This window comes from Chryseobacterium sp. CH25 (assembly GCF_004119455.1).
Taxonomy (GTDB): domain Bacteria; phylum Bacteroidota; class Bacteroidia; order Flavobacteriales; family Weeksellaceae; genus Chryseobacterium.
Map to the genome: position 1 here is coordinate 1 of NZ_NRQT01000014.1, position 57,095 is coordinate 57,095.

Genomic DNA, 57,095 nt, shown 5'->3' on the forward strand with positions numbered 1-57,095 from the left:
GATGAGCAAAGCACGTAAAAAATAAAACAATCTCATGGCTCAAATGGTTAGAGCATCGACCTGATACGTCGAAGGTTGAAGGTTCGAGTCCTTCTGAGATTACAGAGAAAGTGAATTGCGAAACGAAAATTGATGAGCAAAGCACGTAAAAAATAAAACAATCTCATAGCTCAAATGGTTAAAGCACCGGTCTTTTAAACCGGGGGTTGAAAGTTCAAATCTTTCTGGGATTACTAAAAAGGCTCCATAGCTCAACTGGATAGAGCATGGGTTTTCTAAACCCAGGGTTACAGGTTCGAGTCCTGTTGGAGTCACAAAAGGAGAGTAGGCAAATATTGGTTTGAAGTGGCTTACTGCTGATAAAGACAGCAACGAAGGTATAATTCCTTTGTTCTCCGCAAAAGGTCTATTGAGGTAATGGTAACCTACCCGACTGTCTCTTGGGCACTGCGAGTTCGATTCTCGCATAGACCGCAAAGATTCACCAAAAGTTTCTGATCCGGCTGTCTCCCGGAAAAGAATGTTGAAGTGAATCTGCAAAACTGGAAAGATAACGGTGGTTGTTTACCCGTCTTGGACGCGGGAGGTCGCAAGTTCGAATCTTGCTTTCCAGACAGAAGGATAAGTAATGAGCAATGAGTAATAAATAATAATAGATTGAAACGTAGGTTTCATTATTACTCATCACCAATTACTCATTATTCATAAAAACTGCCGCGGGAATGGTGGAACGGTAGACACACTTGATTTAGGATCAAGGCGCTGAGGGTTCGAATCCCTCTTCCCGTACAGAAGATTTTGTAGCTCAATGGTAGAGCGCTGGCCTGTTAAGCCAGAAGTTGAAAGTTCGAGTCTTTCCGGAATCGCTGATAACTATGTTAATTGTTTCAGGAGAAAAGTAAAAGTTTGTCGAGAGCAGAAGATCTTTACACCAAACACGAAAAATACTGACAAACTTTTTTCTTTCTCAACAAAACAATTTGAAGGTAATGCAAATATGATTAATACAATTTTAGGTAAAAATAAAGTCTGTCCAGCGCAGAAGTTCAAACAAAAATAGAGACAGACTTTGTTTTTTAATAATAAGCATGAGAAAATTACTCATATTAAAATCTGATGGTTCGCCGAAGTGGAAGAGTCGGGGCGGTCTGCAAAACCGTTGCGTAAGCTGAGTGGGTTTGAATCCCATAACCATCTCAATGTAAAGCTGGAAATGAGAATATTAAAGAAGATTGTAAATCATCTATCTATTATCATTCATCAATGATAGCTAAAGAATATCCTTTATTAAGAAAAGAAAACGTCTGTCAAGAGCAGAAGATCTTTAAGCCAAAACACAGAATACAGACAGGCTTTTCTTTTTTAATAATAAGTAATGAGCAATAAGTAATGAATGATAAATAGGTAGTTTTTATCATTACTCATCACCAATTACTCATAAAAAAATCCGGAAGTACGCCGAAGTTGGAGAGTCGGGGCAGACTGTAAATCTGTTGCTTCATTGCTGAGTAGGTTCGAATCCTACTACTTCCACTAAAAACCGCTGATAATGTAATGGCAGCATGCAGGAAATGTACTCTTGTTGTTTAGGTTCGATTCCTAGTCAGTTGGTCAAAGAGAAGAAAATATAAAATGCTCAATATAATTTTCGAAAGAAAGGCTTGTCAAGCGCAGAAGTTCTTTATAGTTAAGCAAATTTAAAGACAGGCTTATTCTTTTTTATAATGAATAATGGGCAATAAGTAATGAATAATAAGAGAGTAATTGTGATTATTACTCATAAAAACCGCTCTATTCGTCTAACGGTAAGGACGCCTGCCTTTCGAGCAGAAAACAAGGGTTCGATTCCCTTATAGAGTACTGGATGTGAATAACTGGTCAATACAGAATTGATATAAAACCATGAAAATTCAAATTGTAAAAAGTTGACCAGTTACCATTCACACAAATGAAGAAAAGAAAAAAAGCTGTCAAGAGCAGAAGATCTTTAGCCAATAAAAATACAGACAGCTTTTTACTTTTTTAGTAATGAATAATAAGTAATTAGTAATAGGAGAGTGATTGTTATCATTACTCATCATCAATTACTCGTTACTCATAAAATAGGGAAGAGTGGTGTACTCGGTGTGCACGTTAGTCTGAAAAACTAAAGGTACAGGTTCAATTCCTGTCTGTTCCACAAAAACATGAATAATGAGCAATAAGTAATGAATGATAGAAAAGTAACCTCCATCATTACTCATTACCAATTACTTATTACTCATTTATTTAAATCTGATTCATAGTGTAATTGGCAGCACACAAGATTTTGATTCTTGGAGTTCAGGTTCGAGTCCTGATGAATTAACAACATTTACTCTGATATTGTAATGGCAGCATCTCAGTCTCCAAAACTGATAGTACTGGTTCGAGTCCGGTTCGGAGTGCAATAAGTGAATAGTGAATTTTTAAAATTGACTGTTCGCCAATTAATTATCAATAATCATTTATCAATTATAAATTAAAGTATGTAGAAAAAATGGAAACGCAACAACAAACATGGCAGAATATGAACGGAAAAATTTTCCAACACTCTATCACACAGTTGGTAGAAGAAGCCATCATTCGCGAACAGGCAGACGGACACCGTCTGAAAGTATGTGTGGGATCAGACTCTCACGTATATGGAGAAGCTATTAATTATGCTACGGCAGTAGTATTGATTCGTGAGGGAAAAGGAGCGTTTACCTTTATCAGAAAAGAAAGAGAAATACAGACAATCAGTATTAAAGAACGAATGCTGAACGAGGTCAACAAATCTGTTGAAATTGCTTACGCAATCTGTTCTGTATTGGATACTTATGGAGTAGAAATGGAGGTACACGCAGACATTAATACCGACCCGGATTTTAAATCCAATGTAGCATTAAAAGATGCAATGGGATACATTCTGGGAATGGGTTATGTGTTTAAAGCAAAGCCTTTTGCCTTCGCAAGTTCCAATTGTGCTGATATGATGGTGTAATGAAGCTGGAAGTTTTTATGATTATAATATGAACTTCCTGTTTTTAACTTCCATCCAAAAAAAATTAAACTAATAACCATGGAAATGACCAAAAGACTATTGTTTCTGGATGATATAAGATACCCTATTGAGGCTTATCATTATACCAAACAGGATATTTTTCTCAGAAGAGACTGGCATATTGTTCGGAATTACGATCAGTTTGTCAACAGAATCCTGGAAAAAGGACTTCCGGAAATGATTTCTTTTGACCATGACCTTGCAGATGAGCACTATCTGAAACCAGATACGAAAGAATTTGTTGAAAAAACAGGTTATGATTGTGCAAAATGGCTGATAGAATATTGTATAGATAACTATTTAGACTTACCAAAATTCTATAGCCACTCTATGAATCCTGTAGGAAAGGAGAATATAGAAATACTTTTAAAAAACTTTAAAAAACTAAAAAAATGATTTTCAAAACATATAACTCTATAGAAAATGCTTACCAAACCCGCATGATCGATCAGATCAGATTGCAGGGCTTTGGGGATGAGGTTTTCATCGTGCAGGAAAAAGTTCATGGAGCTAATTTCTCTTTTTTTACCGATGGAAAGGAAATTAAGATCGCCAAAAGAACCGCTTTCATTGAGAAAGATGAAAAATTTTACAATGCACATCAGATTTTGGAACAATACAGAAAAAATGTAATTAACTTGTTTCAAAAAGTGAAAACGATATACCCGAATGTTGAAACAGTAGTCATCTACGGTGAATTGTTCGGTGGCGGTTACAAACACAAAGATGTAGAACCCGTAAAAAATGCAATAAAAGTGCAGGCAGGAATTGAATATGCACCTTTCAATGATTTTTATGCATTCGACATTAAGTTGAATGGGGTTACTTATTTGGATACAGATATCATCAACTCAATTTTTGAGGAGACAGGATTTTTCTATGCTAAAACTCTATTCCAGGGAACTTTAGAAGAAGCTTTGAGGTTTCCCAATGTTTTCAATTCTAAAATCCCAACATGGTTAGGACTACCGGAAATGAATAATATGTGTGAAGGAACTATTATTAAGACTTTAAAAACCAAATATTTTGGTAACGGAGCCAGAGTTATTCTTAAAAATAAGAATGAAAAATGGATTGAAAAGTCTAAAATGGTAAAAAAACAGAATAAAACAGTTCAGAAAACAGTTCATTTTAGTGAAACAGCTCAAAATATCTGGGAAGAAATCCAAATGTATGTAACAGCAAATAGATTGAATAATGTGGTGAGCAAAATTGGCGAATTTGAACCCAAAATGGTGGGGAAAGTGATAGGCCTTTTTGCCCAGGATGTTTTAGAAGATTTTGAAAAAGATTTTCCTTCAGTTTTCACTACAATAGAAAAAGACGAGCAGAAAAGGATCAACAAAAAGTTGAACTCTGCAGTCATAGATTGTGTTAAAGAAGAGTTGATGACTCTTAAAGTTTAGTTTCGGTAAATCTTTACCGAAACTTTTTTATGTATAAACGCAACCACAACCCTCAAAAAGAATATTTCAAATTTTTCATCCTGACATAGGCTGAAAGTCTGAAAATATAATGAAGAATCTCAGCAATTCAACGTTGGGGAAAATCTCAGTTGAAGATGTAAAAATTCCCCTCCGCTGGAGGGGTGGCAAAAATTCAAAGAATTTTTGACGGGGTGGTTTAAAAAAGAAAAAACAATGTTACAGGCAGAAATAAAAAGTCTTTTAAAAGAAGACATCAGTATATTAATAAAAGTTCCCAATTCAGGAAAACTTTATTTATGTGATTGTGGAGAAGCAAGTTTGCTTACGGTAAAAGAAGCGCAGACGTTATCAGCAATCTTCATCAGCCATACCCATATAGATCACTTTTCCAATTTTGACGGTATTTTCAGACATCAGATCGGAAGCGGAGAAAAAGTAGTGATCTGTGGACCAAAAAATATTCATGAACAAATTGGAGCAAGATTAAAATCCTATACATGGAATTTAATAGATGAAAATGCTATTGAATATGAAATTCATGAAATTATTTCTAAGGAAGAAATCAACGTCTATACGCTTCGTCCGCCTTATTGGAATATTGAGTTTGTAAAGACTCAGAATTCCCTTTTTGAAGATGAAAATGTACATGTTGACTTTGCAATTCTGGATCACAAAACAGATTCCATAGCCTATCTGTTTAAAGAAAAAGATTCTGTTACTTTTCATGAAAATGCTTCTGATTTCAAAAAAGGAAAATGGATCAGCGAACTGAAAAAAGCCTTTGAAAACAATGATACAGACAAGGAAATTGAAATAGAAGGAACTTTGTACAAAGCATCAGATCTCTTTCATTTATTAACCAGAAATGAAGGATATAAACTGGGAGTTATTATGGATCATGCTGTAGATGAAGACAATTATGAAAAGATAAAAGCTGTTTTCAACAATGCAGATAAGGTTTACATTGAGACCTTTTACAAGGATTCAGATCAGGAATTTGCAAAGATCAACCATCACAGTTTTGCTTCTGCATCAGGAAAAATTATGAATGAATGTAAGGTGAAAGATGCCATCCCGATCCATTTTTCAAGAAGATATACTGAAAACGATCAACAGGAAATTGAAACCGCTTTCTATAAAGCATTTCAAAATTAAAAAATTAGGATTCCACCCTTCACAATCATCTTAGTTGAAGACGTGATATTCCTCTCTACTGGAGGGGTGGCAAAAATTCAAAGGATTTTTGACGGGGTGGTTCAACAAACAAACAATTAAAAAAATGAAACCCAATATATTTTTTACAGCAGACCATCATTTTGGTCACGAAAATATTATAAAATTCTCCGAAAGGCCCTTTGAGTCTCCGGAGCAGATGAATCAGGAACTCATCAAAAGATGGAATGAGAGAATCAATCCAGGAGATACAGTCTACCATTTAGGAGATTTCAGTCTTGGAAAGCCGGATTTTACAAAGGAAATCTTAGATCAGTTGAATGGAAATATCCATTTGATAAAAGGAAATCACGAAGGTTCAGCTTTAACGTATCCTAAACGATTTGCTTCCATCAGAGATTATCACGAACTTAAAATTGATGAGCCGGATAATAGCAATGGAAAACAGAAAATCATTCTTTTCCACTACGCTATGCGCACCTGGAACGGTTCACATCGAGGAGTCTGGCAGTTGTACGGGCACTCACACGGAACATTGCCGGATGATGAAATGATGTTAAGCATTGATGTTGGGGTTGATTGTCATAATTTTTATCCGATTTCCTACGATGAGGTTAAGGAAATCATGAAAAAGAAAAAATGGACACCTCCATTCGGACCTCGGGAGTAATTTTTACGTACTCTCATTCAAATTTTTATAATAACCATGAAAACAACGAATCAAATCATAATTGTCGATTTGGAAGCTACCTGTTGGGAAAACGAGAGGATTCCGATCGGACAGAAAGTTGATATTATCGAAATGGGAATTTGTAAACTGGATCTGATCTCCAATACCATTTCCCAAAAACAAAGCATTTATATTATTCCCGAAAGATCTGAAATCAATAGATTTTGTACAAAGCTAACGGGAATTACACCGCAACTGATAGAAGAAAAAGGGATCTATTTTGAAGAAGCCTGTGAGAAGATCAGGGATGAATACAATCCGGAATCTCTTATGTGGGCCGGATACGGAAACTTCGACAGAGAGCAGATCATAGAACAGAGTGACTGGCTCGGAATCGAGAATCCTTTTTCAGGACAATATCTGAATGTGATGTATGAATTCAAAAGACATTTCAGACTGCATAAATCTATAGGGCTAAAAAGAGCTCTTGATTATCTGCAAATGGATTTTGAAGGCAATCATCACAGCGGAGCAGACGATGCTTATAACACGGCCAAAATTCTCAGTAAGATTTTGGAATAATCAATTGGATGGAAGTATAACATTCAGAAAATAAATCACTTTCATCCTTTAATTTTAAATAAAAAACAATGAAAACAACAGAAAATATACTCATTATAGATCTTGAAGCCACGTGTTGGGAAAACCGTCCGCCAAGAGGTCAGGAAAGTGAGATCATTGAAATCGGAGTTTGTATTATGAATACAAAAACCGGTAAGATCTCTCAAAATGAAGGGATTTTAATAAAACCTCAATATTCAAAGGTAAGTCCCTTTTGTACGGAGCTTACAACCCTTACTCAAAACATGCTGGATACTGAGGGAATTATGCTGGATGATGCCTTTGATATTCTGAGAGCAGAATATGATTCAGAAGAATTAACCTGGGCAAGCTATGGAAACTATGATCTGAATATGCTTCAGAATCAGGCCCGAAGATTTTATGTGGATTATCCGCTAAGTGATGATCATATCAATGTTAAAACGTTATTTGGCCAGATCCATCCTACCATAAGAAAAAGTGTAGGAATGCAGAGAGCGCTGAATGAACTTGGTTTTAAACTTGATGGTACCCATCACAGAGGAGTAGATGATGCCAGAAATATTGCAAAGATTCTGCATTGGTGCCTTCAGAATAATTAAAATATAAATATATAATTGATATTAAGAGACTGTTCCTGCGTGTTCAGTCTCTTTTTTATGGATTACTTTATTTTTATCATTTACCTTTGATAAAAATTGTATCCCTTGGAGGAACTTGTAGAATTACTGGAACATACCAACAGAAGCGTATTCTTAACCGGAAAAGCAGGAACAGGAAAAACTACTTTCCTGAATAATTTTGTTAAGAAAACACGCAAAAAACATATCATTGTTGCTCCCACCGGGATTGCAGCCATTAATGCTGGTGGAGTAACCATACATTCCTTGTTTGCTATTCCGTCAAGAACATTTGTTCCTACTACAGAACCTGTTGATCCTAATCTTGCCATGAATATCAATGAGCTGTTTCCTCACTTTAAATACAGGAAAGAAAAACTGGATCTTTTTCGGGAAATAGAACTTATTGTTATTGATGAAGTATCCATGTTGAGAGCTGATTTATTAGATATGATGGATCACTCTTTGCGACGGGTAAGGAGAAACCAATTACCATTTGGTGGAGTACAGCTGTTGCTCATTGGAGATTTATATCAGTTGCCCCCTGTAGTAAGAGACGATTCCGAGCGGATTTTATCAAAATTCTATGAAACTCCGTTTTTCTTTTCAGCCAAAGCGTTGCAGAATGTACGGTTAATAACCGTAGAATTAACCACAGTCTACCGTCATCAGGATGAAGAATTCCTGGAAATTCTTGATGCTGTCAGACATGCAGATTTCCATGAACTGGATTTTGAAAAATTAAATTCCAGGTACAAACCAGATTTTGAGCCGGAAACTGAAACATATATTCATTTGTGTTCTCATAACCGTATGGCAGATCATATTAATCAGAAAAAACTGTCAGAACTGGAGACAGAATCCCTGTTTTACAAAGCTTCAGTAATTGGAGAATTTAAGGAAACCCAATATCCAATTGATGAAACACTGGAACTGAAAGTTGGTGCTCAGATTATGTTCATCAGAAATGATTCCTCACCCGAGAAAAACTTTTATAATGGGAAGCTTGCCGAAATTTCTTACCTGGATGAAGAGACCATAAAAGTAATTTTAGATGAAAGTAAAAAAGAAATTACCGTAACTACGGAAGTCTGGGAACAGAAAAGATATACACTGGATGAAAACAAGAACATTAAAACAGAGGTGCTGGGAAGTTTTGAACAGTTTCCCGTTCGGTTGGCTTGGGCGGTTACCATTCATAAAAGCCAGGGACTGACATTTGATCGTGTGATTATTGATGCAGGAAGATCTTTTGCCAGTGGACAGGTTTATGTTGCATTAAGCCGCTGCCGTACTCTAAACGGAATCGTTCTGAAATCCGAAATCTCAAAGAATGCCATATTCAAAGATCATAGAATTGAAAACTTTCAAGACGCTACCCATGCTAATGGCAGTTTATTACAGATCGTTGAGCATGAAAAATATGATTATACAGTACATAAAGTTCAGATGACGGTAGATGCGGGCTGGTTACGAGAAGCTGTAATGAATTGGAAAGAGATTACTATTGCTGCAGGAATGGGGGATCAGAAAACATTAGCTGATGATTTTGAAAGAGAAAGCGAACACTTTTTTAAAGTATCAGAAAAATTTAAAAAAGTTATCCGCTTAAAATTAGCTGATTTTATCAACGGTGAAATTCAATGGAATGAGCTGGAAGAAAAATGTAAAGGAGCTGTCAACTTTTTCTATAAGAATGTAGCAGAAAAAATATTATTGCCTTTAAAGAACCTCTATGCAGAAACTATAGGAACCAAGGGTTTGAAAACCTTTAATGAAGAGACTAAAAAATTTCTGCAGGATCTTGAAGAATACATTGAAAAGCTGAAGTTCTGTCATCTGTTGGATATTCTTTTATTCGATAAAGAAACTGAAATAGACACTTCCATAACAGTTGTTAAGAAACCCACTCACATCATCACTTTCGAACTATTTGATCAGGGAATGCCGCCTTTTGAAATTTCAGAAAAAAGAAATCTTACCCTTGCAACAGTTTACAGGCACCTTGCAAAAATGGGCTTAACTGAAGTAGAGAGAACTTTTAAACAATGATACCTGAATTTTATTCTTCAATTTCTGAGATCAATGCTGTAATTTGATTGCATAGCAATGAATATAACTCTTGAGGAATAGAATGTCCCATTCCTTCAATCTCTATCAATTTTGCATTGGGAATGGTACCTGCAATATCTTTTCCACAATCAGAATGAAAAATAGGATCCTGAGTTCCATGGATAACCAAGGCAGGAGCTTTAATTTTTTTCAAATTATCCAGGTTATATTGAAAGGATGCCATTGCAAGGAGCTGTCTGATGATTCCGTTTTTAGTCTTTGAGCGAATAAGTTCTTCTTCAATCATTTTGATTTCTGAACCTTTATCTAGTTCATATAAATCTCCAGAAATCTTTTTGGCAAAAACCAGTTTTTCTCTGATATAAACTTCTTTATCTATAGTTGGATCTACAGAAGGTTTCATCATCATAGCCATCACTTCCGGATCCGAAGGTGGTAATGAAGGATTCAAAGAAGTTGACATGATAATCGTTAATGATAGTACTCTTTCCGGAAAATGGGAACCTAATAACTGAGCAATAATTCCGCCCATGGATCTGCCTGCAAAATGAGCTTTATCAATCTGTAAATAATTAAGTAAGCCAATTACATCCTTTGCCATATCCATCAAAGAATAGGGAATGTCCTCAGCTTTGAGGGTAGAAAAAAACTCCCGATGATTTCCGTTAAAAGCAGGTTTCTCTCCATTCTGATAAACAGACATTCCGGAATCCCTGTTATCAAACCGGATTACCCGGAATCCTTGTTCTACTAATAATTGACAAAAAGTATGGTCCCAGCGAATCATTTGGCTTCCCAACCCTGAAATCAATACAATTGTCTGTTGATGTTCTGCTCCTAACACTTCATAGCATAAATCAACCCCGTTTATTTTAGTAATAAAGCTCATGATATATAAAGAAGATCACTGTTAATTCCTGATAAGACATCTTGCTCTGCCTTCAGGATTTCTTTACGGTAATTAATGTACTGATTCTCCTGGCTAGAAATAATACTGACGAATTCAAAACTGAAGTTTTCACTTCCGTATTCATCCCACTCCTTTTGGAGCTGCGCATTATCAAATGATTGCCCTTTTAATAAAAAATTCATTTTGTTTACCAGTGCTTCAAGATTTAAAGCTCCTTTGATATATTGTTTTCCGGTTGTATTATTCTTTACAGACAGTACACCCATTGTTGCGACATGGTTTTTTGCCATTTCACGAAGCTGCTTTTTTATAGCATTTTTCATATTGATTTTATTTAATATTTCCGCCAAGTTCAGATAAAAGTCCGGCAGCAGTTTGTAAAGATTTGTTCTTTTTGTTAGGAAGAATATCTTTTGTAGTGTGTTCTGCGGTTATTTTGGCTTCTTCAAATATTTTTTTTCCATTAGGAGTTATTACTACATAGCTCACTCTGGCATCTCTTTCATTCGTTTCTCTGCCAACCAGTCCTATTTTTTCCAGTGGATTCAATAAACGGGTGATACCAGATGCGGTAACCCCAATTTTTTCAGCCAGATCTATTCTGCGCATTTTGCTTTCAGAGGATTCACTAAGGATATAAAGAATAACAAAGTCATTAAACCCTAATCCATGGGTACTTAAAGAGTCAAACTTTCTGGCAATAACTGATTGAAGTTTGTTAATATTCATTAAAAATAATAATTCAGAACTTATCATTGAAAAGTATTTGAGTTGTCAAGTAATTTTATAGTGCAAATATATAAATTTAAATGAATTACAAAGCAGGATCATAAAAAATAGTTTATTATGAAATATTTTGATTTTCAGTCATAAATTTAAAAATGGAAATAAGAAAGCAAAAGATGAATGGTTTCTTGTTGTTGATTTTGAGTCTGTTATGATTTTAGTTGTAGTCAGACAATTTCCGCTATTTTATTTTCAATTTATCATTATTATCACGATATGTGGTGAAAAAATATCAACCATAGAATAATCTTTGCGATATTTTATTCTGGATATTGTTCAGTAAATAAGTTGAATATTCAATCAAAATAAGTTTTAGAAGTGCTTTTATTAACTTAAAGTTTTGTTAAAAAACTCACTTTTCAGGGATAATTTACTGCCTGTCGGTCATTTTTTTTTATTTTAGCCGCCAAGAGTGAAATTATGCTTATTGACGAAGAGTTTAAAACGATATATTTAAACTATAAAATCAAGGAAATCATTCCTTTCTTGAAGAAGCTTACAGCTAAAGATAAAAAAGAAGTTGCTGCCATTTTAAAGAAAAATATCAATAAAGAATGGGGGCATAATACAATATCTGTGTTAGCTGCTTTAGCATGCAGTAAAACGAAGGATGAATATGAGAAGATGAGACCGGGATTTTATTCCATTCCGGTAGAACTCGTTGATGAACTTTTTGAAACCGATGTTCCTGATTGGATTGGAGAAAGCTACCTATTTCTTGAAGGATTCGATTATCTGAAAGTCCTGGAATGGGAGCAGAAAGGTTACTTTACCTTACAGGATGAAATTTGGGCAGAATTGCTTTCTGAATCATCAAGAACAGAAGAAACAATGTTTACGTATCCGGTTACATTACAGTCTCATATCTGGCTTCTGTTTGAACATGAATGCAGCATAACATCTGTTTACCGCGACAGAAACTGGAAAGATGTATTGAAAAACCTGGTTCAGGAAAAGAAAATAGACCGTTCCAAAGTACTTAAAGCAACTCTTACAGCAATTAACTTTAATTTTTCAAAAGAACATAATGCGTGGTTCCTGGAGTTTTTTGCTTATCTGGAACCTACAGATCAGGAGATTCTGAAATTGCAGGATGAACTGTTTATGGTTTTTCATTCCACACAATATTCACTGTTTCCTGGTGTATTGAAGATTATTATTCCGGTTGTTACAGAAAAAGGTTTTAAAACAGAAGAGTTTTTACAGGCTACGGCATCTTTAATGACTCTTCCAACAAAAAATATCATTAATGCATTGCTTCAGGCACTGGAAAAAATAGCAAAAGACAATAAGACATACCATGAAGCAGTATGTCAATTTCTGATGCCGGTGTTTCTGAATAAAGATAAAACACTTCAGACCAAAGGAGCAAAAATAATTGTTAAATATGGAGACCTGCAATCAGAAAAGATAAGAAGTGAACTTACATTTTATAAAGCCTCGCTTCTTTCTGATGCTCAAACTTTACTGGAAAAATATCTTGTAGAAAAGAAAATCATAGATAATCAGGAAGAACAGGATTTTGAAGCAGCTCCATGGCATATGCCGGAACGTATTACTCCTGTAGAAACTGTAGAAGATTTTATCTTTCTGGCTTCTCAGATTTTCAATAATAATGAAACTTATCACTTAGATTTATTTTTAGATGCTCTTCTTAGATTTAATGACGAGTTTGAAGATGAACATTTTAATCAGCTTGAACCTGTCTTTAATGCAGCATTCAAAAGGAAAGATACCGTAGGATTTCAACATTTGATGGCCACTTTTGTTATTAATTATGGACTGTTGAAGCAAAAGAATAAATCAAAAGTATTATCGGATGCCCATTTAGGATTTCCGGCACTCGAAAACTGGAGTGAAAAAAGAACACCCTTTATCTTCAAAGCTTATCATCAGTTACTATTAGGAATATTTGAGGCTTTAAAAGAGAAAAAACAGCTTCCTTTACTTTCTGTTCCGGAGTATACCCCTTGTTGGATTAATATTAATACCCTTGTGGATAAATTAAAAATCTATCAGCAGCAGGGTAGGAAGCCTATTCCTTTTGATCTGGAGGTTGCCATACTCCGTATTGAAAAAATAAACCTTAGAAAAGGTGAACAATATGCAAAAGAACAGCTTAATGAAGACTATTTCAATCTTTTAAAACCTGTTTTTGAACAGGATTATTTTAAAAAATATTTTGAAAAAGAATTTCTTGATGGCAGCTTCGACTGGAAATTAGGGTACAAGAAAATCTATAAATGGAATAATACAGAAGAAATTCCGGAATCATTAATATCCATTGATAATAAAAAAGAACTTCCTGAAAATGCTTCATTTCTGAATCATCTCTTCAATTCTTATCATACTATTCATCAGGGAGATCTGATACGTGCTTTATATACTGCACCTTATTTTTCAGGATCTTTAGCTGCAAGAAAGTACAATGGTGATTTATCCTGCTCAACCTATCAGTATGACATAAAAGGAAACATAGAATTTCTGGATTCCTGGATGAAATTGAATTTACCGTTTCAGTCTGTGCATTATTTAGTGCTGTCTGCCGGGTTGTTTCATAAAGATAAAACATTCTCTGGTATGGCTTTTGAAGCCCTTATTAACAAAGTAGTTTCTGAAGATTTTAATATTCAGGAACTAGGAATTATCATTGGTAAAAAGATCAATTTTGAATGGGCTCCCGTAAAAAGATTTACAGATGGGTTGTCCGGATTTATCAATCTGAGTATCAATTATAACAAAGCATTTGAAAAACTGTTGATATCCATTCTCTCGGCAGTTGAAAAGCCGGTTTTTAATATTAAAAGCTGTTGGAGCTCTATTATGAACTCCTGAACCAAAACAGAACCCAAGTAGATGAGAAAGTAGCTGAAGTGTTTAAAGAATGGGAAAACGAAAATAACCTGAAAAAAATTATACATCAAATTAAAACACATGAAAGAAAGACTTTATGAGATCCTTAATGAGGAAAAAATACATGAGATCGTCCCTTTTCTGAAACAACTGAGTGCAGAAGAAAAGCAGACATTAGTACCTACGATAAAAAAAATGGATCGTGAGATCAATAAGATCATCATGACCAAAAATTCTTACCATACAGCAGGCTCTGTAAATCAGCATTCCATTATAGACATTGCATCATTTGTCTGTATGGATCAGAAGAGTTTTGGTAAAAATTACTGGAGCCTTTTCCGCAATATAGAACAGACAGAGCAGATTCTAGAATGGGGATGCCCGGATTGGTTCTCAGATTTTATCAATGATTCTATTGATGCGGAGTTTACAGCTTTTAATTACAAGCATATTCTGGGATGGACAGAAAAAGGCTATATCCAGCCAAAACCTGAATTACTGGGACATCATCTGTGTAATTATCCTTCTGATCTGGATCAGAATCCTGAAACACTCAGTACCCATTTTTGGTATCTGTGTGAATATCCATCCAAATCATTACCCTTCCGGAAAGAATGGTTTCCGTTAGTACAAAAGCTTGTCACAGAACAAAAAATTGAAAGAAAAAGATTCTTGAAAGAATGCCTTCTGGCTTCCAACAGAAATTTTAATAAGAATGTGACAGGTTGGTTTATGGACGCTTTTACCGCTTTAAAACCGACGGAAAATGAGCTTATAGATCTTCAGGGGGAATTATTGGCCGGGCTGACATCAGTACAGTCAAAGGCTGTTAATACCATCCTTATACATCTGAAGAAAATAGTGGGAAGTACGGCCTTTAAAAATGAAGAATTTGCTCACTACCTTCCCAATCTCCTGAGCCTGGAAGTAAAAACTGTAGTGATGGGGAGTCTTACCCTTACAGAAAAAATCTTTCAGCATAAAAAAATTAACCCGGAGATATTAGGACTGGCTTTAACTTCAGCATTTGTAAGCAAGGATGATGGAATACAGTCAAAAGCAGCCAAAATTATCCTGAAATATATTCCGCCATCTGAAACGGTAAAAGAATCTCTTTCTCATTATTCAGATAATATATTAACGAATGTACGTGCTCTTTTAGAAACTTATATAGAAGAAAAACCTCAGGAACTGGAAGCTATAGTGACAGAAAAAATATTGCTGACTACTGATGAAAATAAAGTGAAGGTTCTTGAAAGTTTTGAAGACTTAATGTTCTTCCTTCCTCTGGCAATAGAAGATCCGTACAGTCATCACTGTGATACTGCTTTATCCGGATTTGCCCGTTTTGCCAATGACGTTAATGAAGAATCTGTAAAACTGATAGAACCGGTATTCCTGAAAGCCTGTAAAACAATTGCTAAATGGGAAGTGCCATACCTCAACGTTCTGCTGAGTAACCTTATCATTAACTACGGATTAAATTTATTGGAAAAATATCCGATTCAGCTTAAAAATCTGACCAAAATATATGAGAAAACCAGCAATGAAGAAGCTACCAGGGAAACCTATTCAAATTATCATAAGAAACTGGGCCCTATAGAGAAAGTGGGAGCAGGAAGTCCTGTTATGAAAGCTTTTAAAGAGCTGGCCATATTTACTGATGAAAAAATAAAAGCAGGAGACAGTGTGCCTTTGCTGTTTGCGATTACCCACGCCCCTTGCTGGATATCTCCTGTAACATTAGTAGAAAGGCTGGAAATATATCAGAACAAAAATATAGAACCTCATCATCTGGATATGCAGCTGGCACTTCAACGATGTGCTCTGGATAATACTAACGAAGCATTAGAGCTGGCTGAACAGAAGTTAAAAGGAGAATATAAAGACCTGTTGCTTTTTTTCTTTGGAAAGAATGTTGAGCCGAAAGGGAAATTTGAACATCCTGCATGGTGGATGACAGCCGGAATTACACGGTCACCGGAAACTACATTCAAAGAATTCAGTGATTTTGGATATGATACAATTCCGTCAGAATTCTTTTCAGGAATTTATCAGTGGAAAACCATAGACAGTAAGAAGAACTCATATTATCCGGCTGAGCTGAATATTGTGATTCCAAAATATCATTTTGAAAAAAGAAAAGACTCATTGCTTCTGGAATATTTTATTGCTGAGCCAAGAGAGCTTTCAGAAACCATTGGTATGATGTGGTGTTTTCCAAATAACCTGGGGAGTGCTTTGGCAAAAGTGATTAAAAGTTGCCTTTTTTATTCAGGTATTGCAGAAGTGTACGAAAGAAATCTGGTGCTGAACACAGCTCAGGCTCTCTATCAGGTTAAAAAAACTTTAGATGAAATAGGATATCTGTTCCTGGGAACAATTTTCCTGGATGGTGACAAAACAATTCGTGGAACAGCCGCTGAAATCTGGCTGGAACATGTTTCTCATAAGATGATAGATAATGCCCGGTTAGGAAAAGTAATTGGAACCCATGAAAAATTGGAATGGGCACCTGTAAAAAGATTTACAGATCTAATCCAGCACCAGATGCTGAATGTAAGTAAAAATCATAATATTGCACTCGAAGAATTAATTTCCAATATTCTGCTTCAGATGGATAAACCAGTTACCAATCTGAAGAAACTACTGGAAGTGTATCATGAAGTATTGGCCTTAAACCAGTCGGAAGCCAATAAAAAAGTAATTGAAAAACTTAACGACTGGAAAGAGAACTCAAGCCTGAAGAAAATCTGCAATCATCTTCTAAAAAAGTAAATTATGGAAGATATGCTTACTTATAACTATTCAAGATCGTCATCCTTCGTAAAGAAAGATGCCCTTGAAGAACTGTTTCTTGCTCAATACAGCGAAATACAGAAAAAGACTGATGTTCCTTGCTTTTTCTGGGGAAATGTAGCTCAGCCCTTTATATTGGCCCGTTGTCTCATTACCCTTTCCAATATTGTAAAATCCAGTTTCAGTTTGTCACCATTTCAGATGGCACTTTTGAAAGATCCTATTGTAACAGCCGGAAATGAAAGGCTGCGTTTTGAAGGGTTTTCTCACTGTGCCGGAGTGTATGCACGGGTAGATGTTCTTCCAGACGGATTAGACGGAGAGTTTTTGGAAAACGGGACAACCAATGTAGACTTTAATCAACCTATGATAACAGCTTTGGGAAGTATCCGTCCCAACGAAAAAGTGATGCTTTCTGTAGGAGAAAAAGAAGTTGGATTATACAGGGATGAAAAAAAGATAGTGGAAAGAAAGGTTCCATTGCCTGTAAAGTGGATCAAAGGTCTGGGAACCGTTCAGATCTATCTCTCTGAATCAGAAAAACAGCATACTTTTAATAAGATTCAAACTCAACAACTGTTCAGAGGAATGCCGAAAGGAGTAGTGAAATCAGATTATTATCTTATTGTAAGAGGAAATAAACCTATGTTTTCTCCTGTAAAATCTGCTGATGCAGTTTGTATTGGCGGGCTCCACAGGCTTCGTTTGCTGGAACCACTGCTCCCTTATATTGATTCTATGCAGGTTTTCCCCCATCCTAATATGCAGTCTACAACCTGGCAGCTTTATATGGGAAATATAAGATTCTGTTTCTCCTTATCAAGAGAAAGCTGGCGTGGATTTTCAGGAGAAGGAGCGGTACTGAACAGTCTGGCAGCTGAAGTTCCGGATGAATGGATTGATGCCTTAGATAAATATGCTTATGCCAACCAATCATTTAATGCAACAGTTTTGGCACTGGAAGAAAATCTTAGTTTAAGCAAAACAGAAAACCTGACAGGAAGACTCGCTGCGATGGGCTTACTGGGGTATGATCTTGATGAAAATGAATTTTTCTACCGAAGATTACCCTTTAAATTAAATCGTATTTTAGGATTGAACCCCCGCATGAAAAATGCTGAAAAGCTGATTGAAGACGGAAAAGTGGAAGTTGTAAACAACACTAAAGAAAGAACAGAAGCCAGAGTAGAAGGCACCGGAGTACATCACACTGTAATTCTTGAAGAAGGTAAAGAACGCTGTACCTGCGAATGGTTCAGTAAATATCAGGGTGAAAGAGGTCCTTGCAAGCATGTTCTGGCTGTAAAGAAACTTGTAGGGAACTACTAGCAGATAAGACTGTAAAACATTTGTACAGTATTTATTTAAATTACAAAAGCTAAAGTTTTCGCCACGAATACACGAATAAATTCATTCGTGCATTCGTCGCTATATAGATAATCAATTTTGTGTTTGTTCCATCCATTCCTCATAGGACATAACACCCAATTCGGGTTTCTCATCACCTTCAAGAATAGAAATAAATTCTAACTGATTACCATCAGGATCATTAAAATAAATAGCCAGTGCAGGCATCCATGCAAATACCATAGGCTCTACGCTTCCGTTTTTCAGAAAATTATAAGGCTGTAAATTCTTATTCTCTAAAAATTTCACTGAATAATTCAGGATATCCTCTTTCGTACTGGTAAATGCAAAATGCCTGGTCTGAAGGTTTTCTTTCTGCTCCCATAAGCCAAGCATAAACTCTTTTCCTTCCCCAATCCACATAAAAGCTATAGGTCTTGTTTCATCCCTATGCGCCAATCTCAATCCCAATACTTCTGTATAAAACCGAATGGCCTTTTCCAAATCACTTACCTGAACATGAGTTTCATATAATCCTTTAATCATAGCTTTAATTTTAATACAGACAAAGCTAGAAAACACCCGCGTAAAAGCCTGAGAATACCGATTTCTTTCGTAAAAATGAATGATAGATAAAAGATAAAAGATAAAAGATAAAAGATAAAAGATAAAAGATAAAAGATAAAAGATAAAAGATCTTGTTGTTAAACCTCTATAGATAATTAATAATATAGCTATTAATAAAATATGCCGTATGATCTGTGAAAATCTGTGCCATCTGTGGGCATAAAATATTCACATGGTCTTTATCCATATCAATAGAAATGGGCTTTAGCCAAAGCTTAAAAATCTCTGTTATCAACCCAATCTGCGAGAGCTTTACTCTCTTTTTCAATCATTTTAAATAAATTTTTCAAAAAAACAATCTACGCAAAAAGATTGCGTAATACTGTTCTTACTTTGCATCAGAAATCAGAGAGGAAGCAGCAACTCTTCCTAGTGTTTAACAATAAAAACAGTAACTCATGAAATTTAACTTTCTAAGAAAAGAGAAAATAGTGGTCACCAACCACGAAGGTGCAAAAGCATATGTGATGACACCTGCAGAAGAATTATACAGTGCTGTGGTTACAACAGGACTGTCAGACATTACTTATGAAAAAGGGAATGACAGATTAGAGAGAATACAGTCTCTGATTCAGAAAAATGATCCCGAATTTGTGGCAAAACTTGCTGTATATGCAAGAAAAGAAATGCATTTGCGTTCCATTCCATTGGTTTTGGCTGCAGAATTAGCGAAAGAAGCTTCCGGTACTGATCTGGTGAGCAGAACAGTAGATGGAGTCATCCAAAGAGCCGATGAAATTACAGAACTGTTAGCATATTACCAGCTTGCTAATGACAGAACAGAAACAAAAAAACTGAACAGGTTATCCAAACAGATCCAGAAAGGTCTGGTGAAATCCTTCAATAAATTTGATGAATACCAATTCGCGAAATACAACAGAAAAGGTGAAGTAACCTTTAAAGATGCTCTGTTTCTTGTTCACCCAAAAGCCAAGGATGAAAACCAACAGACGATTTTCAACAAAATTGTCTATGATATTCTGGATACTCCTTACACATGGGAAGTAGAACTTTCGGTATTGGGACAGACGAAATTTGCAAATGAAACAGAAAAGAAACTGGCTTTCAAAAACAAATGGGAAGAACTGATCTTCAGTAATAAATTAGGATATATGGCTACTTTGCGAAACCTGAGAAATATTCTTGAAGCAGGAGTTTCTCCAGAGGCAATGAGTAAAGTGTGCAGCTACCTGTCAGATGAGAGAGCGGTAAGAAACTCAAAACAGCTACCATTCCGTTTCCTGGCAGCGTACAGAGAATTGAAAAAGGTGGAGTCACCTTATCTATCTTCTGTTTGGAATGCTTTGGAAGAAGCAGTCTTGGCAAGTGCCCAAAACATCAAAGGCTTCGGATTCAATACTTCGGTAGTGATTGCGGCGGATGTTTCAGGTTCTATGCAGAAATCCGTTTCTCCTAAGAGTAAAATCCTGTTGTATGATATCGGTTTGCTGATGTCTATGATTCTGCAGTCACAATGTCAGAATGTAATTACCGGAATGTTCGGTGACCGATGGTTGAGAACACCTATGCCTAAACATGGAATTCTGCAAAATGTAGATGCATTATACAAAAGAGAAGGTGAAGTAGGCTATTCTACCAACGGATATCTGGTGGTTGAAGATCTTATCAAAAGAAAAGAAATTGTAGATAAAGTAATGCTGTTCACAGATACCCAAATGTATGACAGCAACGGAACAGGAAACTCTTTTGAAAAAACATGGAACAAGTATAAAATGATAGCTCCCAACGCTAAACTCTATATTTTTGACTTGGCAGGATATGGCAGACAGCCCATTGATGTCAAAAGAAATGATGTTTACCTTATTGCAGGTTGGTCAGATAAGATTTTCGATGTATTGAATGCGTTGGAAGATCAGAAATCAGCCATAGAAATCATTGAAAAAGTAGTGCTGTAAAAGGCACTGCTTTCTATTGAAATGTAAAGTTCATTGGGATTAGCAGTGGGATCTTATAAATCATTAGTATATTTAGGAGCTTATTCCCGCTTTCCGCTATATCTTTTTCGTCTGGCTGATGCCTATTCAGAAAAAGGATGTCGCTGCAATCGGGGCTAGTACATGAAGAGATATAATATGATAGAGCTTATTAACACAATTGAGATTAATCCTTTAAAATATTCCAAAGAAGACTTTGAGCTGCCAGAAATTGCTAATTATCCTGATCCCGAAGAATATTTTTTAAAGTTTACAGAAACAGCTTCCCGCTTAACTCTCAATTTTAATGAAATCCGGAAAGGTTCCAGTCTTGTCAATATTGAAAACATTGATGATGAAAGTTTAGAGATCATTGTAGCTGCAAAACTCAGTGAAGTAGAATTTGATGACCCAGATGAAAGAGGATTTGTCCTCTCTTTTGATGGCGGAATTGTATTAAAAAAAGATGATGAGGTACTTATTCAGCCGAGTTGTTGTGGTGATCTTGAGAATATAGAAAACTGGGAGAAAGTTACTGAAAACAGAGCTTCCGGTTGGGGAGAAATATGGATAGGGCATCCCTGGGTTTTCTATAAAAGAGAAAACGGAATGATTAGTTTCTCAGAGTATACAGAAGCCAATATTAATGAGGTGAAAGATGTGAAAACAAAATTTGGAGTGGAAGAGTCTGAATTTAAAGATGAATTAGACAAAGTGATACAGCATCAAATCCATTTTAAAAATAGAGTTTTAAATATTTTGAAAAAGATGAATATTGACAACGCCGAAAAAATTTCAGAATTTATGTCCGGGATTAAATAAAAAAATAACTGCGTAAAAAGAATGCGTACTTGGCATATAATTTTGCAGTATAAATAATACCGATGTCGTAAGAAAGGCCTACTTCGATTCCAAACTGACAGAGCTTTTCGCCAAATTACCCGGTAAAAATAACCAATGCCGTCCGTAAGAGTTTCATCGTCAACTTCCAATTGAAACTAATTACTCTTACAATATATTGCTTGGTTTTTATAAAAAATGAACTGCGTAAAAAGAATGCGCAGTAACCATATAAATTTGTAACATCAACTAATAATTATGAAGAACTATAAAACAGATCTTAAAGAAGCAGTGTATTGAGTTTAATACTCAATACTCATGAAAAAAATTAAAAAATTAAAACAAACCTTCGGAACCAATGAATATGAATTAATTGATTTTCCGAAGAAAATTTCCGGAGTACAGATTTCCAGACTCCTATATGGAAATGATTTGGGCTGTTCGTATTGTTTTCCACACGGAATAGAAGTGGTGAATGCAAAGGAGACCAAATTTCAGCGTAATTGGAAGAAATACAGGAGATCACAATGGAAAAACGAATAGTAAGTGCCATAAAACAGAATTACTTCGTGGGGTAACAGAGGTACAGGTGCAAGTCCTGTTCTGTGGAAGCAGATCGTGTAAAGGAGTACGCTGTTAATATGAGTCTGTTTAACTGATTGCCTTGCTATTTTTCAAAGATTGTTTTAAAACTAATACAAATGAAAAATTAATAACTAAAAATCAGGTGTCGTCTCAGAATCATACTTCGAGATTGAATAAACATTGGGTCACAGGTTCGAATCCTGTCTTTTCCCTCGAAAAGGAGAAGTAGCTCAGCAGGTAGAGCAAATGCATGAACGATTCTAAAAATATTACCCTGATTTGTATAAAAGAGTGCCGTAGAAAAGGCTTACTTCGGTTTATTTGGTTCAACTCCAGAAAGATCATGAAAGTGGTCTGTAAATAAATGTCTTTTCAAAATTTGCCTCTTTTTTCTAAAAACAAACAAGTGCCGTAAAATAGTGCTACTTCATTCATCACGACGGGGACACGGGTTCGAATCCCGTCTCTTCCACTACAAACACAGGAAGAGTAGCTCAGCAGGTTAGAGCACGACATCACTATTTGCCTGTTGCCTTGTTATTATAAAAGATAAGCTGAAAGTGAGAAGTAGGAAATAATCTTTGTATCGTAATTTTCTAATTTTTCCTTTCTTCTCACCTTCAGCTTCATTTCTATGAAATTGTAAGTGTCGTTAGAAAAAACTTCATCGTACCTAATGGGGAGGAATAGCGAAGTCGATCACTTCTGCAAGGCTATCCGGTTCAACTCCGGCATACGAATGCCCCGGTTTTTTCTTATCATTACCTTACAAAAAGCCGATATACTATTTATCGGCTTTTTTCATAGTCTGATTCAGCTCTTCTTCAAACATCAGTTTCCATTTGGAAAGAGTAGTTCTGCTGATCTTATATTTTTTAGACATATAGCTGGTAGAATGCCCATGTTTCTTTTGGTATTCAAGAAGTTTGAGCATCGTTTTTTTATCATAAGTCTTCAGCTTCTGATTATTTCTTTGCCCTTCTCTTGAAGGTTTGAAAAGCCTGTCATTAAATTTCAGTACATCTTCACTGGTATCCAGTTTTCCGAGAAGTTCCTTTATTTTGGGATCATTTAACTTTTCCGGATACTCCATCTTAAGCATGTCCTGATATATTTTTTTATAGTTGGGACGCATTTTCTATCAGTTTATCCATTAATATCACTTTTCTGAAGCCATCTGTGAAGTGTACTTTTAGGAATAGAGTATTCCTTAATCACTTCACTTTGAGTCATATCTCCTGAAAGAATTCTTTTCATAATAAATTCTTTAATTTCCTGAGTATAAATGTTTTTTCTGAAGTAAGGGATCTTATCAGATTTCTGCTGACTTTTATTGGCAGCTGCAGGAGGAGCATATAAAATCAGGTGAGAACTGTAAAGCCTGAAAAAATCATACTCCAGTAATTTGCTCCATCTCAGGAGAAGATCCGCATCTATTGATCTGCTGTTGTACATTCCTTCTATGGCATCTTCATCTCGGTCCAGGAATTTACATATCCTCTCCACTGTTATTTCATTTTCATCAACCCTCTCCTTAATAAACTTTCCAATATGGATCTCTTTGTATAACATTTTTCTTTAATATTATCTATTTATTAAAACTTATGCATTAGAAAACGTAAAATAAGCGATATATATTATTATGTATTACGGAACGTAATTTACAGAATTTTGAGATTGAAGAATCAGGATACTATTTAAAATATCAATTACCTGAAGTGAGACTGTAAAAGTCTTAGGAAATGGTTTAGGACAGCTTAATCTTAAAAGGGTATATTTAATGTACCTTTAGGTATATGCATTATTTCCAATGGGTTTATTGCTCATCTTCTCTTTCAAACTTCTTTTTTCTTCCATTTGTGTAAATAATATATAGCCTATTAAAGTCTTTTCATGCCATTCTATTTACGTTAAGCTTGTGTGTTGAAAGGTTGTAAGTATTTTGACAACCAGTTTTTTATGTTTAGAATATCTTGTTTAGTACCAAATAATCTGCTTAATTGTTTTCAAATTTAAACAAAAATTAAAAGCAAAGACAGAAGGAAATCTAAAAAAGTTTCTTTATGTGCAAATTTTAATTAAAATTAACATATTATATAATCAGATGTGTGAAATAAATTAAAAACATAATATCTGATAAAAGTTGAAAAAGAAAAAATTGTATACCACTCTGCAAGTATTTACCTTTGCTGTTCAATGAAAAATACGATCAGCTTATTCGATTTCTCGAAGAAAATAAATTATAAAAATGAGTTACTGGCAGGCTTTACAGTAGCCATGACTATGATTCCCGAATCTCTCTCATTTGCTATTCTTGCAGGGCTTTCTCCACTTACAGGGCTGTATGCAGCATGTCTCATGGGAATGGTTACAGCTGTTTTAGGCGGCCGTCCGGGAATGGTTTCAGGAGGAGCAGGGGCAACAATTGTTGTTCTTATCGCTCTTATAAAATCTCATGGAATAGAATATCTTTTTGCTACAATAGCTCTTGCGGGAATTCTTCAGATGCTTGTCGGGATCTTTAAACTGGGGAAATTTGTAAGATTGATTCCGCAACCGGTTATGTATGGGTTTCTGAACGGGTTAGCCATCATTATTTTTATGGCCCAGATTGAACAGTTTAAAATTACTGATACCAATGGAGCTGTAAGTTGGCTTCAGGGAATGCCATTATATATTATGGGTGGTTTAACGGCGCTTACTATTGCTGTAGTCTATTTTTTTCCAAAGCTTACAAAGGCAGTTCCTGCATCGCTTGTTGCCATTATTGTTGTGTTTGCTGTAGTTCTTGGTTTCAATATTCAGACTAAAACAGTAGCAGATATTGCACATATCAGTGGAAATCTTCCAAGTTTTCATATTCCGCAGATTCCTTTTTCTCTGGAAACATTACAGATTATTTTCCCTTATGCATTAATTATGGCTGGGGTTGGTCTTATTGAATCATTGTTAACCCTGTCTATGGTAGATGAGATTACCAATTCCAAAGGAAGTGCAAATAAAGAATCTGTAGCTCAGGGATTAGCTAATATTACCAACGGATTTTTTGGGGGAATGGGTGGTTGTGCAATGGTTGCCCAGACCTTGGTAAATCTTAATGCAGGATCCAGAGCCCGATTATCAGGAATTATTGCTTCCGTTATGATCTTGTTGATTATCCTGTTTGGGGCACCTGTTATAGAAAAAATTCCAATGGCAGCTTTGGTAGGAGTTATGATGATGGTTGCGATCAGTACTTTTCAGTGGGTTTCTATCAGAATTGTGAACAAGATGCCAAAGTCAGATATATTTGTTGGAATTACAGTGGCCTTAATTACTGTAGTATTGCATAATCTTGCCCTTGCCGTATTGGCTGGAGTGATTATTTCCGCTCTGGTTTTTGCTTGGGACAACGCAAAAAGAATCCGTGCTAAAAAATATACAGATGAAAATGGTACCAAGCATTATGAAATATATGGTCCGCTGTTTTTCGGTTCAGCAACAGCTTTTGCAGATAAATTTGATCCAATGAATGATCCCGATGAAGTAGTTGTAGATTTTAAAGAAAGCCGTATTGTAGATATGAGTGCAATTGATGCCTTAGATAAATTATCAAAAAGATATAAACAGCAGGGAAAAACATTGTTTCTTCGCCATCTCAGTGAAGACTGCCGTAAAATGTTGAAAAATGCTGAAGCTGTAGTAGAAGTAAATATTCAGGAAGATCCTACATATAAGGTAATGCCGGAAAAATAGGGAGAAAATCAATAAGTGATTTTTTTTGACCCGGTCTAAATTGACAAGCGAAGTGAATTGACTATTCACAACAATAAGACTCAACTCCCATAACCAGACAAGGACTGTAAGAAAAAATCTACAGTCCTTGCTTGTTTAGGTCATTAATGTATTCGCAATAAAATCAGGCACTAAAGCATAGTGCGATAATTTCATGCTTATGGAAGCTCTTCCGCTGGCCAATGTTCTAAGGTCAGAAATATATCCAAACGTAGATGCCAATGGAACTTCCGCTGCAAAAATCTTTCTTCCTGATCTTTCATCAATAGAAGTAATAATTCCTCTTCTTCTGTTAATATCAGCGGTAATTGCACCGGTGTATTCCTCAATGCTCTGAATTTCAACCTGCATAACCGGTTCCAGAAGCTTAGGACTGCATTTACCAGCAGCAGCTTTGAACCCATCTCTTGCAGCAATTTCAAAATCCAGTGCTGCAGAATCCTGAGCATGGAATGCGCCATCCAACAGAGTAATTTTCATGCTTTCTAAAGGATATCCTTTTAAAGTGCCTTGACTCATTGCTTCTCTAAATCCTTTTTCCACAGACGGAATAAACTCTCCGGGAATAACACCGCCTTTAATCATATTGACAAATTCCAATCCAGGTTCATTATCGCTTCTTGGTCCGATCTCAAAACTGATATCCGCAAACTGCCCGCTTCCTCCATTTTGTTTGGAAAGTTTCTCTCTATGGTGTTTCGTTTCCGTTAAGATTTCTCTGTAGGAAACTTTAGGTTTACCTTGGTTAATTTCAATACCATGATTCAGTCTGATCTTTTCCAAAGTAACTTCAAGATGAAGCTCACCTAATCCACTCAATAAAGTTTCTCCGGTTTGCGGGTCTCGTTCAATCACCAAAGAAGGATCTTCTTCCTGAATTTTGGATAATACCAGTCCGAAGTTTTTCTCGTCACCATTAGTTTTTGGTTCAATCGAAACCCTGATAACAGGAGCCGGAATGGTAATGGCTTCCAGTAATATTGGTTTTTCCACAGAAGATAAAGAATCTCCGGTTTTAGCATCTTTTATTCCTGTTAATGCCACAATATCACCTGCTTTTCCTTCTTCAACGGATAACGTTTTGTCCGACTGCATCTGTAAAATCCTCGAAATTCTAAAACTTTCACCAGTTCTTACATTCAGTACCATATCTCCGGATTTTATCTTTCCGGAATAGATACGAAGCATGGCAAGTCTTCCGATATGTTTATCAATAATGACTTTGAAGACCAGCCCTGAAAAAGTTTCAGTCTCACTTCTTCTCAATTCGATGGTTTCTTCTGTCTGAGGATCTTTCCCTTGTATATTGGTAAGCTGATCCGGAGCCGGAAGATAAGTAACCACTGCATCCAAAAGCGGTTGAATACCTTTATTCTTAAATGCAGAACCACAGAGAACAGGAACCGCAGCACCTGATCTACAGACTTCCTGTATTGCTTTTACCATCATTTCATTACTAATCTCACTTTCGATATCCATAAAAGCTTCAAAGAAATCTTCATGATATTCAGCAAGTGTTTCCTGTAACTTTATTCTGTATTCATTAGCTTCAATCTGATAATTCAGAGGAATTTCCTTTTCAATAATAGCTTCTCCATTCTCATCTATCCAGTATAAAGCTTTTTGTTGGATCAGATCAATCACTCCTTCAAAATTGTCCTCAGCACCAATAGGAATCTGAAGAGCAAGGGGAACACCATTCAGCTTGGTTCTGATTTCTTCAAGAACGGCAAAGAAATCTGCCCCGATTCTATCCATTTTATTGATGAAACAAATCTTTGAAGCCCCGTGTTTTTCAGCCTGGAACCATACATTTTCAGTCTGCGGCTGTACTCCGGATGAAGCACAGAAAACTGCAACTACACTGTCCAGAACTCTTAATGAACGTTCTACTTCCACAGCAAAATCAATATGTCCCGGAGTATCAATAATGTTGATATGATACACATTATTATCCTTTTCCACTGTGTTGAAACTGCAGCAGATGAAATGGTAATCCCTCTGTTTTTTTCCTGAATATCTTTATCCATGGTGGTGTTTCCGTCATCTACATTTCCAATTTTATGAATAAGCCCGGTATAATAAAGAAGCCTTTCTGATAAAGTTGTTTTTCCTGCATCTACGTGTGCTATAATCCCTATATTTCTTGTGTTGTTTTTCATTTTGTTTGATTTAAATTGTTGATTTTTAAACTTCTGTATAGAAAGTTGACTGAAAAAAAAGACCACAAAGAATACTCCGGATTGATGAAGGCATCAAGCCAGTAATTGAAAAGAATAATCTTAGGTGTGAGAATATTTTTTAAGCCCGCTTTAACAGACAACAGAAGTTTTCTGAATTGTTAAAGGCTGAAAATAGGGCAGCAAAAAAGACCTATCCGAATAGACAGGTCTTTTATATATTTTTAGTAATAAAGATCTATAGAACTATTCAGATAAATATTGAGTGCTGCCAAAGAACACAGCTCTGACAGGGTTACTTAATGTTATAATATTTATCATTTTTGTTGACATTGTTGATTGTTAATCGGTTGCGAAATTATAATTTTTTTTTCATTTCCGAAGAATTTTTTCAAATATTTTTTTCAAAACAGAATTTAAACACTTTTTGATAAGTTGCAACCGAAGAAAATAAATTCACCTCTCAAATCATAAAATATCTTAAAACAGAAACGTAAAGTCATGCAGTAATGATAAAAATTTTATCTTTGGGAAGAATAGAGAATTAAACACTTTTTGATGATTAATAAATTTTAAATCTTTTTCAAGAAGCTAAATAAAACTTTTAACTTAAAACATTTTGAAAACAGATATCGACATTCATAACCACTGTCATTTTTCTTTTGACTTGTGGCTCACCTTAATCAAATCTCATCCAGAATTTAAAGCAAAAAGAGTTGAGCTGTTCTCCTCATTTTTTAATCTGGATGCACCAATTGAAGTGGTTGCAAGAACCGTAAAATATTACGATGATCTTTGTAATAATATTAATGAGATTACGGGGGGAAATATAGATACTTTGGAAATCTATCTGATGATTCTGGGAGCATTGACTGATGTAGATGCAAAGCTTTTTAATAAAGAAAAGCTTAATGAGTTTTATGAAAAAAGTGAAGCGTTGTTTCTGGAATATAAACCTGTTATCATTTTTGAAAATATTCATGCTTTTTTTGATGAAATTAAAAACCAGGGAAAAACCATCAATATTCTGAGCAATACAGGATTTATCAAAGGAAAAACAATGAGAAAATTTCTGATTCATGAAAATCTGGATCAGTATATTGATTTCCATATTTATTCAGACGAAATCAACTGTTCAAAACCGAACCCGCTTATTTTTCAGGAAGTGAAGAATAAGATTAAAGATCAGGATCTTCCGCTAAACAAAATTCTGCACATTGGTGACAATCCGGTTGCCGATTATAAAGGAGCAAAAGACTTCGGGTTCAGCGCACATTTACTTAAACACTAACCATAAACATGAACAAACGATACAGCTTACACCACATTCATTCAGCGGATGAGTTCACTTTCTCACCTGCAGAATACAGCTATTTCAAGTATGGCGATAAGTCGTATGCTGAAAAATTTGCAAAAGAATTATTCGACGGATTTATTTCCGAACATGAAGAACTTTTAAATACAGATAAAGAGATTGTAGTGCTTCCAAGTCCTTATATGGCTATCCCTACGGCTTCCAATTTCTTGTGTTTTTACTTTAAAAAATATCTTGACTTTTATTTGTTTCAACAAGAGAAAAAGTCAAGTGTTTTATCAAAGATCAACAGAAATCACACGTATATTACAGATTATGGGAATCTTAATTTCGAGGATCGTAAAAACTTGATTGCCAATGATACTTATTATATCGATAAAGACTTTTTAAGAGGAAAACTTTGTATTTTTATAGACGATATAAAAATCACAGGAAGTCATGAATATACAGTGAACAGAATCCTGGATGAATATGATGTGGAAGCAGACTTTATGTTCCTGTATTACGCTGAACTGATGAACTTTGATCTCGATCCTAAAATTGAAAATTATTTCAATTATTATGCAGTGAAAAATGTAAAACACATTGCAGAAGTAATGAATAAGCACAGTTTTCAGTTCAATACGAGGATTGTAAAATATATTTTAGGCTTAGATTCAAGTAATTTTGATTATCTTACGTCTAATGTAAAAAAGGAACAGATGGATCTCCTGCTGGAGCTGGCCATCAGTAACAATTATCATTTAATAAAAGAATATAAAAATAACATCAATACTTTAACACAAACGGAATTATATTATGGCTATTAACTTACAAAAAGGACAGAGAGAAAACATTAATGCACCTAAATTCACTGTAGGTTTAGGATGGGATATCAATAATACTTCTACAGGAACAGGATTTGACCTTGATGCTTCTTTATTTCTGTTGGGTGACGACAAGAAGTTAGTTTCAGATAATCACTTTATTTTTTACAATAATACTGAATCTCCGGACAAAGCAGTAATCCACACAGGTGATAACCTTACAGGAGAAGGAGCAGGTGATGATGAGCAGATCAAAATTGATCTTACAAAAATTGATAACGCAGTAAAAGAAATTACAGTTGTTGTAACCATTCACGATGCAGATTCAAGAAGACAGAACTTTGGACAGGTAAGAAATTCTTTCATCAGAATTTTCAATACAGATACGAATGAAGAAATCTTAAAATACGAATTGGATGAAGATTTCTCAATCGAAACAGCAGTAGAGTTCGGAAGAATCTACAACAGAAACGGAGAATGGAAGTTTGAGGCAGTAGGAGCAGGACAGAGAGAAGGCCTTGAGAAATTTGTATCAATTTATCAGAAGTAATTATGGACAATCAGGAAAATCAACCTATAGATCCACTAGGATCAATTGAACCTCTTAGAACATTTGAGCCTACACCAATGGTACCGCCAACGCCGGCTCAACCTGTTCAGAATGCAGCACCGGCTGTGCTCGTAGACAGAGAAGGAAATGTAAATCTGACTCAGTTGCAGTCAGAAGAACGTCAGAAATATGAAGTTTTAGCAAATTCTATTGATGAGACTAACCCCGGATCTATCGTAAATTTTGGAGCAGAGCTTCAGAAAACACTAACCAATCAGAGTGACAGCTTCTTAGGAAATGTAAGAAGATCAAACTCAGGAGAAGTAGGTGGGCTTATCAATGATCTTTTGGTAGAGTTGAATTATGTAGACGTAGAAGAGCTTAATACAAACAAAGTAAAAAGCTTTTTGAGCAAATTACCATTCATGAAGAAGGTAATCACTCAGGTAGAAAACCTGTTTACAAAATATGATAAAATCATTAACAATATTGAGCAGATCTCATATAAAGTAAATGCTGGTATCATTACTTCTACAAAGGATAACGCAGTACTTCAGACTATTTTTGAAAGCAATGTAAACTCTATCAAACAAATTGAAGAGCTTGTGATTGCCGGAAATATCAGAATGGAAAGAGCTGCTGTAGAGTTAGCTCAAATGGAGACTGCCCCTCAGAATTTCCAGGATTATCAGATTGCAGATAAAAGAGATTTCATTGCAAGGTTAGACAGAAGAATGGCTGATCTTAAGGTGGTACGTGTTATTATGATGCAGTCTCTTCCTCAGATCAGACTGGTTCAGAATAACAACGTTTCTATAGCAGAAAAAGCGCAGACAATTCTTACCACTACGCTTCCGTTATGGAAAAACCAGCTTTCGCTTGCCGTTGCCATGTACAGACAGCAGCAGAGCATCGAGATCCAGCAGAAAGTATCTTCTACTACTGAAGAGATCTTGAGAAAGAATGCAGAACGTCTTGGACAGAACTCTGTGAATGTTGCAAGAGCCAATGAGCAGACTGTTGTATCTGTAGAAACATTGAGAGAAACAACTTCAATGTTGATTAATACATTAAATGAAGTGAAACAGATCCAGAAACAGGGAGCTGATAACAGAAGAAAACTGGATCAGGATCTTCAGACATTGGAGCACGAACTGAAAGCGAATGTCAGAGGTTAATTTTTAGGGTACTACGGTGGGGGAAGATGCAGCAACCATATTATCACAGAGCAAAAGAAGGTTAACAAGACTTAAACTTCTGGCCAATTTTTTGAACATATTGATATAATATCCATTTACATCAAAACAGATATTATCCACAATATGTTCCAGGAAAATACGGCTCTGGATTACAATAAACTGGAGCTTTTTCACCTGCAGTATACGGACAGCCTCATAGAACTTCTGACGAAAATCAAAAGGCAGAAGGAAAATGATATGCTGGCGGTCCTTAATGAAATTGATATCAACAAAAATATATTTCAGGTTTTGAAGAAAGACAGGCAGACAGTTTTCAGACTGACAGGAAAATGTACAGCGGTATATTTTCCCAACATCTGAAAGCTCTGTATAAAGACCTTACCGAAGATGTTTTTACTGCCAATTGGGATAATGTACTGTATTTTCATAAAAAGTATGCAAAGGAATTCTACAGGCTGGAAGCAGACGAATCTCTGCTGAAAGTTGAGTCTTTTCCGGCATATCAGTACAAAGACTATTCAATTGAAAGAAAACTGCTGGGAAGGCTGAATATACAGGGATTTAAAGTCCGTTTCGTCTGTGGCTATGCGATCAGGACTCATGAATATGAGCTTTTCAAGATCTTTCAGACTGATGATTATTTTATTTTCAGTGTAGATGATAAAAAGCTTTATCTTTTCGACAAGGAACTGGATAAACTTGATATTTCTGAAAATCAATCTAATCAAAGTACAATTATTGACCAATTGAAAAATAAGAACGAGCAGTTGGAGGATACAATGAATGAAAGAAAACGCAACTTGCCTCCTGAGGTAGAAGCGGTCCTGAAAGATTATATCAGAAATCTCGAAAATATAGACATAATGAGTAAAATATTTGCCTTTGATGAAGAAACAAATATTTTGCGGGCAATGCTTAATTTGAACCTGAATAATCAATAAAACGAAATTTGAAACAAGCGATGAGCTTAGATGCTTTTCGCAAAAAAGTAAATAACAACTAAACATAAAAAGATGGCTATCAACTTACAAAAAGGTCAGAGAATCAACCTTAAAAAAGAAAACGGAGCTGAACTTTCCCAGGCTTGTGTAGGAATCAACTGGGGAGCAATTGAAAAAAAGGGACTTTTCGGAACTAAAAAAGAAGCAGTAGACTTAGACGGAAGCTGTATTTTATACGATTCAAATAAAAATGTTACTGAAGTAGTTTATTTTGGAAATCTGAAATCTAAAAACGGTTCTGTAAGACACAGTGGAGATGATCTTACAGGTGACGTAAATGGAGATGATGGATTAGACAACGAGGTAATCACTGTAGATTTCAGTAACCTTGAGCCTAACGTAGATCACGTGGCGATGGTATTGAACAGCTACAGAGGTCAGGACTTCGGAACTATTCCTTTTGCTTCTATCCGCATTTATGAAGGAACTCCAACCAATGTAAAAGAGGTTTTTGCTAAATATGATGTTGCAAATGATGCTTCTTTCAGAGGACATGTTGCAATGGTAATGGGAGTTTTTTACAGAAGAAACGGAGAATGGAAATTCAACGCTATTGGAGATCCAACAGCAGATAAAAAGCTGGAACAGACGATCCAAACTGTACAGATGAATTATTTATAATCATTTATACATCAAAATGTAAATAAAATAGCAATATTTGTACTTTGTTACATCTATTGCTTTTATCATATAATAACATAACTCAAGTGGAACATCAAAGTATTTTAGATCTGCACCCTGGCTTGGTGTGGGGATTTGCGGTAACAGTCGTTATCATGTTACTCCTGGATTTAGGAGTTTTCAACAAAAAAAGTCATGAAGTTTCTTCCAAAGAAGCTACGATCTGGTCTATTGTATGGATCTCACTGTCTATGATCTTTTCAGGAGTCGTGTATTGGGTTTTCAATACAGACGGAACGCCTGAAAGCCATGCATTGGCAGTAGAGAAATTTACCCAGTATCAGGCAGCTTATTGGATTGAAAAAGCTCTCTCTGTAGATAACTTATTCGTATTTATCCTGGTTTTCGGATTCTTTAAGGTTCCGAAATTCCTTCACCATAAAGTTCTTTTCTGGGGGATTATCGGAGCATTAATCTTCAGAGCGATATTTATTTTTGCAGGAGTTGGGCTAATTAACCTTACTTATCTTCCTGAAATGAATATTTTCGGGGAAGCTGTAAAGATCAATGTTGTAATGACCTTATTCGGGCTATTCCTTGTATATGCAGGAATTAAGTCATGGGGAGACGGTGATGATGATGATGACGAAGATTACAGTAATACAGCAGGGGCAAGACTAATCAAAAGCTTCTGGAAAGTTTCTGATAACTATGATGGTGATAAATTCTTCACCATTCAGAACGGAATCAAAATGGCTACACCATTATTGGTAGTAGTGGGTGTTATTGAATTTACAGACGTTCTTTTCGCCGTAGATTCCATCCCGGCGATCTTTGCGATTTCAAATGACCCGTTCATTCTGTATACATCTAATATTTTTGCAATTCTAGGACTTAGATCATTATATTTCCTATTGGCAAACTTTATCCATATGTTCAGCAAACTTCCTTATGGATTGGCGATTATCCTGTCATTCATCGGAGTTAAAATGCTTATTGCACCATGGATTCATATTCCTTCTCCGGTTTCATTAGGAATTGTAGGTGGAGTATTGGTAATCTCAGTTCTTTTATCCGTTATCTTCCCTGAAAAAGAAGAAGAGAAGAAAGAAGAATTAGAAGAAAAATAACCTATTAAAAATATAGAAGAAGCCTCTGGAATTTTATTCCGGAGGTTTTTTGTTATAAGGTAGAACATAGAATACTGTTCTCAATAATATTTTCTCAGTATTATAACTTAACGGTATTAAATTTTATCGGAGATAAAATCTTTGCGCCTTAAAGACACTGCATTTATAAAAAAATTGCGCCTTTGCGTTTTCCAACATTCTTTTGTCAAAATTTATTTTCAAATTAAAATAGACAGACTTGTCTGTATGTTGTTTTTTTCATACATTTGTTTCAGAGAAAAATAATATGAAGTCACCAAGAGAAAGAATTGTAGAAACAACGTTTGATCTGTTTGCAAAACAAGGTTATAATTCTACAGGAATCAACCAGATCATTTCTGATGCAGGAGTGGCCAAAGCAAGCTTTTATCTTCATTTTAAATCCAAAGAAGACTTATGTGTGGAATTTCTAAAGGTAAGACATGATTATTGGTTCAATGAGCTTCACACTTTTACTGCACAATCAGAAGATCTGCATTCAAAAATCATCAGTGCTTTTGATTTTCTGATGTATATGAATGAAAAAGAGAATTTCCGTGGTTGTAGTTTTCTGAATATTTTATCAGAAATCCCAATGGAGAATGTTAAAATTCTGAATGTAATCCAATCACATAAAACCGATCTTAGAAATTACTTTCTGGAATTACTGAAAGATGATGCGCTTTCCGATCATATTTATATGCTTTTTGAAAGCTGCATTATTGAAAGCCAGCTTTTTAAATCGAATGAACTGATAGAGAAATCCAAAAAAATAGTCACCAATTTAATATCGTAAAAAATGGAACAGAAACATCCGCTACCACCTTTCACTCTTGAAACGGCAAAGCAAAAAATTCAGATGGCAGAAGATGCATGGAACAGCCAGGATCCTAAGAAAATTTCCAAAGCTTATACCATAGACAGCGAATGGAGAAACAGAGATACATTTGTAAATGGGAGAGAAGAGATTGTTGTATTTCTTCAGAAAAAATGGGAAAAAGAACTCAATTATAAACTTAAGAAAGAATATTGGGCACACACTGAAAACCGTATTGCTGTTCGTTTTGAATATGAATATCAGACGAAAGAAGGAAGCTGGTTCAGAGCCTATGGAAATGAGAACTGGGAGTTTGATGAAAACGGATTAATGGCTAAAAGATATGCAAGTATTAATGATTTGGCTATCAGAGTGGAAGATCGTAAGTTTTGAATTAAAAGGCTGTTGTAATGACAGTCTTATTTATGTGCTAAATTCATTTTCTTGTTTTATATTTGTTCAAAATTATTCAATGATATAAATTAATAACCCTTCTGAATATTCTTTTCACTAGAAGGAGGACTTGGATATAAAACTTAAATACAAATGAGAAAAAATCGATCAATCGAAAAAGTATTCTTACTTTTTTTACTTACGCCTTTTCTGGCTTTTTCCCAATGTTGGAAAGAAATCTCTACAGGAAGATCGAATTCTGTTGGTTTAAAAAATGACGGAAGTCTTTGGACCTGGGGAAATAATTGGTATGGACAATTGGGTGATGGAACCAATGTGTATAAAACAAGCCCGGTTCAGATAGGGAATACTAACTGGAAAAGTATCATATCAACTCCTGCAGAAGATTATGTTATGGCTATAAAATCTGATAATTCACTCTGGGGATGGGGAAGTAATTTTATGGGAATACTCGTGAGTACTACTAATGAAAATATAACCAGCCCTACAGAAATTGGAAACGCTGCAAATTTAAAGAGTGTCGCTCCAGGAGTGCATATTTTAACTATACGAACAGATGGAACGCTTTGGGCTAAGGGAAATAATACTTTTGGGCAATTAGGAGACGGAACAATAACAGACCAGAACTATAATTACATTCAAATAGGAACGGATACTAATTGGAAAGCTGTTGCAGTCGGAGTATTTCACAGTATTGCACTTAAAACTGATGGAACACTTTGGGCCTGGGGTTTTAATGCAACAGGACAACTGGGAGATGGTACTACAATTTGGAAAAAAATTCCCATTCAGATAGGAACAGATACTAACTGGAAAAGCATATCAGTTGGAGCTAATCACACTCTTGCATTAAAAACAGACGGTACAATTTGGGCCTGGGGGTATAATTCTTCTGGAAAGTTAGGTGACGGTACAAGTATAGATAAACTTGTTCCTACCCAAATAGGTACTGCTTCTGATTGGACAAGTGTTTTCGCTGCAGTCAATCATTCATTAGCTATTAAAAATAATGGAACACTTTGGGCTTGGGGAGATAATATGACAGCCCAATTAGGTGATGGTACATATCTTACTAAAATGACTCCTATACAAATAGGTACAGACAGTAATTGGAAAAGTGTAGTTGGGGGGTATAATCATACACTTGCTTTAAAAACAGATGGTTCACTTTGGTCTTGGGGAGATAATACCAGCGGCCAGCTTGGAAATGGTACTAATGCTGAAAGAATAATACCTACAGCCATTTCATGCCCTACGACCATGACATTGCAAGTAGGAGAAAACAATAGAAAAAATGAAGGAATAATATTGTATCCAAATCCTACAAAGACTTCATTTATAATTAAAAATCTATCAGGGATTAAAACAGTGGAAATCTATAACGAAGAAGGAAGGTTAGTCGGTTCCTATGCAGACAGTAATAGTATTAATGTACAATCCTTACCAGAAGGATTATACTGGGTTAAGGTAGAAGATGCCAAAGGCATTATAATCATTAGAAAATTAATTAAAACTGAAAAATAATAATTTATAAATAGTAGAAAAGGAACAGTCTAAACACTGTTCCTTTTTTTATTGGCTGAGGTGAAATTGTTCAAGCTATATTTAAGAAGTTATCATTTATTATTCCGTATTATTCTATCCATTCTTTCCATGCAAAAGGGTATTGATTTTCCTTCTCGTCTGTACAGAAACTTTATAAGCACCATCCCGTAATTTTTGGATTTTTCCAACAGGCTGAAAGATAACTTTACTTTCAAAAGGATTAAAGGAAAGCAACTCATTGTTGCAATCACGCGGATCAAGCAAAGAATTCTTCTCTATTTTAATCTCACCAATTTTAATATAAGGCGAGTTTTTCCACTCTACATTCAGTTTATTGATGGGCTGATCCTTCAAATTATAGCAAAGCTGAATCAGAACATCAGCCGTAAAATCATTCTTCTGAAGATAATTCTTTAAAGCTTTTTTAATATTCTGCTTCTTATCCATGTTCTTATTAACGGATTTTGGGCTCAGTTTTATCTTCATCATATAATCCCCTAACCGGTAAGCCCCTACAGAATGATAATCAAATGATAGAATAAAGTCATTTCTTTTACGGAATAATTTTAAAGCGTTCCTGATAAATGAACCTGTAAAAACAGATGGAATTATTTTGATTATCTGAGTAGTTAAGGATAATAAACTGCTCCATTTTTTAATATATGAAAGATTGATGGCCGTAAACAGCTTTAAAAAGGTGGAAACTGAATTAACCGGAAAGAGAGGGAAATTTACCAATGGGTAATTGGAAAGCAGGTGATTATTTTCATCTCTTATCTGTACAGCAAATCCATATGCAGGAATATCCCTTCTTGAATTTGTAATTTTAAACTGAGCATTGGATAGTCTTATGAACAGATCAAATTTTTCTTTATCAAAGAAAGGCTTCAGGAATTCCGGAAGATTAGGATCTACCCAAAACATTCCCTTGGCAACGGCATAAGTCTTGGCATGGGCATTCCTGGTAGCATAATTAACGTCACTAATGGAAGAGGATTGCTCAACAAAGTCGGCGATCGCTTTTTTATTGATTTCCAGAAGTTTTTTTTCCTCTTCATTAAGTTCATCAAACTTCTTGTTATATAATATCGGATTTGGCATTTAGTTTTTAAATCCAATTATAACGCCAAGTTTCGGAATCTGTGTTAAGGGATTATTACAATTATTTGAATTTTAAGTAATCCGAATATTGGGAATTTGAAAAAGAATGTTTGTAAAAGTATCTGTTTTATATATTGTTTGCTTAAAGTGTTGGTAATTAATGATTAATATTGATTTATAAGTGTGTTATTCAAAAAGGTTTTAGAGCTGAAAAGGTGAGCATTGAAGAAATCAAAATGCCTCTTTCTATTTTCGGCTTCCATCTTCCAACTCTAAAAAGCCTTATCTTTGTAAAAAATTATAATATGGGAGTAGCAGATTTGTTATTTAAACGTAAAAAAGAATTAGCCGAAAAGAACCTTAAGGACGGTAAAGAATATATGGAAGAGTATGGTAAGAGAGAAAGTGTTGTTCAATTACCAAGCGGCTTACAATATGAAATTATTACGGAAGGTGATGGAGCAAAACCAGGTCCTAAATCTACTGTAAAATGTCACTATCACGGAACTACTATTTCCGGTAAGGTTTTCGATAGCTCTGTAAAAAGAGGAACTCCGGCATCTTTTCCACTGAACAGAGTGATTTCAGGATGGACAGAAGCTCTTCAGCTAATGCCTGTTGGAAGCAAGTGGAGACTGATTATTCCACCACATTTAGCATACGGAGATCAGGAGATCAGTAAAGAAATCGGACCAAACAGTACTCTTGTTTTTGAAGTGGAATTGTTAGGGATTAAATAATTCGACTTAAAAATAGATTAAAAATTTACCTGATTTCAGGTAAATTTTTTTATTTGTACTATATTCGTATGGATGAATTATATTGAAACTGATTGATGATTTCTGAAAATGATTCAGCTATTGCACAAAAATTGGTTTGAATGAAAAAGATTTTTTACCTGTTAATCGTTTTAGGGCTGTTGACTTCTTGTGTTTCCAAGAAGAATCAGGTTATTCAGCAGAACATACTTACGCTGAAGGATAGCTATTGCAAAGCTCCCTTCAAGTACAACTATAGCAATAAAGTTCCTTCTTACAATTCGGATTCCATTTTAGCCGCTAATAAAGAACTGAAAGAAATGTTTTCTGATCAGAGTATTCTTATTTTAAATGCGTTGGATAATCTGGATGAGGTTCATGAGATTATGGATCTTAAAAAAGATTCTTCTCTGGCTTCTCAGGTTAAAGTTTTGCAGTTAAAGACAAAAATTAACAGCAAAATTACAATTGCTCTCACTGAACTTGATGCGGTAGCCGCAGAGTTCGACTGTGAAGGAGAAAGGGTAGCACAGATTGGAAACTATGTGGATAACCTCAATTCTTCAAGAAATAATAAATTAATTCTGTATTCCATCATTGCAGGAGCAGCAGCTTCCATAGCCGGAGGAATTGTGAAAGATGAAGGCTGGAGTAATGCTATTGATATCAGTGGAGGGGTTCTGGGAGCAGGCTTTGGGTTGGCAACGCTTAATCCGAAAGGAAAAAAGGTTGAATTTATTCATCAGAGAAACCTTTTAAGAGATATCTGGAAAGGTAAATTGGAATCTCCGAACTTCCCGCCATTTATCTGGTATATGTATACCGAAAAGAAATTCTCTAATAGGGAAGAACGTTCCATTATCGGCAATATGAAAGAAAGGTGGCTGCATTACCAGTTTGATGATGATAAAACAGCCGCAGACCAATCTGTTATTTTCAGTGATGGCGGATATTACAGGGCAGATGACCTTCACAACCGCGCAGCGATGCTCAACCAGATGCAGTCGGCAACACGAACCATTAATCAGAACATTAATTATCTACTGCTGGATCTGGATAAATTAATCCTTTAAGAAAAATTAATTGTAATAAATTTTGTTACAATTAAAATTTGTGTATCTTTGCAGTGTAATTAAAATGAACAATACGAGATTTGCTACGGCAATACATATCATGACCTTATTGGCGAAAAGTCCTCAGGAGTGGCTCACTTCTGATTGGGTGGCTGGTAGTATTAATGTAAATCCTGTCATTGTACGTAAAGAGATCAGTGTCTTGAGAGAAGCTGGTTTAATCATCAGCAGACAAGGAAAAGAAGGCGGAAGCCAACTTGCAAAAGATCCGGAGAATATTACAATTTCTGAGATTTACAGATCTGTAAAAATACGGAAGTATTAGGGAAGAAAAATCAGAATCCCAATCCAGCCTGTAGTGTCGGAAAAGAAATTAACAGTCATTTAAATACATTATTTGAAGAGACAGATAAGTTGGTAAGTAATTTTTTAGGAGATAAATCTTTGAAGGAATTCGCAGATCAGTTCGAATAAAAATTTTTTACCCTTAAATGTAACAAAATTTATTACAATTTAATATAAAATAAAACAGTATGAAAAAAGTAGCAGTAATTGGTGCAACCGGATTTGTAGGAGCACACATCGTAACAGAATTGGCAGACAGAGGGTATGCAGTAGAAGCATTAGTAAGAGATGCAGGAAAGGTAAAGACTCAGGAAAATGTAACAGCAAAAAGTGTTGATGTAAACAATGTAGCAGAATTGGCAGAAGCTTTAAAGGGAAATGATGCCGTAATCAGTGCTTTTAATGCAGGATGGACAAACCCAAATCTTTACAACGACTTCCTGAATGGTTCTGAAAATATTGAAAAGGCAGTAGAAGAATCGGGAGTAAAAAGACTGATCGTAGTAGGAGGGGCGGGAAGCCTTTACACACCGGACAATGTTCAGATCGTAGACACACCGGATTTTCCTGATGCTTATAAGCCGGGAGCAACTGCTGCAAGAGATTATTTAAACAAAATCAAAGAAAATAATACATTAGACTGGACATTCTTTAGCCCTGCCATCGAAATGAATCAGGCTAACGTAGGAACAAGAACCGGGAAATACAGAACATCTCTGGAAACTCCTGTATTTGATGAAAACGGAAGAAGTCAACTTTCCGTAGAAGATGTAGCTGTAGTTTTAGTGGATGAACTGGAGCAGAACAAACACATTCGCGAACGTTTTACAGCAGCTTATTAATCTAAAAAGAACAGAAATGCTAAAAAGGAAATTATTATCATTAATAGCTATTTTAGGTTTCATCAGCATATTTGCAGGAAACCTGAAAGTTAAAGTCTATAATCCCGGAAGCAAGGCTATCTTTCCTATTACTTCTACCATTATTTATGGAGATAAAGATGCTATCCTTATTGATGCTCAGTTTCAAAAGCAATATGCAGAGCAGCTGGTAAAAGAGATAAAGGTAACCGGCAAAAATTTGAAAACAGTTTTTATATCTCACAGCGACCCGGATTTCTATTTTGGATTAGATGTGATTAAAAAGGCTTTTCCGGACGTGAAAATTATTTCTACAGCGCAAACAGCTTATCTTATTTCGGCTTCTAAGGATGATAAGTTGGCAGTTTGGAAACCACAATTAAAAACAGATGCTCCATCAGAAATTATTGTGCCGGAAGCAGTAACTTCTATTCCTGATCTTGAAGGAAATAAAATTGAGATCATACAGAATCCTGAAGATCCGGCTCACAGCTTTCTTTGGATTCCATCCATCAAAACTATTGCAGGTGGAATTTCAGTATCTGTAGATTCACATCTTTGGATGGCAGATACTCAAAATGTAAAGGCTATTGACCAATGGATTGGGCAGATTGATGCTATGAAATCTTTAAAGCCTGGTCAGGTAGTCTCATCACATTTTGCTAAACAGTCTCTGTCTCCGGAATCTCTTGACTTTGTGAAAGGTTATCTTGAAAACTATAGAAAAGCAGTTACTGAAAATAAAACTACATCTGCTATCGTAGATTATATGGTAAAAAAATATCCAAATCTTCCAGGAAAAGATGAATTGGAAATGGGCGTAAAGGTTTTCCTTGGAGAAATGGCTTGGGATTTAAAATCACCATATCCTGCCATTGGTAAAAAGGTAGAAGTTGATTTTGGTGCTGTAAAATTCTTATTGGATTTTAAAGACAATAAAACAATGACATTTACCGGACTAACCGGAAGTTCAAAAAATAGTACTGATACTGTAGAATATACTGCTGTGGAAGTAGCAAAGAATGTTTTTATGGTGTACTGGCATGAACCTCATTTAGGTTTTAATGTAACTCATATTCAGGATTACAATAAAAATATAGTGTATTCCAATATTGCAGGACCAGATGGTACCTTCACTCACCCGAAAGGAACGATTAAGATTTTAAAATAAAAATATTTCCAAAAGTACATGCAATGACGGCATGTACTTTTTTATTTTGGAACGGGCAAATTATAGATTTTCATTATATTTGAGCTCGCTTTTCAGACTGGAAGTTTTTATTGAAATTTGCTTCTATAAAGCTTCGAAACATTAACAGATGTCTTAAAAAACTAATGATAATCAATATATGAAATCAATTAAAATTTTACCTTTTCTATTTTTACTGCTTTTGATGAGTTGTAATAAATTAAGTACAACCCCAGAAGATAAAAAATCTGTTGAAGAAGTACAGAAGTTTTATGGCGGATCTGTTGGGACAATGAAAGGTGTAGATTTTTTTAATGGAAAAAGCAATAACTATTTTGAGCTAACAATTAAAGGAAGTGGGCTCATAGATAAGCAACCTGAAAGGTCAATCTCCAGCGCTGCAAATATTGCATATATTGCTTACCAAAATCAAAAACCTGAAACCTATGATATAATTAAAGTAAAAATATTTTTATCTGATGGTTCCAATATTTCGAAATCATTCTCTAAAAAAGAATTACAGGAGGTAAAAGATATTTATCCTGAAGTTGATAAGGTTAATTCATTTTTAATGAATAAAGATTACAATGGTATTCTTGAAATGTTTGAACCCAAATTTAAGCCGGAGGATAAATTAGTAAAAGATGGGCTTTTTGAAATGGACTCCAAGTTAGGATCCATCCAAAAAATCCAATTTCAGGGATTTGAATTTATTGATGATTCTAACTTAGGTCATACGGTATTAATCAGAGAAGTAAGTAAAAGAGATAATATGTTTCCTTTTATTAATATAGCATTTGACAGGAAAACTAAAAAACTTTTGAATATTGAATTTCCATAAAAGATATATTGCAATCAGTATTTAAAAATCAAAATTATAGAAATAAAAAGAAGGTTGTCCATAGGGGCAACCTTCTTTTTTTATAGATTCATAAACAACCTCGGATTCACCGGAGTATTGTTTTTATGTACTTCATAATGAAGATGAGGTCCTGTAGAACGTCCGGAATTGCCGGATTTTGCAATGACCTGACCTACTTTTACTTTATCATTCACTTTAGAAACAAGTTGTGATAAATGTCCGTAAAGAGTAGCCAGTCCGTTTCCATGTGATACAATTACACAATTTCCGTATCCGCCTTTCTGTCCGGAGAAAATAATAGTTCCGGCAGCGGCGGCTCTTACATCTGAACCGAATGCAACAGCAATATCAAGCCCTTTATGGAATTGCATCTGATCTGCTTCAGCTGGGGGATTATTTTTTCCATGGAAGCAGCTTTAGAAGTAGCAGTTCCGGCAACAGACTTTGTAGCAGAAGCTGAAGTAGCTGACACAGAAGCTACTGGAGCGGATTTTGGAGTTACCATCACTTTCACTTCTCTTTTGTTTCCATAGCTGTCTGTAAGCTCAACGATTTTTTCTACTGGCTCAGCCTTTACTTCAGGTTTAGGAGCTGCTGCAGCAACAGGTTTTGCTTCTGCTGATGCACTTGATTTTACTGAAGCAAAAACAGTTTTAAATGGAATAGGATTTTTCCTGATACCGAAATTAGATGAAATATATCCATCTGTAGGCATTCCTAATGGAACCTGCATTAGTTTTTTCTGTAGGTCCATCAGATACTGACTGTATCGGTTGGCTTGTTTGGAAAGATAAATAGAATTGGCAATACTGTCCTGATCAAGCATCATTAGCTTTTCATTGGAGATGTCCTTAGACTTCAGGAAAGAGTTCAGTTGGGCAACTGTCTGATCTACAAGAGTAAGATCAGTTTTCATTTTCAGATAATCTACACTGTCTTTTTCAGTGTTTATTTTTACAAGGTTCACTTCATAATTTTTGTCATCCTTCTCTGAGAAAAGTTTGGCAATAAAGATACCTTGTGCAAAAACTACTAATAAAAGTCCTCCCAGGAGAATGTTTACGTTCTTCTTGCTGTTTAGAAATTTTTTCATATTTCCTCTCTTAGAATATTTAAAACGGTTTTGAAGCTGCAAATTTAATTAAAAATAAGTTTTGTTGGTTATTCTTAATTAAAATTCAGTTTTTTCTGTATCTAACGCTTAATTGTATATTTAATTGTGTAGAAGCATTCTTTTTTTCAGAAAATGGTTTTTTATCATGCCTTAAAGCATTCTGTTAAATCTTTGTTTAATATATTTGCAGTTCACAATCCAATTATGGCTAAAAAGAAAATTATTTCAGAATCTTCAAATCCAAAAAAAACAAAAAAGGATGTTTCTGTAGGAGTAGTGGGAAGCGGAAGTTTTGCAACTGCTATTGTAAAAATGCTTGTTGAAAATTGTAAAGTTGTGCACTGGTGTGTAAGAAGTGAATTTGTAAAAGGTGCAATTGAGCTTCGTGGACATAACCCAACCTATCTTACCGCTGCTCATTTTAACCTGAAGAACTTAAAGTTAACAACGGATATTAACGAACTTGTTTCTGCCTGTGATGTTATTGTTCTGGCAACACCTTCCATTTATCTGTCTGATACATTGGATAAAATGACATGTGATTATTCAGATAAGATCTTTGTTTCTGCAATTAAGGGGATTATTCCTAAAGTGAATGATGTGGTAGCGCATTATCTGCGTGATGAATTTAAAATAGGTTTCAGAAACCAGGCTGTAATTGCAGGACCTTGTCATGCTGAAGAAGTGGCGATGGAAAGACTTTCTTACCTTACTGTAGCTACAGTAGAAGATGAAACAGCAGAAACACTGAAAGGAATTTTCAGCTCAGATTTCATCAAAGTACAAACCAGTAAGGATATTCTGGGAAATGAATACAGCGCGATTCTTAAAAATATTTTTGCCATAGGAGCAGGTATTGCCAGTGGACTGGGATATGGAGACAACTTCACTGCTGTCTTTGTATCTAATGCGATCCGTGAAATGGAAATTTTCCTTGAAGCAATTTATGAAGCACCAAGAGATGTAAATGAAAGTGCTTATCTGGGAGATCTTCTGGTAACGGCTTATTCACTGTTCTCAAGAAACAGAAATCTTGGAAACCTTATCGGAAAAGGATACACCGTAAAATCAGCTATTCAGTCGATGAACATGGTAGCGGAAGGATATTATGCCGCGCAGTCCATCTACAAAACATCAAAACAGAAGAATTTGAAATTACCGATTATTGATACCGTGTATGCCATTCTTTATGAAGGTAAAAATGCTGAAAAACAGTTTAAAAAGTTAACTGCAAAGTTGAATTAATAAAATAAAAAAATAAGGTTCCTTCATGAGAACCTTATTTTTTTACACTATCCGAGTAACTGAAATGTAAGTTTTCTATTGGCTCATTTTTGTTATAACTAATGCCAGTGACGATCTTATATTCAGATTGCTGGCTGTAAAGCCATTTCCTGTATCAAATTCAAATTTTTGTCGGATAGTAGTTGGTGTAGTCAGCTTTAAAAAATAGCTTCCCTGAAAGAAAGTAAATGAACTGGATAATTGGCACATTCTATTCGTTTCCGTAATGCTGGTGCCGGTTACTGCATTAATCATATAAGATTGTGTGCAAGTGAAATTTTGAGAAAGGTATTGTGTATTAGCAGTCCCGTTATTGTTATTGGCATTACTGGAGTCTACCGAATAGCGTAGAATATAAGTTCCGGCCGGTAAAGTAATAGTAGAGGTATCAGAACCTAAGGAAGCTCCTGTAATTTTATTGGCTGCCACTGTAAAATTGGTGAGGGTATTATTTGTACTTCCGGTAGGAATTAAGATACCGGAGTTAATAATTAATGACATAGCCTGAGGCTCAGCTCCAGATATAATGATACGCTGCCATTGATCCCGAACCCATACATAATATCCTTTAGGAAAAACAGACGAACCCCCTTTATTGTAAATCATAAGACCATCTGTAGGATTGGCAATGGGAGTTGATGTACTGTTAAGTACTGTAAGATCATATTGTGGAAATAAGACTCCTTTATTAGAGGAGTTAATATCTAAAACGCTGCTGAAATTAGGTGTGTTTGTGTTAATACCAACCTGTGCTTTGCTGGATATAGCCAACAGTATAAAAGGTATACAAACAAGATAAATATAATTTTTCATTGTAATACTGATTATTGGTTAAGGGCTGATCTTTGAATATCTACTTTTGCATTGGTGATAATAATCTCACCGTTATTTGGAGTAGCCCCCCCGGCTCCCAACTGATAAGTACCTCCGGCATCGTGAGCAATGGAAGGAATGAGTGTAATTGGGGTTGCTGAAGTAGTGACAAACGAGAAACTCATATTTAAAGTATGCGTTTTATTACTTGCTATGGACTGCGCATTAATGCTTATCGTTTTACCGTATTGAGTTCCGGAAATAGGGTCAACAAGTTTTACAAGATACTGATGTAAATGAATTGGAGTACCGCCAATTCCAGTAGTGGAAGTTTCTAAGGCCGTTCTTATATTAAGACATACATTCACCAGATATCCGCTGTTTCCAGGAAGAGTAATGGCTCCTGTTGATGTATTATAAGAAGCTCCAATATCATTAGAAACTACTGTAAAAGCTGCATCATTAAAATTTTTAAATGTACCGTTTGTAAAATTTCCCAATACAGGATAATCTGTGATACGCTGAAGCATCATATAGCTTACCAGGTTATAAGTATCTGCCAGCTGCGTCCATCTGTTATTTTTCCAGATATAAAGCCCCGGACTGATTGAATTTCCTTTATTATATACAATTAACCCCTGAGTAGGATTAATGACAGGGCTGATGTTATTTAATATGTCTGTAATATCAACTCTGGGTAGAAGGACGCCTTTATTGTTGGACTCAGATACTTCCAACACGGCTGAACCATTAATTGTTGTTTTCCCAATACCTACTTGCGCATATAAAGTATGTGCTATAAAAAATAATAGCAGGATATAACTTCTTTTCATTTTTTGTGTTTTTAGAGTTGTGAAATTTTAATATAAGATCCGGTAGGAATTACATTCACAAGGTCATAGAATGTACTGTTCTGCATTCTTCCCAGTCTTAATCTTAATCCACCAATAATGTTGGCATTAGCATTTACAGGAACGCTGTAATAATAGGACCATGTTGCTAAATGGTTGGTGTTCAGTTTTGAGACAATCGGAACTTCTTTTCTGGTATTAGTACCTGATATAAATGTATTGCTGGTGTTATTGTATACATCGTTGGTAAAGTCTATAAAATACCCCATCAGATAATAAGTACTGCCGGTAAGAGGAGCGGTTCCGCCCTGTCCGGGTGGATTTTCCGGGGGAGAATTTAAATTAAGATTTACTTCTACCAGATAGTTTCCCTGAGGAAGAACCAGAGAATATCCTCCTGAGCTTGGATTCTGAACAACTTTAAACCCATTGATGTTGGATACACCGGAAATGTTAGGAAGATTTACTAATAATTGTGTATTGACACCAGCTGCTGCATTATCCAGAGCTGATAAACTTCCTGTAAAATCAAGATAAGCAACTTTAGGTGTATTTTCAGCATCAATGGTACTCTGCCATTGATTTAAAGTTCCGTTGAAAATGTGTAAAGCCTTATTATTACTGTTAGTTCCACCATTAAAGCCAATAAGGGCATTGGCAGGAGAGGCTACCGGAGAACTTGTATTACTGAGGCTGGCAATATCCAGATTTGGAAATAATACTCCTTTGTTTCCGCCGGAGATGACAACCGTTGGCACGCTGGTATATCCACTTCCGCCATTATTGATGGTAATACCGGTAAGAACACCATTCGTGATATTGGCAGTTGCACGTGCTTTTGTACCGCCATTTACAATAGGTCCTCCACCATAAAAGTTTACAGTTGGAGCTGTAGTATATCCACTTCCGCCATTATTAATGGTAATTCCTGTTACGGCTCCGCCTGATACTGTAGCAGTGGCAGCCGCTGAAACTCCATTGAAACTTTCAATATGCAAAATTGCACTGGGGTCCGGTTTGGACGTGTTGATTCCTACACTTCCGCTTTGGGCAAATGCCACTGTTGCGAAAAATGTACTTACGAAGTTAACAATTTTCATCTTTAATATGTTTACGAAATAATTTTAATTAAATACAACCGGAATATGTATTAAATCAATTTAAATATACGTATAAAAAATGATTATTTTAATATTTTTATGTAAAATTAAATCTATTTAATTGTTGATTTATCAATAGAATGTGATTTTTAATATGTTTTTCTTAATTAATAATCACTTATTGTTGAAAAAGTGAATTGACGTAAACTATTATGATTAGCATATTTGAGTATGGTAAACTTAAATGAACTTTTATCAACGTAAAATAAATGGTGTATGCTGATGTGATAATTACTTACATATTGGTGAATTATGAAGAGATTAAAATAAATTGTTTTTTAATTTAAATTTCCTGTTTATCATTGTTATTATTAATCATTTCAATGCTCCGTTATTGATACTTTCCATTATATAGTGTTGTGTAATTAAGAAGTGTGTTTAGAACAAAAATTAACGTGTTAAAATCGTTAAACGCGCTTCTCTTTTTAAAACTTTTCCCGAAATTTGAACTAAAATTTAAAATTATGTCACAATCGCTTACAAGCAGAACACCGAAACCTAAATACGACGTTGTACTGATAGGGGGCGGAATCATGAGCGCTACTTTAGCAACGCTGCTGCATGAATTTGATCCAAATCTTGAAATTGCTATCTTCGAAAGACTAGGAAGATTTGCCAAAGAAAGTACAGCCGCTTGGAACAACGCCGGAACAGGGCACTCCGCATTTTGTGAGCTAAATTATACACCGGAAAATCCGGATGGTAGTATTGATATCAAGAAAGCAGAAAGTATTGCAGAACAGTTTGAAATTTCAAAACAGTTCTGGGCTTATTTACTGGCAAAAGGATATATTCAGGATCCAAAGGATTTCATCAATTCCTGTCCACACATGAGTCTGGTATTTGGAGAAAAAGATGCCGAATATCTTAAGAAACGTCATGATAAAATGTCTGAATCAGTTCTTTTCTCCGGAATGGAATTTTCTACAGATCATGATAAGCTGAGAGAATGGATTCCATTGGTAATGAGTAAAAGAAACAAATCTGAAGTAATGGCAGCTACCAAAATGGATATGGGGACGGATGTTAACTTCGGAACTTTAACAAGAAAAATGGGAAGACACCTTCTGGAAGATTCAAAAGTGGAAGTATTCCTGTATCATGAAGTAAAAGATATCAGCCCTAAGGAAGATGGAAAATGGGAAATGAAAGTGAAGGACAGAATCCACAGCCACAAGCAGGAAGTGAATGCAGACTTTGTATTCATTGGTGCCGGCGGATATGCACTTCCGTTATTGGATAGTTCAGATATTAAAGAAAGCGAAGGATACGGCGGTTTCCCGGTTTCAGGACAATGGTTGGTAACTCATAATCAGGAATTGGTAGAAAAACACCAGGCTAAAGTATATACTCAGGCTACTGTAGATGCTCCGCCAATGTCTGTTCCACACCTTGATCTTAGAATTATTGACGGGCAAAAAGCTCTTCTTTTCGGACCTTTCGCAGGATTTTCAACCAAGTTCCTGAAAGAAGGAAGTTATCTTGATTTACCGGAAAGTGTTAATACTAAAAATTTAAAATCTTTATTTGGAGCCTGGTGGCATAATCTTCCTCTGACTAAATATCTTATTCAGCAGGTAGCAATGACCAAGTCTCAAAGAATGCAGCATTTGAGAGAATTTATCAAAGATGCTAAAGAAGAGGATTGGGAATTGAAAGTAGCCGGGCAAAGAGTTCAGATTATTAAGAAAGATGATAAGTTAGGTGGTAAGCTGGAGTTCGGAACTGAAGTAGTGGTGAATAAAAATGGTACCATTGCTTCATTGTTGGGAGCTTCTCCGGGAGCATCTACAGCAGTAGAGGCAATGCTTACAGTTATTGAAAAATGTTTCCCTGAGAAACTTCATGGAGAATGGAAAGATAAGTTGCTGGAAATGGTTCCGTCATACGGACAAAAGCTGGCAGTGCATCCTGAACTTACTGAAAAAGTAAGAGCATATACAAAAGAAAAACTTGAGTTAGAATACTAAATATTAATAATGAGCAATGAGTAATAAACAATCTGAAAAGCATTACTCATTGCTCATCTCTTATTACTCATAAAAAGGTGGAAGAAATAGTTATAAAGCCGGTTATTGCAAAAGAACTCCTGGAGTCTCTTCAGACAAAAATTGAAGAAGAGAAACAGGTGATTGTACACTGTTGCTTTCCCGCATCCCCATTTTTAGGAAATTTAATCAGAATCTGGCATTCAACCTATCTTTTTGATAACCAGTCTGAGCATAGAAGCAAGATGATTCATGCAGAGAATATTTCAATTTCTCCTTATTGGACGCCTGTTCCCTTTATGAAGGATTTCTGGTTTACTTTGATCTTTTCAGGGCTGCCGAATGACTGTAAAAGTTTCGATCTTAAAGAAGTTATTCCTGAGGAAGGAGGTTTCTTTGTAGAATCCATTAAAAGAAATTCCTCAGACGTTTATCGCGTAAAAATATCAGAATCTTATTAGCAATGAAGGGTAGGGATGAAAAGCTTGAACAAATTATTCACTGGGCAGAAAATAACCCGGATATCCGTGTGGCTCTCTTAACCAGTTCTTTGGTAAATCCTTATGCTCCCGTAGATAATTTTAGTGATCTTGATGTAGAACTGGTTTTTGAAAACAGAAAGGCTTACGAAGATTATAATGAATGGATCAGACTTTTCGGAGAACCAATTTCTATGATTGAAGAGGATGATGCTGTTTTTGATGGAAAACATGCCATGAAAATGGTTTTGTACAGAGACCATATTAAAGTTGATTTTAAACTTTATCAGGTACCGGAATTTTGTGAAGAAGTGAAAAAAGATGTACTTCCGGAAGATTGGGATCTCGGATACAGGGTTTTAGTAGATAAAGATGGTCTTACCAGGGATTTGAAAGCTCCAACCTATCAATCCATCATGATCCAGCAGCCAACAGAAACAGAGTTTAAAAAGTTGCTGAATGATTTCTGGTGGGATACAACTTATGTAGCAAAATGCCTCAAAAGAGGAGATATTTTCTATGCTAAATTCATGTCTGAAAATATATTGAGATCAGATTATCTGGTTCCTTTAATCGAATGGTATATTGCAGACTCTCATGGCTGGAATAATATAACCACTAATAAACACGGAAGGCTTTTCAAAAAATATCTCCCTACTGAATTATGGGGTAGAGTAGAAGCTACCTTTTCAGGAAGTGATATTGAGGAAAATTGGAATGCATTATTTGCTTTTGCTGACCTCGTTCATGAATTGGGAACTACTTTATCTAAAAAACTGAATTTTGAATATCCTTTTCAGCATGAAACAGATATTCGGAATTACCTTACAGAAGTAAAAGCGCTGCCTTAAGCAAATTCATTCTGTTGAATAAGATTTTCAATACAATATTCTGCAATCGCAGTAATGGTTACAAACGGATTCACTCCAATAGTTCCAGGAATTAAAGACCCATCCAGTACATACAGATTTTCATGATCTTTTAGTTTTCCAAACTCATTAGTAGCTTCTCCTAATACACATCCACCAAGGGGATGATAACAAATATCTGCTCCAAAACCATTATTGAACAGGAAGTGACTTCTGGTTCCGCCATTTGCATTGTTCATTTTTCGGATAAAATATTTGGCATTCTCTCTCATTTTTATGGTGTTGCTTTCATTCCAGTTTAAAGTAATTTTCTGATTGATTGTATCATAACCTACTTCTCCTTTTTTATATACTCTGTTGATAAGTAGGTATAAAGCTGTGGCAACATCCATTCCCATTGGCAAGGGCGCAATTTCTGTGAAAAATGGGTGTTCTTTATCATCCCAGTTATCTATTCCACCTACAGGTATTGTTGACTGTTTTGAACCTGTACCGCCTGATAATGGTTTTACCCAGTTTCTTCCAGTCATAAAATTACCGTTGTTCCCCCAATTCTTACCAATTTTTTCATGAACAGGAAAGTTATTCACAGCGTTAGAACGTAATAAAAGTTCTAATGTTCCCATAGTACCTGCTGAAAGAATCAGTTTTTTACAGTTAAAAACTTTGTCTGCCACAACACTTCCCGAGGTATCAATATGCTGAACATTGAGAGTGTAGCTTTTATCATCATTGAGTTTAATATGATCCACCCGATGAAGGTCCAGTATTTCCAGGTTTCCGGTTTCCATAGCCTTTTTCAGATAGGTTTTATCCAGGCTGTTTTTCCCATGATTATTTCCATAGATCACTTCAGTATTGAGGGCAGAACGGGGAACTTCATTCAAATATTCCTTTTCCATGTATTTAAAATCATATACATTGGGAACCCGCATAGTTTTGAAACCTGCTTTTTGGGCTTCTGCTTCACCTACTCTTGTGAATTTGTAATAAGGACAGTCCTTTAGAAACTGCTCATCGATAACATTTACTTTAAGCTCTTCCCGAACCAGTGGAAAGTAATGGCTGTAAAACTTTTCTGCATCAAGGGTAGGGAAAACTTCCCTGAAATAACTTTCCTTGGGTGTTACAGCCATTCCACCGTTAACAAGTGAACCGCCGCCAACACCTCTTCCAACCCAAATCTTTATATGCTCAAAATCAAGACGATCCAGTGCTCCGGTGAAAGGAGTGAGTGAAAATAGATTCATAAAAGGAGCAATACTTTTCTTTTTCAGCCATGCAGAGCTTTTTCCTGGCTTCAGAAGATTGGAAAATGGAATTCCTGCCTTTTCCCAGTTAAGGCCCATTTCCAGTAAGGTCACTTTTTTCCGGCCTCACACAGACGGAGGGCAGAAACAGCACCACCATATCCGCTTCCAATGATGATAATTGGGGTATCAATGGTTTCTTTAATTGTATTTATTCTTTGTTCAGCTGCCTGAAATAGCTCTGATTGTAGAAAATAAAAACCTGAAATAGCGAGTATGCTTGTTTTGATGAATTTCTTTCTGTCCATGGGCTTTATTGCTCAAAAAGTATGCTAGATCAACGGGAACCTATTTTATTTAAAACAGATTATATTTTTTAGTAGATTTTTAACTTTTCATACCCAGAAAAATTCATAGTTTTACTTATAATTTAATGTTCATGAAAAGATATATACTCATATTTTTGTTGTTACCACTGCTTGTTTTTTCTCAAAAGAAAGTTTCTAAGGAAATGGCAGAGGTTAAAAAATTTCAAAAGGAGCTTGATAAAGAATATTTGGACCCAAAAGAGACTCCTTTGCGTGGGGATAATTTTAAGAATTTTAAAAAGCATCCGTTTTTTCCGATTGATATGAAATATCGGGTAACTGCAAAATTTGTTAAAACTGAAGATGCTCAGCCTTTTGATCTTCCAACCTCTTCAGGGAAAACAAAATCTTATAAAGAATATGGAAAGGCAACTTTTGAACTGGATGGAAAACCTTATACGTTAACTTTATACCAAAGCCTTGCCCTGATTAAGCAGGATAAATACAAAGATTATCTTTTTCTGCCATTCCGTGATGCTACCAATGAAAAAGAAACCTATGGTGGTGGAAAATATATGGATTTGAAAATTCCGAAAAGAAATACCATTATTCTGGATTTTAACAAGTCTTATCATCCGTTCTGTGCCTATAACGCCTACGATTACAACTGTCCTATTGTTCCTGAAGAAAATAAGCTTCCGGTAGAAATACGGGCAGGAGTGATGTATGAAGATATTTATCATCATTAATTATGATAAGCTTAGTTTTTTTTAAACCGGAAGAACATCTTTCTGGAGTTAGCTATAGTTTAGATGAAAACCAGTTGCGTTTTACCGCTTCTGCAAACCAGGCTTTACAAAGTATTGAGGCCAGAGAGGATGATGATGCGTTCCCCATTACGATTCTGGTAAATAATATTCCGGCAGGATTTTTTGTCTTGGATTTCGGAAATGATAAATTTGAGCTTACAGAAAATGAGAATTCTGTTCTGGTAAGATCATTATCTGTAAATCCTGAACTGCAGGGTAAGGGGATTGGGAAAGCTGCCATGTTGCAGGTAGATGATTTTGTAAGAAAAAACTTTAAAGATTGTGATGAAATTGTTTTGGCTGTGAACCAGAAAAATGATTCAGCGTATCATATTTATCTGAAAGCAGGGTATATTTACGACGGTAAAACCAGAATTGGAAGGAGTGGGCCACAATATCTGATGTATAAAAAGATTTAAATTAGAGTTTGAAGGAAAGAGGAATAAATGAGAATCAATCTGGTCTTCTTTATTTTTAAGATTATTCAAAAATCTGTTGTATTACTTCCAGTGATGCTGGAGTTTTAAAATCTGTAATATGATAATGATAATATACCAAAAGGCTATCCAGGAAATCTTTTCTTAGGGAAGGATGTATTTTTACACTGTAAAGATTTTCAGCAGTAAGAATATTTTTCCAGATCATAGAAATTTCTTCATTGAATAATTGATGGGCAGAAATGGTAGAAAATGTTCCTGTTTCCGGATCTAAAAAATTTCCTTCGCCTATTAAAGGAGCAACCCCCTGCACTTTTAGAATGACAAGCAGAAATAACAAATGACACTGATAGTTTTGTTGTTCAAGTTCAGTAATAAACCTTTCAATGCTGAAGAAGATGTTAAGGTTCTTATTTTCCAGCTTCAGAACCTGATTAAGAAAGTCTGAGATAAAAAATATGACAGTACCTGCCTTTATATCAGCATAAGCATCATTACCTTTTACCAGTTCAAATTTTGAAATAGTGGGAATGCCATTACCTCTTACAGGACTAATGGAGAAATTAAGTTTATTCAGGGGTTGCAGGAAGGCTTTCTTTTTATTTTTCCGGGAATATATTCCTTTCAGAAAATAAGACTGAAAACCATCCTCCTCTGTAAAACAATGCAATACAGCATCATTTTCTCCATATTTGATGAATGAAAGTAAAAAACCGTTTTGTGTATTCATTAATTGACTACGCCTATTTTGGCTGTCGCTTTATCAGATCCGTCTTCATTGGTCATCAGTACAAAATAAATTCCTGATGCCACTCTGGCTCCTCGTTGGTTGTTAAGATCCCATTCATAATAGCCACCTCTTGCTACAGCAGAATGCACAACATTTCCTGCGGCATCGGTAATTCTTATGTTTGTTTTTTCTGCCAGTCCTTTAATGGTCACTTTCCCTTTGAAATTAGAATAAACAACAGGATTAGGATAAACTACTACATCTCCGAAATTGGAAGTTACATCTGTGATATCTCCCTGATAAGTTACAATACCGTTATAGGTTACAAAATATACTTTTCCTGTCTTTTTATCTACTTTGATATCAGTAACAGTATTAGTAGGAAGAGGAGAGTTCTCCATTGTAAAATGTTTGATGGTCTTTTGACCGTCTGCAGAAAGGTAATATACACCACCACCATCTACAGAAACCCATTTATAATTTCCTCCATCTACTTCAATCTGAAGAATACTGGAATCTCTGAAAAGCTCTTCACCAAGCCCGTTTTGTTCTATAATTATAGGTTCAACTTTAGGCTCCAGACCTTTTATTTCTTTAGCAGCATTAGCTAAAACTCTTACTCCTTTGTCGGTGCTGATCCATGCATCACCGGTTTTGTCAACAGCAACGGATAACGTTCCTGATGCGGTAGATGGAAATCCGTTCTTTTCAACTAATATATAGTCGGTATCATCAGAAAAGTTGAGTGGATCCTTGTAATCATATACCCAAAAAGCATTTGATCTTGATAAAGGTATCCATAACATATTTTCATAAACGATAGGCTTTTGTACGGATGCACTTTTAAAGTTGGATACTTTCAGATTGAAATCATCTTTAGCTTTATCATATACAGCCACTGCAGGTCCACCATTATTAAATGAAAATGCAGCAAAAATATTGTTTTGGGCATCAGTTGTAAGACCTACTGCTCGTCTGCTTGTAGGAGTAGCCTGTACAGAATAATATTTTACAAAATCAAAATCTTTATTTGAAGCATTATACTTCAGTTTGTAGATTCCCTGGGAATCCAATGCATAGTTTGCAAAAAGAACTTCGCTGGTATCAAGGGGATTGAGGATAGCATCCAGTACATTG

The 57,095-nt window shown here is 35.5% G+C and carries 57 protein-coding genes and 13 tRNA genes (1 of these 70 running past the window's edge); 52 read left to right on the forward strand and 18 right to left on the reverse strand.

The annotated features are described in order from the left end of the window. Nucleotides 1–28 precede the first annotated feature (28 nt). The 21 genes from BOQ64_RS21585 (at nucleotide 29) to BOQ64_RS21665 (ending at nucleotide 9,606) form a co-directional block, all read left to right on the forward strand. Nucleotides 29–102, forward strand: a tRNA-Ile gene (locus tag BOQ64_RS21585). Nucleotides 103–159: 57 nt separating this feature from the next. After that, a tRNA-Lys gene (locus BOQ64_RS21590) sits at nucleotides 160–233 on the forward strand. Between the two features lie 7 nt (nucleotides 234–240). Beyond that, nucleotides 241–314 (forward strand) — tRNA-Arg (locus tag BOQ64_RS21595). Nucleotides 315–403: 89 nt separating this feature from the next. Then, nucleotides 404–474, forward strand: a tRNA-Asp gene (locus tag BOQ64_RS23280). Between the two features lie 68 nt (nucleotides 475–542). Beyond that, nucleotides 543–614: transfer RNA gene (locus BOQ64_RS23285), tRNA-Pro, on the forward strand. A 102-nt stretch (nucleotides 615–716) separates the two neighbouring features. Then, a tRNA-Leu gene (locus BOQ64_RS21600) sits at nucleotides 717–789 on the forward strand. 5 nt (nucleotides 790–794) lie between these two features. Beyond that, nucleotides 795–866 (forward strand) — tRNA-Asn (locus tag BOQ64_RS21605). A 249-nt stretch (nucleotides 867–1,115) separates the two neighbouring features. Next, nucleotides 1,116–1,197 (forward strand) — tRNA-Cys (locus tag BOQ64_RS23290). 252 nt (nucleotides 1,198–1,449) lie between these two features. Beyond that, a tRNA-Tyr gene (locus BOQ64_RS23295) sits at nucleotides 1,450–1,533 on the forward strand. A 255-nt stretch (nucleotides 1,534–1,788) separates the two neighbouring features. After that, nucleotides 1,789–1,860: transfer RNA gene (locus tag BOQ64_RS21610), tRNA-Glu, on the forward strand. A gap of 246 nt (nucleotides 1,861–2,106) precedes the next feature. Next, nucleotides 2,107–2,179 (forward strand) — tRNA-Phe (locus BOQ64_RS21615). Nucleotides 2,180–2,275: 96 nt separating this feature from the next. Further along, nucleotides 2,276–2,347, forward strand: a tRNA-Gln gene (locus BOQ64_RS21620). A gap of 8 nt (nucleotides 2,348–2,355) precedes the next feature. Then, nucleotides 2,356–2,426 (forward strand) — tRNA-Trp (locus BOQ64_RS21625). Nucleotides 2,427–2,518: 92 nt separating this feature from the next. Beyond that, nucleotides 2,519–3,004, forward strand: coding sequence for a ribonuclease H-like YkuK family protein (locus BOQ64_RS21630; protein ID WP_129058701.1), 486 nt, complete (start codon nucleotides 2,519–2,521; stop codon nucleotides 3,002–3,004). Nucleotides 3,005–3,082: 78 nt separating this feature from the next. Then, entirely contained in the window at nucleotides 3,083–3,460 is a 378-nt protein-coding gene (locus BOQ64_RS21635; protein ID WP_129058702.1) for a cyclic-phosphate processing receiver domain-containing protein, read from the forward strand. Then, on the forward strand, nucleotides 3,457–4,470 hold the full coding sequence (locus tag BOQ64_RS21640) for an RNA ligase, Rnl2 family (protein ID WP_129058703.1): 1,014 nt from the start codon (nucleotides 3,457–3,459) through the stop codon (nucleotides 4,468–4,470). The genes BOQ64_RS21635 and BOQ64_RS21640 overlap by 4 nt, the downstream gene beginning before the upstream one ends. A gap of 234 nt (nucleotides 4,471–4,704) precedes the next feature. Beyond that, on the forward strand, nucleotides 4,705–5,646 hold the full coding sequence (locus tag BOQ64_RS21645; protein ID WP_129058704.1) for a peptidase: 942 nt from the start codon (nucleotides 4,705–4,707) through the stop codon (nucleotides 5,644–5,646). A 124-nt stretch (nucleotides 5,647–5,770) separates the two neighbouring features. Next, nucleotides 5,771–6,334, forward strand: a complete 564-nt coding sequence (locus BOQ64_RS21650) for a metallophosphoesterase family protein (RefSeq protein ID WP_129058705.1) — start codon at nucleotides 5,771–5,773, stop codon at nucleotides 6,332–6,334. Nucleotides 6,335–6,370: 36 nt separating this feature from the next. Further along, nucleotides 6,371–6,916: a 3'-5' exonuclease gene (locus BOQ64_RS21655; RefSeq protein WP_129058706.1), complete on the forward strand. Its 546-nt coding sequence runs from the start codon at nucleotides 6,371–6,373 to the stop codon at nucleotides 6,914–6,916. A gap of 68 nt (nucleotides 6,917–6,984) precedes the next feature. Further along, the gene (locus tag BOQ64_RS21660; protein ID WP_129058707.1) at nucleotides 6,985–7,536 is read left to right on the forward strand and encodes a 3'-5' exonuclease; all 552 of its coding nucleotides are present in this window, start codon (nucleotides 6,985–6,987) and stop codon (nucleotides 7,534–7,536) included. A gap of 105 nt (nucleotides 7,537–7,641) precedes the next feature. Continuing rightward, nucleotides 7,642–9,606: an AAA family ATPase gene (locus BOQ64_RS21665; RefSeq protein WP_228448517.1), complete on the forward strand. Its 1,965-nt coding sequence runs from the start codon at nucleotides 7,642–7,644 to the stop codon at nucleotides 9,604–9,606. 10 nt (nucleotides 9,607–9,616) lie between these two features. Here BOQ64_RS21665 and BOQ64_RS21670 read toward each other — a convergent pair whose 3' ends face one another. From BOQ64_RS21670 to BOQ64_RS21680, 3 genes are read right to left on the reverse strand one after another with little or no spacing between them, the layout of a single operon-like run. Next, a complete protein-coding gene (locus BOQ64_RS21670) occupies nucleotides 9,617–10,516 on the reverse strand; it encodes an alpha/beta fold hydrolase (protein ID WP_129058708.1) in 900 nt (299 codons plus the stop codon). After that, complete coding sequence (locus tag BOQ64_RS21675) at nucleotides 10,513–10,860, reverse strand: GIY-YIG nuclease family protein (protein ID WP_129058709.1); 348 nt, start codon at nucleotides 10,858–10,860, stop codon at nucleotides 10,513–10,515. The genes BOQ64_RS21670 and BOQ64_RS21675 overlap by 4 nt, the downstream gene beginning before the upstream one ends. A gap of 7 nt (nucleotides 10,861–10,867) precedes the next feature. Continuing rightward, nucleotides 10,868–11,266 carry a MarR family winged helix-turn-helix transcriptional regulator gene (locus tag BOQ64_RS21680; protein WP_228448518.1) on the reverse strand — a complete coding sequence of 133 codons (399 nt, stop codon included), beginning with the start codon at nucleotides 11,264–11,266 and terminating at the stop codon, nucleotides 10,868–10,870. A 477-nt stretch (nucleotides 11,267–11,743) separates the two neighbouring features. Here BOQ64_RS21680 and BOQ64_RS21685 point away from each other — a divergent pair, with 477 nt between their 5' ends. From BOQ64_RS21685 to BOQ64_RS21695, 4 genes are read left to right on the forward strand one after another with little or no spacing between them, the layout of a single operon-like run. Continuing rightward, complete coding sequence (locus tag BOQ64_RS21685; RefSeq protein WP_129058711.1) at nucleotides 11,744–14,158, forward strand: DUF6493 family protein; 2,415 nt, start codon at nucleotides 11,744–11,746, stop codon at nucleotides 14,156–14,158. Continuing rightward, nucleotides 14,134–14,277, forward strand: coding sequence for a DUF6493 family protein (locus BOQ64_RS24985; protein ID WP_410494479.1), 144 nt, complete (start codon nucleotides 14,134–14,136; stop codon nucleotides 14,275–14,277). The genes BOQ64_RS21685 and BOQ64_RS24985 overlap by 25 nt, the downstream gene beginning before the upstream one ends. Continuing rightward, entirely contained in the window at nucleotides 14,258–16,954 is a 2,697-nt protein-coding gene (locus BOQ64_RS21690; RefSeq protein ID WP_129059855.1) for a DUF6493 family protein, read from the forward strand. The genes BOQ64_RS24985 and BOQ64_RS21690 overlap by 20 nt, the downstream gene beginning before the upstream one ends. A gap of 3 nt (nucleotides 16,955–16,957) precedes the next feature. Further along, nucleotides 16,958–18,304, forward strand: a complete 1,347-nt coding sequence (locus BOQ64_RS21695; RefSeq protein ID WP_129058714.1) for an SWIM zinc finger family protein — start codon at nucleotides 16,958–16,960, stop codon at nucleotides 18,302–18,304. A gap of 111 nt (nucleotides 18,305–18,415) precedes the next feature. Here the strand turns inward: BOQ64_RS21695 and BOQ64_RS21700 are convergent, their stop codons facing one another. Then, nucleotides 18,416–18,868 carry a VOC family protein gene (locus BOQ64_RS21700; protein WP_129058715.1) on the reverse strand — a complete coding sequence of 151 codons (453 nt, stop codon included), beginning with the start codon at nucleotides 18,866–18,868 and terminating at the stop codon, nucleotides 18,416–18,418. A gap of 479 nt (nucleotides 18,869–19,347) precedes the next feature. Here BOQ64_RS21700 and BOQ64_RS21705 point away from each other — a divergent pair, with 479 nt between their 5' ends. From BOQ64_RS21705 to BOQ64_RS21715, 3 genes are all read left to right on the forward strand, one after another. Beyond that, nucleotides 19,348–20,865 (forward strand): TROVE domain-containing protein, encoded by a 1,518-nt coding sequence (locus BOQ64_RS21705; protein ID WP_129058716.1) that lies wholly within the window; start codon nucleotides 19,348–19,350, stop codon nucleotides 20,863–20,865. A 177-nt stretch (nucleotides 20,866–21,042) separates the two neighbouring features. Further along, nucleotides 21,043–21,705 (forward strand): hypothetical protein, encoded by a 663-nt coding sequence (locus BOQ64_RS21710; protein WP_129058717.1) that lies wholly within the window; start codon nucleotides 21,043–21,045, stop codon nucleotides 21,703–21,705. A 336-nt stretch (nucleotides 21,706–22,041) separates the two neighbouring features. After that, entirely contained in the window at nucleotides 22,042–22,266 is a 225-nt protein-coding gene (locus tag BOQ64_RS21715) for a phosphate ABC transporter substrate-binding protein (RefSeq protein ID WP_129058718.1), read from the forward strand. An 826-nt stretch (nucleotides 22,267–23,092) separates the two neighbouring features. Here BOQ64_RS21715 and BOQ64_RS21720 read toward each other — a convergent pair. Together BOQ64_RS21720 and BOQ64_RS21725 are read right to left on the reverse strand one after the other, a co-directional pair. Beyond that, the gene (locus BOQ64_RS21720; protein WP_129058719.1) at nucleotides 23,093–23,443 is read right to left on the reverse strand and encodes a helix-turn-helix domain-containing protein; all 351 of its coding nucleotides are present in this window, start codon (nucleotides 23,441–23,443) and stop codon (nucleotides 23,093–23,095) included. An 11-nt stretch (nucleotides 23,444–23,454) separates the two neighbouring features. After that, nucleotides 23,455–23,880: a transposase gene (locus BOQ64_RS21725; protein WP_129058720.1), complete on the reverse strand. Its 426-nt coding sequence runs from the start codon at nucleotides 23,878–23,880 to the stop codon at nucleotides 23,455–23,457. Between the two features lie 624 nt (nucleotides 23,881–24,504). Here BOQ64_RS21725 and BOQ64_RS21730 point away from each other — a divergent pair. After that, a complete protein-coding gene (locus BOQ64_RS21730; protein ID WP_129058721.1) occupies nucleotides 24,505–26,043 on the forward strand; it encodes a SulP family inorganic anion transporter in 1,539 nt (512 codons plus the stop codon). A 135-nt stretch (nucleotides 26,044–26,178) separates the two neighbouring features. On the opposite strand, the gene fusA is transcribed toward BOQ64_RS21730, so the two are convergent. Both fusA and BOQ64_RS24635 read right to left on the reverse strand, forming a co-directional pair. Beyond that, nucleotides 26,179–28,029 carry an elongation factor G gene (gene fusA, locus BOQ64_RS21735; protein ID WP_262708789.1) on the reverse strand — a complete coding sequence of 617 codons (1,851 nt, stop codon included), beginning with the start codon at nucleotides 28,027–28,029 and terminating at the stop codon, nucleotides 26,179–26,181. Further along, nucleotides 27,972–28,244 carry a GTP-binding protein gene (locus tag BOQ64_RS24635; protein ID WP_262708788.1) on the reverse strand — a complete coding sequence of 91 codons (273 nt, stop codon included), beginning with the start codon at nucleotides 28,242–28,244 and terminating at the stop codon, nucleotides 27,972–27,974. Before BOQ64_RS24635 ends, fusA begins: the two co-directional genes overlap by 58 nt. Nucleotides 28,245–28,881: 637 nt before the next feature. Here BOQ64_RS24635 and BOQ64_RS21740 point away from each other — a divergent pair. The 11 genes from BOQ64_RS21740 to BOQ64_RS21790 all read left to right on the forward strand — a co-directional run bounded on the left by BOQ64_RS21740 (nucleotide 28,882) and on the right by BOQ64_RS21790 (nucleotide 37,657). Beyond that, nucleotides 28,882–29,553 (forward strand): HAD family hydrolase, encoded by a 672-nt coding sequence (locus BOQ64_RS21740; RefSeq protein WP_129059857.1) that lies wholly within the window; start codon nucleotides 28,882–28,884, stop codon nucleotides 29,551–29,553. Nucleotides 29,554–29,561: 8 nt separating this feature from the next. After that, entirely contained in the window at nucleotides 29,562–30,386 is an 825-nt protein-coding gene (locus BOQ64_RS21745) for a phosphoribosyltransferase family protein (RefSeq protein ID WP_129058722.1), read from the forward strand. Continuing rightward, the gene (locus BOQ64_RS21750; protein WP_129058723.1) at nucleotides 30,376–30,933 is read left to right on the forward strand and encodes a TerD family protein; all 558 of its coding nucleotides are present in this window, start codon (nucleotides 30,376–30,378) and stop codon (nucleotides 30,931–30,933) included. Before BOQ64_RS21745 ends, BOQ64_RS21750 begins: the two co-directional genes overlap by 11 nt. A gap of 2 nt (nucleotides 30,934–30,935) precedes the next feature. Next, a complete protein-coding gene (locus BOQ64_RS21755) occupies nucleotides 30,936–32,111 on the forward strand; it encodes a toxic anion resistance protein (RefSeq protein WP_185147094.1) in 1,176 nt (391 codons plus the stop codon). Nucleotides 32,112–32,255: 144 nt separating this feature from the next. Further along, nucleotides 32,256–32,492, forward strand: coding sequence for a hypothetical protein (locus BOQ64_RS21760; protein ID WP_129058724.1), 237 nt, complete (start codon nucleotides 32,256–32,258; stop codon nucleotides 32,490–32,492). Continuing rightward, nucleotides 32,462–33,073: a hypothetical protein gene (locus BOQ64_RS21765; RefSeq protein WP_129058725.1), complete on the forward strand. Its 612-nt coding sequence runs from the start codon at nucleotides 32,462–32,464 to the stop codon at nucleotides 33,071–33,073. Before BOQ64_RS21760 ends, BOQ64_RS21765 begins: the two co-directional genes overlap by 31 nt. A 72-nt stretch (nucleotides 33,074–33,145) precedes the next feature. Next, complete coding sequence (locus tag BOQ64_RS21770; protein WP_129058726.1) at nucleotides 33,146–33,754, forward strand: TerD family protein; 609 nt, start codon at nucleotides 33,146–33,148, stop codon at nucleotides 33,752–33,754. An 86-nt stretch (nucleotides 33,755–33,840) separates the two neighbouring features. Further along, nucleotides 33,841–34,884 carry a TerC/Alx family metal homeostasis membrane protein gene (locus tag BOQ64_RS21775; RefSeq protein WP_129058727.1) on the forward strand — a complete coding sequence of 348 codons (1,044 nt, stop codon included), beginning with the start codon at nucleotides 33,841–33,843 and terminating at the stop codon, nucleotides 34,882–34,884. A gap of 286 nt (nucleotides 34,885–35,170) precedes the next feature. Then, complete coding sequence (locus tag BOQ64_RS21780) at nucleotides 35,171–35,698, forward strand: TetR/AcrR family transcriptional regulator (protein ID WP_129058728.1); 528 nt, start codon at nucleotides 35,171–35,173, stop codon at nucleotides 35,696–35,698. A gap of 3 nt (nucleotides 35,699–35,701) precedes the next feature. Further along, nucleotides 35,702–36,112 carry a nuclear transport factor 2 family protein gene (locus tag BOQ64_RS21785; protein ID WP_129058729.1) on the forward strand — a complete coding sequence of 137 codons (411 nt, stop codon included), beginning with the start codon at nucleotides 35,702–35,704 and terminating at the stop codon, nucleotides 36,110–36,112. A 153-nt stretch (nucleotides 36,113–36,265) separates the two neighbouring features. After that, nucleotides 36,266–37,657, forward strand: coding sequence for a T9SS type A sorting domain-containing protein (locus BOQ64_RS21790; RefSeq protein WP_129058730.1), 1,392 nt, complete (start codon nucleotides 36,266–36,268; stop codon nucleotides 37,655–37,657). Between the two features lie 114 nt (nucleotides 37,658–37,771). Here BOQ64_RS21790 and BOQ64_RS21795 read toward each other — a convergent pair whose 3' ends face one another. Continuing rightward, entirely contained in the window at nucleotides 37,772–38,779 is a 1,008-nt protein-coding gene (locus BOQ64_RS21795) for a catalase (protein ID WP_129058731.1), read from the reverse strand. Between the two features lie 215 nt (nucleotides 38,780–38,994). Between BOQ64_RS21795 and BOQ64_RS21800 the strand changes: the two genes are divergently transcribed. From BOQ64_RS21800 to BOQ64_RS21825, 6 genes are all read left to right on the forward strand, one after another. Continuing rightward, nucleotides 38,995–39,519 carry an FKBP-type peptidyl-prolyl cis-trans isomerase gene (locus tag BOQ64_RS21800; protein WP_228448519.1) on the forward strand — a complete coding sequence of 175 codons (525 nt, stop codon included), beginning with the start codon at nucleotides 38,995–38,997 and terminating at the stop codon, nucleotides 39,517–39,519. Between the two features lie 140 nt (nucleotides 39,520–39,659). Continuing rightward, on the forward strand, nucleotides 39,660–40,610 hold the full coding sequence (locus tag BOQ64_RS21805) for a hypothetical protein (RefSeq protein WP_129058732.1): 951 nt from the start codon (nucleotides 39,660–39,662) through the stop codon (nucleotides 40,608–40,610). A 64-nt stretch (nucleotides 40,611–40,674) separates the two neighbouring features. After that, on the forward strand, nucleotides 40,675–40,935 hold the full coding sequence (locus BOQ64_RS24255; RefSeq protein WP_228448520.1) for an Rrf2 family transcriptional regulator: 261 nt from the start codon (nucleotides 40,675–40,677) through the stop codon (nucleotides 40,933–40,935). Nucleotides 40,936–41,143: 208 nt separating this feature from the next. Next, a complete protein-coding gene (locus BOQ64_RS21815) occupies nucleotides 41,144–41,797 on the forward strand; it encodes an NAD(P)-dependent oxidoreductase (RefSeq protein ID WP_129058733.1) in 654 nt (217 codons plus the stop codon). A 16-nt stretch (nucleotides 41,798–41,813) separates the two neighbouring features. Further along, on the forward strand, nucleotides 41,814–42,986 hold the full coding sequence (locus BOQ64_RS21820) for an MBL fold metallo-hydrolase (protein WP_129058734.1): 1,173 nt from the start codon (nucleotides 41,814–41,816) through the stop codon (nucleotides 42,984–42,986). Between the two features lie 178 nt (nucleotides 42,987–43,164). After that, nucleotides 43,165–43,845, forward strand: coding sequence for a hypothetical protein (locus BOQ64_RS21825; RefSeq protein WP_129058735.1), 681 nt, complete (start codon nucleotides 43,165–43,167; stop codon nucleotides 43,843–43,845). 80 nt (nucleotides 43,846–43,925) lie between these two features. On the opposite strand, the gene BOQ64_RS24260 is transcribed toward BOQ64_RS21825, so the two are convergent. Both BOQ64_RS24260 and BOQ64_RS21830 read right to left on the reverse strand, forming a co-directional pair. Next, a complete protein-coding gene (locus BOQ64_RS24260; RefSeq protein WP_410494480.1) occupies nucleotides 43,926–44,237 on the reverse strand; it encodes a M23 family metallopeptidase in 312 nt (103 codons plus the stop codon). Beyond that, nucleotides 44,186–44,959, reverse strand: a complete 774-nt coding sequence (locus BOQ64_RS21830; protein ID WP_228448521.1) for a M23 family peptidase — start codon at nucleotides 44,957–44,959, stop codon at nucleotides 44,186–44,188. Before BOQ64_RS21830 ends, BOQ64_RS24260 begins: the two co-directional genes overlap by 52 nt. Before the next feature lie 225 nt (nucleotides 44,960–45,184). On the opposite strand from BOQ64_RS21830, the gene BOQ64_RS21835 reads away from it, so the two are divergent. Continuing rightward, the gene (locus BOQ64_RS21835) at nucleotides 45,185–46,225 is read left to right on the forward strand and encodes an NAD(P)H-dependent glycerol-3-phosphate dehydrogenase (protein ID WP_129058736.1); all 1,041 of its coding nucleotides are present in this window, start codon (nucleotides 45,185–45,187) and stop codon (nucleotides 46,223–46,225) included. Between the two features lie 75 nt (nucleotides 46,226–46,300). On the opposite strand, the gene BOQ64_RS21840 is transcribed toward BOQ64_RS21835, so the two are convergent. From BOQ64_RS21840 to BOQ64_RS21850, 3 genes are read right to left on the reverse strand one after another with little or no spacing between them, the layout of a single operon-like run. Beyond that, complete coding sequence (locus BOQ64_RS21840; protein ID WP_129058737.1) at nucleotides 46,301–47,077, reverse strand: hypothetical protein; 777 nt, start codon at nucleotides 47,075–47,077, stop codon at nucleotides 46,301–46,303. A gap of 11 nt (nucleotides 47,078–47,088) precedes the next feature. Further along, complete coding sequence (locus BOQ64_RS21845) at nucleotides 47,089–47,910, reverse strand: hypothetical protein (RefSeq protein ID WP_129058738.1); 822 nt, start codon at nucleotides 47,908–47,910, stop codon at nucleotides 47,089–47,091. 11 nt (nucleotides 47,911–47,921) lie between these two features. Next, nucleotides 47,922–49,028, reverse strand: coding sequence for a hypothetical protein (locus BOQ64_RS21850; RefSeq protein ID WP_129058739.1), 1,107 nt, complete (start codon nucleotides 49,026–49,028; stop codon nucleotides 47,922–47,924). A gap of 524 nt (nucleotides 49,029–49,552) precedes the next feature. On the opposite strand from BOQ64_RS21850, the gene mqo reads away from it, so the two are divergent. The 3 genes from mqo (at nucleotide 49,553) to BOQ64_RS21865 (ending at nucleotide 52,406) form a co-directional block, all read left to right on the forward strand. Next, on the forward strand, nucleotides 49,553–51,058 hold the full coding sequence (gene mqo / locus BOQ64_RS21855; protein WP_129058740.1) for a malate dehydrogenase (quinone): 1,506 nt from the start codon (nucleotides 49,553–49,555) through the stop codon (nucleotides 51,056–51,058). Nucleotides 51,059–51,135: 77 nt separating this feature from the next. After that, on the forward strand, nucleotides 51,136–51,537 hold the full coding sequence (locus BOQ64_RS21860; protein WP_129058741.1) for a hypothetical protein: 402 nt from the start codon (nucleotides 51,136–51,138) through the stop codon (nucleotides 51,535–51,537). Between the two features lie 2 nt (nucleotides 51,538–51,539). Beyond that, nucleotides 51,540–52,406, forward strand: coding sequence for an AadS family aminoglycoside 6-adenylyltransferase (locus tag BOQ64_RS21865; RefSeq protein ID WP_129058742.1), 867 nt, complete (start codon nucleotides 51,540–51,542; stop codon nucleotides 52,404–52,406). Here the strand turns inward: BOQ64_RS21865 and BOQ64_RS21870 are convergent. Further along, nucleotides 52,403–53,788, reverse strand: a complete 1,386-nt coding sequence (locus tag BOQ64_RS21870; protein ID WP_228448522.1) for a GMC family oxidoreductase N-terminal domain-containing protein — start codon at nucleotides 53,786–53,788, stop codon at nucleotides 52,403–52,405. The genes BOQ64_RS21865 and BOQ64_RS21870 overlap by 4 nt on opposite strands. After that, complete coding sequence (locus BOQ64_RS24265; protein ID WP_228448523.1) at nucleotides 53,785–53,982, reverse strand: hypothetical protein; 198 nt, start codon at nucleotides 53,980–53,982, stop codon at nucleotides 53,785–53,787. Before BOQ64_RS24265 ends, BOQ64_RS21870 begins: the two co-directional genes overlap by 4 nt. Before the next feature lie 131 nt (nucleotides 53,983–54,113). Between BOQ64_RS24265 and BOQ64_RS21875 the strand changes: the two genes are divergently transcribed. Next, entirely contained in the window at nucleotides 54,114–54,731 is a 618-nt protein-coding gene (locus BOQ64_RS21875) for a DUF1684 domain-containing protein (RefSeq protein ID WP_129058743.1), read from the forward strand. 2 nt (nucleotides 54,732–54,733) lie between these two features. Beyond that, on the forward strand, nucleotides 54,734–55,210 hold the full coding sequence (locus BOQ64_RS21880) for a GNAT family N-acetyltransferase (protein ID WP_129058744.1): 477 nt from the start codon (nucleotides 54,734–54,736) through the stop codon (nucleotides 55,208–55,210). Between the two features lie 61 nt (nucleotides 55,211–55,271). On the opposite strand, the gene recO is transcribed toward BOQ64_RS21880, so the two are convergent. Beyond that, nucleotides 55,272–55,958, reverse strand: a complete 687-nt coding sequence (gene recO, locus BOQ64_RS21885) for a DNA repair protein RecO (protein WP_129058745.1) — start codon at nucleotides 55,956–55,958, stop codon at nucleotides 55,272–55,274. Beyond that, nucleotides 55,958–57,095, reverse strand: partial view of a hypothetical protein gene (locus BOQ64_RS21890; protein WP_185147095.1) — the 3' portion only. The gene runs 1,118 nt beyond the window's last position; 1,138 of the gene's 2,256 nt are visible here — the last part of the coding sequence; the start codon falls outside the window, past its right edge; the stop codon is at nucleotides 55,958–55,960. Before BOQ64_RS21890 ends, recO begins: the two co-directional genes overlap by 1 nt.

Excerpts from the sequence above, each read along its gene's own strand:
- BOQ64_RS21630 (WP_129058701.1), top strand. The coding sequence starts at position 2,519 with ATGGAAACGCAACAACAAACATGGCAGAATATGAACGGAAAAATTTTC.
- BOQ64_RS21635 (WP_129058702.1), top strand. The coding sequence starts at position 3,083 with ATGGAAATGACCAAAAGACTATTGTTTCTGGATGATATAAGATACCCT.
- BOQ64_RS21640 (WP_129058703.1), top strand. The coding sequence starts at position 3,457 with ATGATTTTCAAAACATATAACTCTATAGAAAATGCTTACCAAACCCGC.
- BOQ64_RS21645 (WP_129058704.1), top strand. The coding sequence starts at position 4,705 with ATGTTACAGGCAGAAATAAAAAGTCTTTTAAAAGAAGACATCAGTATA.
- BOQ64_RS21650 (WP_129058705.1), top strand. The coding sequence starts at position 5,771 with ATGAAACCCAATATATTTTTTACAGCAGACCATCATTTTGGTCACGAA.
- BOQ64_RS21655 (WP_129058706.1), top strand. The coding sequence starts at position 6,371 with ATGAAAACAACGAATCAAATCATAATTGTCGATTTGGAAGCTACCTGT.
- BOQ64_RS21660 (WP_129058707.1), top strand. The coding sequence starts at position 6,985 with ATGAAAACAACAGAAAATATACTCATTATAGATCTTGAAGCCACGTGT.
- BOQ64_RS21670 (WP_129058708.1), bottom strand. The coding sequence starts at position 10,516 with ATGAGCTTTATTACTAAAATAAACGGGGTTGATTTATGCTATGAAGTG.
- BOQ64_RS21675 (WP_129058709.1), bottom strand. The coding sequence starts at position 10,860 with ATGAAAAATGCTATAAAAAAGCAGCTTCGTGAAATGGCAAAAAACCAT.
- BOQ64_RS21680 (WP_228448518.1), bottom strand. The coding sequence starts at position 11,266 with ATGAATATTAACAAACTTCAATCAGTTATTGCCAGAAAGTTTGACTCT.
- BOQ64_RS21685 (WP_129058711.1), top strand. The coding sequence starts at position 11,744 with ATGCTTATTGACGAAGAGTTTAAAACGATATATTTAAACTATAAAATC.
- BOQ64_RS21690 (WP_129059855.1), top strand. The coding sequence starts at position 14,258 with ATGAAAGAAAGACTTTATGAGATCCTTAATGAGGAAAAAATACATGAG.
- BOQ64_RS21695 (WP_129058714.1), top strand. The coding sequence starts at position 16,958 with ATGGAAGATATGCTTACTTATAACTATTCAAGATCGTCATCCTTCGTA.
- BOQ64_RS21700 (WP_129058715.1), bottom strand. The coding sequence starts at position 18,868 with ATGATTAAAGGATTATATGAAACTCATGTTCAGGTAAGTGATTTGGAA.
- BOQ64_RS21705 (WP_129058716.1), top strand. The coding sequence starts at position 19,348 with ATGAAATTTAACTTTCTAAGAAAAGAGAAAATAGTGGTCACCAACCAC.
- BOQ64_RS21710 (WP_129058717.1), top strand. The coding sequence starts at position 21,043 with ATGATAGAGCTTATTAACACAATTGAGATTAATCCTTTAAAATATTCC.
- BOQ64_RS21715 (WP_129058718.1), top strand. The coding sequence starts at position 22,042 with ATGAAAAAAATTAAAAAATTAAAACAAACCTTCGGAACCAATGAATAT.
- BOQ64_RS21720 (WP_129058719.1), bottom strand. The coding sequence starts at position 23,443 with ATGCGTCCCAACTATAAAAAAATATATCAGGACATGCTTAAGATGGAG.
- BOQ64_RS21725 (WP_129058720.1), bottom strand. The coding sequence starts at position 23,880 with ATGTTATACAAAGAGATCCATATTGGAAAGTTTATTAAGGAGAGGGTT.
- BOQ64_RS21730 (WP_129058721.1), top strand. The coding sequence starts at position 24,505 with ATGAAAAATACGATCAGCTTATTCGATTTCTCGAAGAAAATAAATTAT.
- BOQ64_RS24635 (WP_262708788.1), bottom strand. The coding sequence starts at position 28,244 with ATGAAAAACAACACAAGAAATATAGGGATTATAGCACACGTAGATGCA.
- BOQ64_RS21745 (WP_129058722.1), top strand. The coding sequence starts at position 29,562 with ATGAACAAACGATACAGCTTACACCACATTCATTCAGCGGATGAGTTC.
- BOQ64_RS21750 (WP_129058723.1), top strand. The coding sequence starts at position 30,376 with ATGGCTATTAACTTACAAAAAGGACAGAGAGAAAACATTAATGCACCT.
- BOQ64_RS21755 (WP_185147094.1), top strand. The coding sequence starts at position 30,936 with ATGGACAATCAGGAAAATCAACCTATAGATCCACTAGGATCAATTGAA.
- BOQ64_RS21760 (WP_129058724.1), top strand. The coding sequence starts at position 32,256 with ATGTTCCAGGAAAATACGGCTCTGGATTACAATAAACTGGAGCTTTTT.
- BOQ64_RS21765 (WP_129058725.1), top strand. The coding sequence starts at position 32,462 with ATGTACAGCGGTATATTTTCCCAACATCTGAAAGCTCTGTATAAAGAC.
- BOQ64_RS21770 (WP_129058726.1), top strand. The coding sequence starts at position 33,146 with ATGGCTATCAACTTACAAAAAGGTCAGAGAATCAACCTTAAAAAAGAA.
- BOQ64_RS21780 (WP_129058728.1), top strand. The coding sequence starts at position 35,171 with ATGAAGTCACCAAGAGAAAGAATTGTAGAAACAACGTTTGATCTGTTT.
- BOQ64_RS21785 (WP_129058729.1), top strand. The coding sequence starts at position 35,702 with ATGGAACAGAAACATCCGCTACCACCTTTCACTCTTGAAACGGCAAAG.
- BOQ64_RS21790 (WP_129058730.1), top strand. The coding sequence starts at position 36,266 with ATGAGAAAAAATCGATCAATCGAAAAAGTATTCTTACTTTTTTTACTT.
- BOQ64_RS21795 (WP_129058731.1), bottom strand. The coding sequence starts at position 38,779 with ATGCCAAATCCGATATTATATAACAAGAAGTTTGATGAACTTAATGAA.
- BOQ64_RS21805 (WP_129058732.1), top strand. The coding sequence starts at position 39,660 with ATGAAAAAGATTTTTTACCTGTTAATCGTTTTAGGGCTGTTGACTTCT.
- BOQ64_RS24255 (WP_228448520.1), top strand. The coding sequence starts at position 40,675 with ATGAACAATACGAGATTTGCTACGGCAATACATATCATGACCTTATTG.
- BOQ64_RS21815 (WP_129058733.1), top strand. The coding sequence starts at position 41,144 with ATGAAAAAAGTAGCAGTAATTGGTGCAACCGGATTTGTAGGAGCACAC.
- BOQ64_RS21820 (WP_129058734.1), top strand. The coding sequence starts at position 41,814 with ATGCTAAAAAGGAAATTATTATCATTAATAGCTATTTTAGGTTTCATC.
- BOQ64_RS21825 (WP_129058735.1), top strand. The coding sequence starts at position 43,165 with ATGAAATCAATTAAAATTTTACCTTTTCTATTTTTACTGCTTTTGATG.
- BOQ64_RS24260 (WP_410494480.1), bottom strand. The coding sequence starts at position 44,237 with ATGCAATTCCATAAAGGGCTTGATATTGCTGTTGCATTCGGTTCAGAT.
- BOQ64_RS21830 (WP_228448521.1), bottom strand. The coding sequence starts at position 44,959 with ATGAAAAAATTTCTAAACAGCAAGAAGAACGTAAACATTCTCCTGGGA.
- BOQ64_RS21835 (WP_129058736.1), top strand. The coding sequence starts at position 45,185 with ATGGCTAAAAAGAAAATTATTTCAGAATCTTCAAATCCAAAAAAAACA.
- BOQ64_RS21840 (WP_129058737.1), bottom strand. The coding sequence starts at position 47,077 with ATGAAAAATTATATTTATCTTGTTTGTATACCTTTTATACTGTTGGCT.
- BOQ64_RS21845 (WP_129058738.1), bottom strand. The coding sequence starts at position 47,910 with ATGAAAAGAAGTTATATCCTGCTATTATTTTTTATAGCACATACTTTA.
- BOQ64_RS21850 (WP_129058739.1), bottom strand. The coding sequence starts at position 49,028 with ATGAAAATTGTTAACTTCGTAAGTACATTTTTCGCAACAGTGGCATTT.
- mqo (WP_129058740.1), top strand. The coding sequence starts at position 49,553 with ATGTCACAATCGCTTACAAGCAGAACACCGAAACCTAAATACGACGTT.
- BOQ64_RS21865 (WP_129058742.1), top strand. The coding sequence starts at position 51,540 with ATGAAGGGTAGGGATGAAAAGCTTGAACAAATTATTCACTGGGCAGAA.
- BOQ64_RS24265 (WP_228448523.1), bottom strand. The coding sequence starts at position 53,982 with ATGGACAGAAAGAAATTCATCAAAACAAGCATACTCGCTATTTCAGGT.
- BOQ64_RS21875 (WP_129058743.1), top strand. The coding sequence starts at position 54,114 with ATGAAAAGATATATACTCATATTTTTGTTGTTACCACTGCTTGTTTTT.
- BOQ64_RS21880 (WP_129058744.1), top strand. The coding sequence starts at position 54,734 with ATGATAAGCTTAGTTTTTTTTAAACCGGAAGAACATCTTTCTGGAGTT.
- recO (WP_129058745.1), bottom strand. The coding sequence starts at position 55,958 with ATGAATACACAAAACGGTTTTTTACTTTCATTCATCAAATATGGAGAA.